The 55,383-nt window shown below is 71.0% G+C and carries 57 protein-coding genes, 2 tRNA genes and 1 pseudogene (2 of these 60 only partly in view); 20 read left to right on the top strand and 40 right to left on the bottom strand.

Features of this window, described 5'->3' with window-relative positions:
• A protein-coding gene (rsmI, locus tag AB3M34_RS05170) for a 16S rRNA (cytidine(1402)-2'-O)-methyltransferase (protein WP_370618019.1) crosses the window boundary here: on the bottom strand, positions 1-83 show its beginning. 745 nt of this gene lie to the left of the window's left edge; only the first 83 of its 828 coding nucleotides appear in the window; its start codon is at positions 81-83; its stop codon lies beyond the left edge, outside the window.
• 37 nt (positions 84-120) lie between these two features.
• Here rsmI and AB3M34_RS05165 point away from each other — a divergent pair, with 37 nt between their 5' ends.
• Positions 121-1,785, top strand: coding sequence for a dolichyl-phosphate-mannose--protein mannosyltransferase (locus AB3M34_RS05165; protein WP_370618018.1), 1,665 nt, complete (start codon positions 121-123; stop codon positions 1,783-1,785).
• 10 nt (positions 1,786-1,795) lie between these two features.
• Here AB3M34_RS05165 and AB3M34_RS05160 read toward each other — a convergent pair whose 3' ends face one another.
• From AB3M34_RS05160 to AB3M34_RS05145, 4 genes are all read right to left on the bottom strand, one after another.
• On the bottom strand, positions 1,796-2,377 hold the full coding sequence (locus tag AB3M34_RS05160; protein WP_370618017.1) for a dihydrofolate reductase family protein: 582 nt from the start codon (positions 2,375-2,377) through the stop codon (positions 1,796-1,798).
• Positions 2,378-2,403: 26 nt separating this feature from the next.
• Positions 2,404-3,660, bottom strand: a complete 1,257-nt coding sequence (locus AB3M34_RS05155) for an RNA polymerase sigma factor (protein WP_370618016.1) — start codon at positions 3,658-3,660, stop codon at positions 2,404-2,406.
• Positions 3,645-4,022, bottom strand: coding sequence for a YciI family protein (locus tag AB3M34_RS05150; RefSeq protein WP_370618015.1), 378 nt, complete (start codon positions 4,020-4,022; stop codon positions 3,645-3,647). The genes AB3M34_RS05155 and AB3M34_RS05150 overlap by 16 nt, the downstream gene beginning before the upstream one ends.
• Before the next feature lie 72 nt (positions 4,023-4,094).
• Positions 4,095-4,922 carry an aldo/keto reductase gene (locus tag AB3M34_RS05145; protein ID WP_370618014.1) on the bottom strand — a complete coding sequence of 276 codons (828 nt, stop codon included), beginning with the start codon at positions 4,920-4,922 and terminating at the stop codon, positions 4,095-4,097.
• A 98-nt stretch (positions 4,923-5,020) separates the two neighbouring features.
• Here AB3M34_RS05145 and AB3M34_RS05140 point away from each other — a divergent pair, with 98 nt between their 5' ends.
• The 4 genes from AB3M34_RS05140 (at position 5,021) to AB3M34_RS05125 (ending at position 7,716) form a co-directional block, all read left to right on the top strand.
• Complete coding sequence (locus AB3M34_RS05140) at positions 5,021-5,443, top strand: SgcJ/EcaC family oxidoreductase (protein ID WP_370618013.1); 423 nt, start codon at positions 5,021-5,023, stop codon at positions 5,441-5,443.
• Between the two features lie 76 nt (positions 5,444-5,519).
• Complete coding sequence (locus tag AB3M34_RS05135) at positions 5,520-6,092, top strand: RNA polymerase sigma factor (protein WP_370618012.1); 573 nt, start codon at positions 5,520-5,522, stop codon at positions 6,090-6,092.
• Positions 6,089-7,066 carry a DUF4349 domain-containing protein gene (locus AB3M34_RS05130; protein ID WP_370618011.1) on the top strand — a complete coding sequence of 326 codons (978 nt, stop codon included), beginning with the start codon at positions 6,089-6,091 and terminating at the stop codon, positions 7,064-7,066. The genes AB3M34_RS05135 and AB3M34_RS05130 overlap by 4 nt, the downstream gene beginning before the upstream one ends.
• Complete coding sequence (locus AB3M34_RS05125; protein WP_370618010.1) at positions 7,063-7,716, top strand: hypothetical protein; 654 nt, start codon at positions 7,063-7,065, stop codon at positions 7,714-7,716. The genes AB3M34_RS05130 and AB3M34_RS05125 overlap by 4 nt, the downstream gene beginning before the upstream one ends.
• Positions 7,717-7,809: 93 nt before the next feature.
• On the opposite strand, the gene AB3M34_RS05120 is transcribed toward AB3M34_RS05125, so the two are convergent.
• The 7 genes from AB3M34_RS05120 to AB3M34_RS05090 all read right to left on the bottom strand — a co-directional run bounded on the left by AB3M34_RS05120 (position 7,810) and on the right by AB3M34_RS05090 (position 13,162).
• Positions 7,810-7,885, bottom strand: a tRNA-Ala gene (locus tag AB3M34_RS05120).
• Between the two features lie 63 nt (positions 7,886-7,948).
• A complete protein-coding gene (locus AB3M34_RS05115; RefSeq protein ID WP_370618009.1) occupies positions 7,949-8,872 on the bottom strand; it encodes a hypothetical protein in 924 nt (307 codons plus the stop codon).
• Positions 8,873-8,946: 74 nt separating this feature from the next.
• Complete coding sequence (locus tag AB3M34_RS05110; protein ID WP_370618008.1) at positions 8,947-9,516, bottom strand: GNAT family N-acetyltransferase; 570 nt, start codon at positions 9,514-9,516, stop codon at positions 8,947-8,949.
• 35 nt (positions 9,517-9,551) lie between these two features.
• Positions 9,552-10,046 (bottom strand): MogA/MoaB family molybdenum cofactor biosynthesis protein, encoded by a 495-nt coding sequence (locus tag AB3M34_RS05105; protein ID WP_370618007.1) that lies wholly within the window; start codon positions 10,044-10,046, stop codon positions 9,552-9,554.
• Entirely contained in the window at positions 10,043-10,546 is a 504-nt protein-coding gene (gene moaC / locus AB3M34_RS05100; RefSeq protein WP_370618006.1) for a cyclic pyranopterin monophosphate synthase MoaC, read from the bottom strand. Before moaC ends, AB3M34_RS05105 begins: the two co-directional genes overlap by 4 nt.
• Entirely contained in the window at positions 10,546-11,766 is a 1,221-nt protein-coding gene (gene glp / locus AB3M34_RS05095) for a gephyrin-like molybdotransferase Glp (RefSeq protein WP_370618005.1), read from the bottom strand. Before glp ends, moaC begins: the two co-directional genes overlap by 1 nt.
• A gap of 10 nt (positions 11,767-11,776) precedes the next feature.
• Entirely contained in the window at positions 11,777-13,162 is a 1,386-nt protein-coding gene (locus AB3M34_RS05090; RefSeq protein WP_370618004.1) for a UTP--glucose-1-phosphate uridylyltransferase, read from the bottom strand.
• A 30-nt stretch (positions 13,163-13,192) separates the two neighbouring features.
• On the opposite strand from AB3M34_RS05090, the gene AB3M34_RS05085 reads away from it, so the two are divergent.
• The gene (locus AB3M34_RS05085; protein WP_370618003.1) at positions 13,193-13,762 is read left to right on the top strand and encodes a 5-formyltetrahydrofolate cyclo-ligase; all 570 of its coding nucleotides are present in this window, start codon (positions 13,193-13,195) and stop codon (positions 13,760-13,762) included.
• Between the two features lie 212 nt (positions 13,763-13,974).
• Here AB3M34_RS05085 and AB3M34_RS05080 read toward each other — a convergent pair whose 3' ends face one another.
• From AB3M34_RS05080 to AB3M34_RS05070, 3 genes are read right to left on the bottom strand one after another with little or no spacing between them, the layout of a single operon-like run.
• Positions 13,975-16,602 (bottom strand): penicillin acylase family protein, encoded by a 2,628-nt coding sequence (locus AB3M34_RS05080; RefSeq protein WP_370618002.1) that lies wholly within the window; start codon positions 16,600-16,602, stop codon positions 13,975-13,977.
• A gap of 16 nt (positions 16,603-16,618) precedes the next feature.
• Complete coding sequence (locus AB3M34_RS05075; protein WP_370618001.1) at positions 16,619-17,665, bottom strand: hemolysin family protein; 1,047 nt, start codon at positions 17,663-17,665, stop codon at positions 16,619-16,621.
• The gene (locus tag AB3M34_RS05070; RefSeq protein WP_370618000.1) at positions 17,662-19,044 is read right to left on the bottom strand and encodes a hemolysin family protein; all 1,383 of its coding nucleotides are present in this window, start codon (positions 19,042-19,044) and stop codon (positions 17,662-17,664) included. The genes AB3M34_RS05075 and AB3M34_RS05070 overlap by 4 nt, the downstream gene beginning before the upstream one ends.
• A 146-nt stretch (positions 19,045-19,190) precedes the next feature.
• On the opposite strand from AB3M34_RS05070, the gene AB3M34_RS05065 reads away from it, so the two are divergent.
• The 3 genes from AB3M34_RS05065 to mscL all read left to right on the top strand — a co-directional run bounded on the left by AB3M34_RS05065 (position 19,191) and on the right by mscL (position 20,738).
• The gene (locus tag AB3M34_RS05065) at positions 19,191-19,514 is read left to right on the top strand and encodes an FmdB family zinc ribbon protein (RefSeq protein ID WP_370617999.1); all 324 of its coding nucleotides are present in this window, start codon (positions 19,191-19,193) and stop codon (positions 19,512-19,514) included.
• A 117-nt stretch (positions 19,515-19,631) separates the two neighbouring features.
• The gene (locus AB3M34_RS05060; protein ID WP_370617998.1) at positions 19,632-20,255 is read left to right on the top strand and encodes an SAF domain-containing protein; all 624 of its coding nucleotides are present in this window, start codon (positions 19,632-19,634) and stop codon (positions 20,253-20,255) included.
• A gap of 72 nt (positions 20,256-20,327) precedes the next feature.
• The gene (mscL, locus tag AB3M34_RS05055) at positions 20,328-20,738 is read left to right on the top strand and encodes a large conductance mechanosensitive channel protein MscL (RefSeq protein WP_370617997.1); all 411 of its coding nucleotides are present in this window, start codon (positions 20,328-20,330) and stop codon (positions 20,736-20,738) included.
• A 35-nt stretch (positions 20,739-20,773) separates the two neighbouring features.
• Here mscL and AB3M34_RS05050 read toward each other — a convergent pair whose 3' ends face one another.
• The 4 genes from AB3M34_RS05050 to AB3M34_RS05035 all read right to left on the bottom strand — a co-directional run bounded on the left by AB3M34_RS05050 (position 20,774) and on the right by AB3M34_RS05035 (position 23,859).
• Positions 20,774-20,965 (bottom strand): hypothetical protein, encoded by a 192-nt coding sequence (locus tag AB3M34_RS05050; RefSeq protein WP_370617996.1) that lies wholly within the window; start codon positions 20,963-20,965, stop codon positions 20,774-20,776.
• Entirely contained in the window at positions 20,958-21,872 is a 915-nt protein-coding gene (locus AB3M34_RS05045; RefSeq protein WP_370617995.1) for an NAD-dependent epimerase/dehydratase family protein, read from the bottom strand. The genes AB3M34_RS05050 and AB3M34_RS05045 overlap by 8 nt, the downstream gene beginning before the upstream one ends.
• A gap of 107 nt (positions 21,873-21,979) precedes the next feature.
• Positions 21,980-23,053 carry an L-glyceraldehyde 3-phosphate reductase gene (gene mgrA / locus AB3M34_RS05040; protein WP_370617994.1) on the bottom strand — a complete coding sequence of 358 codons (1,074 nt, stop codon included), beginning with the start codon at positions 23,051-23,053 and terminating at the stop codon, positions 21,980-21,982.
• Positions 23,054-23,055: 2 nt separating this feature from the next.
• Positions 23,056-23,859: an HAD-IIA family hydrolase gene (locus tag AB3M34_RS05035; RefSeq protein WP_370617993.1), complete on the bottom strand. Its 804-nt coding sequence runs from the start codon at positions 23,857-23,859 to the stop codon at positions 23,056-23,058.
• A gap of 133 nt (positions 23,860-23,992) precedes the next feature.
• Between AB3M34_RS05035 and AB3M34_RS05030 the strand changes: the two genes are divergently transcribed.
• From AB3M34_RS05030 to AB3M34_RS05020, 3 genes are all read left to right on the top strand, one after another.
• The gene (locus tag AB3M34_RS05030; protein ID WP_370617992.1) at positions 23,993-25,027 is read left to right on the top strand and encodes an LLM class flavin-dependent oxidoreductase; all 1,035 of its coding nucleotides are present in this window, start codon (positions 23,993-23,995) and stop codon (positions 25,025-25,027) included.
• Positions 25,027-25,518 carry a GNAT family N-acetyltransferase gene (locus tag AB3M34_RS05025; RefSeq protein ID WP_370617991.1) on the top strand — a complete coding sequence of 164 codons (492 nt, stop codon included), beginning with the start codon at positions 25,027-25,029 and terminating at the stop codon, positions 25,516-25,518. Before AB3M34_RS05030 ends, AB3M34_RS05025 begins: the two co-directional genes overlap by 1 nt.
• A gap of 114 nt (positions 25,519-25,632) precedes the next feature.
• A complete protein-coding gene (locus AB3M34_RS05020; RefSeq protein WP_370617990.1) occupies positions 25,633-25,911 on the top strand; it encodes a DUF6186 family protein in 279 nt (92 codons plus the stop codon).
• On the opposite strand, the gene AB3M34_RS05015 is transcribed toward AB3M34_RS05020, so the two are convergent.
• Positions 25,829-27,094, bottom strand: coding sequence for a YncE family protein (locus AB3M34_RS05015; protein WP_370617989.1), 1,266 nt, complete (start codon positions 27,092-27,094; stop codon positions 25,829-25,831). The two genes, AB3M34_RS05020 and AB3M34_RS05015, sit on opposite strands and share 83 nt — an antisense overlap.
• 121 nt (positions 27,095-27,215) lie before the next feature.
• Entirely contained in the window at positions 27,216-27,839 is a 624-nt protein-coding gene (locus AB3M34_RS05010; protein WP_370617988.1) for a TetR/AcrR family transcriptional regulator, read from the bottom strand.
• Between the two features lie 99 nt (positions 27,840-27,938).
• Here AB3M34_RS05010 and AB3M34_RS05005 point away from each other — a divergent pair, with 99 nt between their 5' ends.
• Positions 27,939-28,982 (top strand): hypothetical protein, encoded by a 1,044-nt coding sequence (locus AB3M34_RS05005; protein ID WP_370617987.1) that lies wholly within the window; start codon positions 27,939-27,941, stop codon positions 28,980-28,982.
• A gap of 3 nt (positions 28,983-28,985) precedes the next feature.
• Here the strand turns inward: AB3M34_RS05005 and AB3M34_RS05000 are convergent.
• Both AB3M34_RS05000 and pcm read right to left on the bottom strand, forming a co-directional pair.
• A tRNA-Arg gene (locus AB3M34_RS05000) sits at positions 28,986-29,058 on the bottom strand.
• Between the two features lie 26 nt (positions 29,059-29,084).
• A complete protein-coding gene (gene pcm, locus AB3M34_RS04995) occupies positions 29,085-29,654 on the bottom strand; it encodes a protein-L-isoaspartate O-methyltransferase (RefSeq protein ID WP_370617986.1) in 570 nt (189 codons plus the stop codon).
• A gap of 22 nt (positions 29,655-29,676) precedes the next feature.
• Here pcm and AB3M34_RS04990 point away from each other — a divergent pair, with 22 nt between their 5' ends.
• Positions 29,677-30,021, top strand: coding sequence for a hypothetical protein (locus tag AB3M34_RS04990; protein WP_370617985.1), 345 nt, complete (start codon positions 29,677-29,679; stop codon positions 30,019-30,021).
• A 13-nt stretch (positions 30,022-30,034) separates the two neighbouring features.
• On the opposite strand, the gene AB3M34_RS04985 is transcribed toward AB3M34_RS04990, so the two are convergent.
• The 3 genes from AB3M34_RS04985 to AB3M34_RS04975 form a co-directional block, all read right to left on the bottom strand.
• Positions 30,035-30,559 (bottom strand): PGPGW domain-containing protein, encoded by a 525-nt coding sequence (locus tag AB3M34_RS04985; RefSeq protein ID WP_370617984.1) that lies wholly within the window; start codon positions 30,557-30,559, stop codon positions 30,035-30,037.
• Between the two features lie 68 nt (positions 30,560-30,627).
• Positions 30,628-32,976: a putative bifunctional diguanylate cyclase/phosphodiesterase gene (locus AB3M34_RS04980; protein ID WP_370617983.1), complete on the bottom strand. Its 2,349-nt coding sequence runs from the start codon at positions 32,974-32,976 to the stop codon at positions 30,628-30,630.
• A 132-nt stretch (positions 32,977-33,108) separates the two neighbouring features.
• On the bottom strand, positions 33,109-33,810 hold the full coding sequence (locus tag AB3M34_RS04975; RefSeq protein ID WP_370617982.1) for a metal-dependent transcriptional regulator: 702 nt from the start codon (positions 33,808-33,810) through the stop codon (positions 33,109-33,111).
• 54 nt (positions 33,811-33,864) lie between these two features.
• Here AB3M34_RS04975 and AB3M34_RS04970 point away from each other — a divergent pair, with 54 nt between their 5' ends.
• The 3 genes from AB3M34_RS04970 to AB3M34_RS04960 all read left to right on the top strand — a co-directional run bounded on the left by AB3M34_RS04970 (position 33,865) and on the right by AB3M34_RS04960 (position 37,705).
• Positions 33,865-35,211, top strand: coding sequence for a cryptochrome/photolyase family protein (locus tag AB3M34_RS04970; RefSeq protein WP_370617981.1), 1,347 nt, complete (start codon positions 33,865-33,867; stop codon positions 35,209-35,211).
• 47 nt (positions 35,212-35,258) lie between these two features.
• Positions 35,259-35,990: a hypothetical protein gene (locus AB3M34_RS04965; RefSeq protein ID WP_370617980.1), complete on the top strand. Its 732-nt coding sequence runs from the start codon at positions 35,259-35,261 to the stop codon at positions 35,988-35,990.
• A gap of 98 nt (positions 35,991-36,088) precedes the next feature.
• On the top strand, positions 36,089-37,705 hold the full coding sequence (locus tag AB3M34_RS04960; RefSeq protein ID WP_370617979.1) for a glycoside hydrolase family 13 protein: 1,617 nt from the start codon (positions 36,089-36,091) through the stop codon (positions 37,703-37,705).
• Here the strand turns inward: AB3M34_RS04960 and AB3M34_RS04955 are convergent.
• Entirely contained in the window at positions 37,666-38,625 is a 960-nt protein-coding gene (locus AB3M34_RS04955; protein WP_370617978.1) for a hypothetical protein, read from the bottom strand. The genes AB3M34_RS04960 and AB3M34_RS04955 overlap by 40 nt on opposite strands.
• Positions 38,626-38,730: 105 nt before the next feature.
• On the opposite strand from AB3M34_RS04955, the gene AB3M34_RS04950 reads away from it, so the two are divergent.
• Positions 38,731-39,345 (top strand): PadR family transcriptional regulator, encoded by a 615-nt coding sequence (locus AB3M34_RS04950; RefSeq protein ID WP_370617977.1) that lies wholly within the window; start codon positions 38,731-38,733, stop codon positions 39,343-39,345.
• On the opposite strand, the gene AB3M34_RS04945 is transcribed toward AB3M34_RS04950, so the two are convergent.
• Both AB3M34_RS04945 and pdxH read right to left on the bottom strand, forming a co-directional pair.
• The gene (locus tag AB3M34_RS04945) at positions 39,346-40,611 is read right to left on the bottom strand and encodes an MFS transporter (RefSeq protein ID WP_370619944.1); all 1,266 of its coding nucleotides are present in this window, start codon (positions 40,609-40,611) and stop codon (positions 39,346-39,348) included.
• A 326-nt stretch (positions 40,612-40,937) separates the two neighbouring features.
• Entirely contained in the window at positions 40,938-41,579 is a 642-nt protein-coding gene (gene pdxH, locus AB3M34_RS04940; RefSeq protein WP_370617976.1) for a pyridoxamine 5'-phosphate oxidase, read from the bottom strand.
• 52 nt (positions 41,580-41,631) lie between these two features.
• Between pdxH and AB3M34_RS04935 the strand changes: the two genes are divergently transcribed.
• A complete protein-coding gene (locus AB3M34_RS04935) occupies positions 41,632-42,750 on the top strand; it encodes a citrate synthase 2 (RefSeq protein WP_370617975.1) in 1,119 nt (372 codons plus the stop codon).
• A gap of 91 nt (positions 42,751-42,841) precedes the next feature.
• On the opposite strand, the gene AB3M34_RS04930 is transcribed toward AB3M34_RS04935, so the two are convergent.
• From AB3M34_RS04930 to AB3M34_RS04905, 6 genes and pseudogenes are all read right to left on the bottom strand, one after another.
• The gene (locus AB3M34_RS04930; protein ID WP_370617974.1) at positions 42,842-43,747 is read right to left on the bottom strand and encodes a DUF559 domain-containing protein; all 906 of its coding nucleotides are present in this window, start codon (positions 43,745-43,747) and stop codon (positions 42,842-42,844) included.
• 128 nt (positions 43,748-43,875) lie between these two features.
• Positions 43,876-44,874: a methylmalonyl Co-A mutase-associated GTPase MeaB gene (gene meaB / locus AB3M34_RS04925; protein WP_370617973.1), complete on the bottom strand. Its 999-nt coding sequence runs from the start codon at positions 44,872-44,874 to the stop codon at positions 43,876-43,878.
• A 7-nt stretch (positions 44,875-44,881) separates the two neighbouring features.
• Positions 44,882-46,975 (bottom strand): annotated as a pseudogene (scpA, locus tag AB3M34_RS04920) (methylmalonyl-CoA mutase); the annotation flags it as partial.
• Positions 46,976-47,064: 89 nt separating this feature from the next.
• On the bottom strand, positions 47,065-48,906 hold the full coding sequence (locus AB3M34_RS04915; protein WP_370617972.1) for a methylmalonyl-CoA mutase family protein: 1,842 nt from the start codon (positions 48,904-48,906) through the stop codon (positions 47,065-47,067).
• Positions 48,907-48,989: 83 nt separating this feature from the next.
• Complete coding sequence (locus AB3M34_RS04910; protein WP_370617971.1) at positions 48,990-49,814, bottom strand: ABC transporter permease; 825 nt, start codon at positions 49,812-49,814, stop codon at positions 48,990-48,992.
• Complete coding sequence (locus AB3M34_RS04905; RefSeq protein ID WP_370617970.1) at positions 49,811-50,794, bottom strand: ABC transporter ATP-binding protein; 984 nt, start codon at positions 50,792-50,794, stop codon at positions 49,811-49,813. Before AB3M34_RS04905 ends, AB3M34_RS04910 begins: the two co-directional genes overlap by 4 nt.
• 86 nt (positions 50,795-50,880) lie before the next feature.
• Here AB3M34_RS04905 and AB3M34_RS04900 point away from each other — a divergent pair, with 86 nt between their 5' ends.
• Positions 50,881-51,738 (top strand): TetR/AcrR family transcriptional regulator, encoded by an 858-nt coding sequence (locus AB3M34_RS04900; protein ID WP_370617969.1) that lies wholly within the window; start codon positions 50,881-50,883, stop codon positions 51,736-51,738.
• Here the strand turns inward: AB3M34_RS04900 and AB3M34_RS04895 are convergent.
• From AB3M34_RS04895 to AB3M34_RS04875, 5 genes are all read right to left on the bottom strand, one after another.
• Positions 51,729-52,601 carry an alpha/beta fold hydrolase gene (locus tag AB3M34_RS04895; protein ID WP_370617968.1) on the bottom strand — a complete coding sequence of 291 codons (873 nt, stop codon included), beginning with the start codon at positions 52,599-52,601 and terminating at the stop codon, positions 51,729-51,731. The genes AB3M34_RS04900 and AB3M34_RS04895 overlap by 10 nt on opposite strands.
• Positions 52,602-52,679: 78 nt before the next feature.
• Positions 52,680-53,306 (bottom strand): response regulator, encoded by a 627-nt coding sequence (locus AB3M34_RS04890; RefSeq protein WP_370617967.1) that lies wholly within the window; start codon positions 53,304-53,306, stop codon positions 52,680-52,682.
• Complete coding sequence (locus AB3M34_RS04885) at positions 53,303-54,436, bottom strand: sensor histidine kinase (protein WP_370617966.1); 1,134 nt, start codon at positions 54,434-54,436, stop codon at positions 53,303-53,305. Before AB3M34_RS04885 ends, AB3M34_RS04890 begins: the two co-directional genes overlap by 4 nt.
• Positions 54,437-54,450: 14 nt before the next feature.
• Entirely contained in the window at positions 54,451-55,230 is a 780-nt protein-coding gene (locus AB3M34_RS04880) for an ABC transporter permease (RefSeq protein ID WP_370617965.1), read from the bottom strand.
• Positions 55,227-55,383, bottom strand: partial view of an ABC transporter ATP-binding protein gene (locus tag AB3M34_RS04875; RefSeq protein WP_370619943.1) — the final stretch only. Its footprint extends 809 nt past the window's final position; only the last 157 of its 966 coding nucleotides appear in the window; the start codon falls outside the window, past its right edge; its stop codon occupies positions 55,227-55,229. The genes AB3M34_RS04880 and AB3M34_RS04875 overlap by 4 nt, the downstream gene beginning before the upstream one ends.

The raw sequence follows: 55,383 nt of genomic DNA, 5'->3' as shown, positions 1-55,383 counted from the left end.
ACGTCTGCTTCCGCAAGCAGCTGGTGCAGGCGCAGCGAGGCATCTGCTGGATTGCCGATGGGCGTCGCGGCGAGGATCAGCACGCGTTCAGCGTACGGGGCGGGCCGCTAGGGTTGCCGCGTGTCCGTGACCATCGACCGCGAGCGCGCCGCCGTGGTGCCCCTGGGCCGTACGCCCGACGGCGCCGAGCTGCCCCCGCTGCGCGAGCGTTTCCGCTCACGGATCGCCGACTCTCCACGGCTGGCCGGCTGGCTCGGTCCGTTGGCGATCATGCTGCTGGCGTTCGCGGCGCGGGTGTGGCGCCTGGAGTACCCGCCTCGCCTCCTCTTCGACGAGACCTACTACGCCAAGGACGCCTGGTCGCTGCTGCACTTCGGCTACGCACAGGACTGGGTCGAGGGCGCCAACCCGAAGGTCGAGGCCGGCCAGGTGACCGGGCTGTGGACCGGCGACCCGACGCAGGTGGTGCATCCCGAGGTCGGCAAGTGGATGATCGCGCTCGGCGAGCACCTGTTCGGCATGAACGCGTTCGGCTGGCGCATCTCTGCCGCCGTCGTGGGTGCGCTCACGGTGCTCGTCCTCGCCCGGATGGTGCGCCGCATGAGCGGCTCCACCGCGCTCGGTTGCCTCGCCGGCCTGCTGCTCGCCGTGGACGGCGTGCACCTCGTGATGTCGAGGCTGGCGCTGCTCGACGTGTTTCTCGCGTTCTGGCTGGTGTGCGCGCTCGCCTGCGTGGTCGCCGACCGCGACTGGGGACGGACGCGGCTGGCACGTCGCTTCGAGCACAGCGAGCAGATCACCGGTTTCGGTCCCGTCCGGATGCTCCTGCTGCGTCCGTGGAGGCTCGCCGCCGGCGTGTGCTTCGGGCTCGCTGTCGGGACGAAGTGGAGTGCCCTGTACGTCCTCGCCGTCGTCGGCGTCGTCGTGTGGGTCCTCGACGCGATCGACCGCAACGCGATCGGCGTACGCGGAGCTTGGTGGCGGTCGATGCTCGCCGACGGCCTGCCGGCGTTCGTCTCGCTCGTGCTCGTTGCGGTCGTCGTCTACGTCATCACCTGGACCGGCTTCCTGGTGAACCACGAGGTGTTCGAGGCGCGGTTCGGGATGGGTTACGGCGACGCGCCGCCCTGGGGCTCGTACGTGGACCAGTCCGACAAGGGTTTCCTCGGCGAGCTCATCCAGCCGTTCCAGTCGCTGTGGCACTACCACCAGATGGTCTACTCGTTCCACACCGGCGACTACCTCGCCGGGAAGACCCACCCGTACCAGTCGGACCCGTGGGGCTGGCTCGTCCTCAACCGACCGGTCGGCGTCGACGCCCAGACCGACCTCGCCGCCTCGACTGCCGGGTGCGCCGCGACGGGATCGGACACCTGCCTCCGCCAGGTCCTGATCCTCGGAAACCCGGCGGTGTGGTGGGGCGGCGTCCTCGCACTGCTCGCGTCAGGCTGGTTCTGGTTGCGCGACCGCGACTGGCGGTTCGGCATCCTCGTGCTCGTCGTGCTCGCAGCATGGCTTCCGTGGTTCGCCTACGACGACCGCCCGATCTTCCTCTTTTACGCGACGGCGTTCATCCCGTTCACCTGCGCCGCGGTCGCCCTGGTGGTCGGCCGACTTCTCCGCAGGCCTCGCCCGCGCCGGCGACGCCGATGGGCGCCGGTCGCGCTCGGGGCGTACGTCGCGGTGACGCTCGCGTTGTTCGCGTGGTTCTTCCCCATCTGGACCGACGTGCTCATCACGCACGAGGAGTGGTTGCAGCGCATGTGGTTCTCGCGCTGGATCTGACGGAGATCGCTCAGCGGCGCACCCGACAGCGCAGGTGAAGCACCCGGTTCCCCTGAGTCACCACGTCGGGATCCTCCAGCAGCTGCTGTCCTTGGACCGACCCGAAGAAGCGCTTGCCGGACCCGAAGACGACGGGTACGACGTCCATGCGCACCTCGTCGACCAGGCCCGCGGCAAGCATCTGGCCACCGACGTCACCCGCAGCGACCTCGACGATGCGGTCACCCGCAAGCTCTTGCGCCCTGGCCATGGCTGCCTCGACGCCGTCGACGAAGTGGAAGGGCGCCTCGGGGTCCCAGTCCGCTGGCTGCGGTCGATGCGTCACGACGACCACGTGGTCGATCCCGCTCGGAGGATTCCCGTCCCAGCCGTCCGTCAGGTCGAAGACGTGTCGGCCGACGACTGTCACCCCGATCTGGTCCCAGTACGGGCGGGTGTAGTCGTAGGACGATTGCGACACCTTCACCACGCCGCTCTCGTCCAGCGGGACGTCACCGCTGGTCAACCAGTCGAACAGCGGTCCGGGCTGGTCGTGCTCGTCCGCGACGAAGCCGTCTACCGACACCGAGCCGTACATCACCACCTTGCCCACGGGGCCCTCCTTCGCTCTGGGTGCCCTCAAACTAGCGCGTCGAGACCGCGCTGAAGGAACTCACGGCTCACCGTGTCGGTGGTCAGGGAGATCGCCTTCGCGTACGCCGCTGCCGCCTCGCCGTCGCGGCCGAGCTCGGTGAGCAGGTGGGCCCGAAGCGCCCACGCCGGCTGGAACCTGCGCACCGCGTCATGGTCCACGTCCTCGTCCAGGCCTTCGAGGATCTCGAGTCCCGCTCCGGCGCCGTCGACCCGGGCCGTCGCTGCGGCCAGCGCCACCCGTGCGCCGAGGGTCGGCGCGAGGGCGACCAGGGCGCGGTGGAGCCGGAGGAGGGCTTCGTCGTCCGTACGTCCGGTGCGGGCGCGGTCGCAGTGCGCCGACTGGATCGCCGCCTCGAGCTGGAACCGCCCCGGGCGGCCGAGCCGTGCGGCGGTGCGGAGCAGCTGCTCGCCGTGGGAGATGAGCTCGGCGTCCCACCGCGACGGATCCTGAGCATCGAGCGGGACGAACCGGCCGATGTCGTCGGTACGAGCACCAGCACGTGCCAGCGACAACGACACGAGTGCGGCGAGCCCCAGCGCCTCGGGCTCGTCCGGCAGGAGCGCGGCGAGCAGGACGGCCAGGTAGTGCGCCTCTCCGGCGACCGACGTCCGCAGGGCGCTGCTCGGCACAGCGGCCCAGTCGATCGCGTACGCGCCATACACCGTCTCCAGGACGGCCGGCAGGCGATGCGGCAGCTCCGACCGCTCCGGCACGACGAACGGGATGCGCGTGTCGCGGATGCGCCGCTTCGCGCGCACCAGCCGCTGGGCCATCGCGCTGGTCGGCACCGCGTACGCCTCGGCGATCCGACGTGCGTCGAGCCCGAGCACCGTCTGGAGCATGAGCGGGGTACGAACCGATGCGTCGATCGCCGGGTGCGCGCAGACGAAGAGCAGCGCGAGCCGCTCGTCGGGGATCGCGTCACCTTCTGCCCGACCGACCGGCCCGGGGGTCCCGAGAGCGCGGTCCTCGGCGTCGGACATCGGAGCGGCGCTGCGATAGGCCGCCGAACGATAGAGGTCGCGCAGGCGGTTGCGGCCCGCCGTGAGCAACCATGCCTCCGGGTTGGCCGGGACGCCCCGCTCCGGCCACGTCGCCAGCGCGCGCTCGAACGCGTCCGCGAGCGCGTCCTCCGCCGCGGCGATGTCACCGGACGAGGCCGCGAGGAGGGCGAGGAGGCGACCGTACGACGTCCGCGCCGCACGCTCGGCCTCCTCGCTCGCCGTCAGGGCTGGTACCACTCGCGCTCACGGCTCCAGGTGAGCGTCGTGGGCCGCACCTCCACCGCGCCGTACATCGTGCCCGGGCACTTCTGCGCCCACGCCAGCGCGGCATCGAGGTCGGGGACGTCGATCACGAACACGCCGCCGACGAACTCCTTGCTGTCGGCGAACGGGCCGTCCTGGATCTTGGGCTCGCCGTCGACGACCGTCACCGTCGTCGCAGCCTCGGGGAACCCGAGGATCTGGGTGGTCACGAAGACCCCTGCGGCGTCGAGCTCCTTCGCGTAGAGGCCGAACGCCGCCTCGACGGGCGCCATGTCCTCCTGGCTGACCCCGGCCTCGCGCGGGTCGGCGTTGTGGATGAAGAGTGTGTAGAGCATCGGTGCACCTTCCGTCGTTATCGATCCTGGCACCGTGATGACGTACGAGCCACACGCCGATCGACAGCGACGTCAGAACTCTTCGTGCGTGTCCGGGTCTCCGCCGCTGCGCGCCTGCGGCCGGTCGGCGACGCGCGCCATCTCCGACTCGCTCAGCGTGAACCCGAAGACGTCGAGGTTCTCCCGCTGCCGTTGCGGACTGCTCGACTTCGGGATCGGAACGACGCCGCTCTGGACGTGCCAGCGCAGCACGACCTGCCCCGGGGTGACGCTGTGCTGCTCGGCGATCTCGGCAAGGTCGGCCTGCGCGAGCAGGTCGGTCTTGCGTGCCAGCGGCTGCCACCCTTCGGTGACGATCCCCTGCTCGGCGTCGTACGCCCGCATGCTCTCCTGGACGAAGTGGGGGTGGAGCTCGATCTGGTTCACGACGGGGCCGACGCCGGTCTCGTCGACCAGCCGCGCGATCTGCTCCGGAGTGAAGTTGGAGACGCCGAGGCTGTTGACCAGGCCGTCGTCGCGCAGCTGGATCATCGCCTTCCAGGAGTCCACGTACAGGTCGAGCCGCGGAAGCGGCCAGTGGATCAGGTAGAGGTCGACGTACTCCAGCCCGAGCCGCTCGCGCGACTGCGCGAACGCCCGGAGCGTCGCCTCGTACCCCTGGTGCTCGCCGCGCAGCTTCGTGGTCACGACGATCTCGTCCCTCGGGACGTCGCTCGTGGCGATGCCTTGCCCGACACCGGCCTCGTTGCCGTACGACGCGGCGGTGTCGATGAGGCGGTAGCCGACGTCGAGAGCACCTCGTACGGCTTCCGCGGCCTCGCTGTCGTCCATCGGGTACGTACCGAGGCCGAGCAGAGGGAGCTCGTGGCCGTCGGTCATGGTCGTTGTCGGAGCCTGCATGGACCGAGCCTGTCATCGCTGCCGCTGTCGTGCAGGCCGTGGCAGACTGCGCGGCAACGCCTTGACCTCAAGTCGACTTGAGGCGCGAGGCTGGCGGCATGACCAGCACAGCGACAGATCCGCAGACCCGCACGCGCGACATCGAGGCCGTCACCGCGGTCGTCGCCGACCTCGAGCGCGCCCAGAACACGGAGAACGTCGACGCCTTCGTGGCGCTGTTCCGCGAGGACGCCATCTGGACCACCGGCGGGGGCCGGCTCCTCGTCGGTCGCGACGCGATCGCCGCGTTCACGCGCACCGTGCTCCCCGGCGCGATGACCGAGACGGTCGGCTCGTACGAGGTCGTCCACGTCCTCTTCCTCCGTCCCGACGTGGCTGCCGTGAAGGTCCGCCAGAGCGTCGAGCGACGCGACGGGAAGGCAGACGGCGAGGCGTACGAGGGATCGCCGATGTACGTGATGACGAAGGACGACGGCCGCTGGCTGCTCGCCGCGAACCAGAACACGGTGGTGGTCGGATAACGGTTACGAAACGGAGACGAGACGGTCAGGGCGCTCACGACATGGAGAAGATGAGGGACGACCCGAACGGAGCGCCATGTCGACAGACCTCCCGCTCGAGCACGACGCGGACGACCGCCTGCTGTGGAGACGGACGCGCCGGGGCGACCGCGACGCGTTCGGCGACCTGTACGCACGCCACGTCCGCCCGGTCTACTGGCAGGCGTTTCGCGTGGTGGGCGACGCCTCGGACGCCGAGGAGGTCGTCCAAGACGTCTTCGTGACCGCTTGGCGCCGACGGAGCGAGATCTCACTCGTCGACACCTCGGTGCTGCCGTGGCTCCTCGCCACCGCGAAGTACACCGCGCTCAATCACCGGCGCCGACGAAGCCGGCGACGCTGGGAGCCGCTCGACGACAGCGCTCCCAGCCCGGAGCAGGCACCCGACGACGCCGTCGTCTCCGATCTCCTGCTCACGCGTGTCCGCGAGAGCGTCGCCGGCCTCACTCCGTTGGACCAGCGGCTGTTCGAGCTCTGCGTCGTCGGCGACCGCACGTACGCCGCCGCGGCGGACGAGGTCGGCGTCACGCACGCGGCCGTCCGCAACCGCGTCTCCCGCATCCGCAGCCGCATGCGAGCGGCGACCGACGACCTGAGGGGGCCAGCATGACCGTCCAGCCCGAGATCCCCGATCTCACCGACGACCAGATCGACCGGATGTACCGCAGGATCACCTCGACGATCGACCACGACGACTCGGTCCGCCGCGGTAAGCGCCGCAAGGTCGTTCTCGTCGCGGCATCCGCCGTGGTGGTCCTCGGGCTCGGCGGGTTCTTCGTGGCCGCGGTGCAGCCGAACGGATCCGACAGTGCGAGCGACAGCTCACTGGTCCAGGAGACGCCGAGCGAGGACGCGGGAGCCGATGCCGACGGCGGCGCGATCGTCGCCGAGCCCGGCACGGAGGCTTCGCGCGAGGACGTGCCGGAGGCAGGACCGCGCGAGATCATCACGACGACCTACGCCTCGGTCGAGGTCGACGACGCGCCGGCCGCAGCCGATGCCCTGTCCACCTGGGTGACCACCGCAGGCGGCCGCGTCGAGAACCGATCGGAATCGACGTCCGGCGACTCGACGTCGGTCTCCCTCCGCCTGCGGGTGCCGGCGTCACGCGCCGGTGACGCGACCGCGCGGGTACGCGACCTGGGTGCCGTCTCCGACCTCCAGGTCGAGAGCACCGACGTCACCGCGCAGGGGCGCGACCTCGATGCGCGCATCTCCGCGCTGCAGGCATCCGTCGCTCGCCTCCAGCAGTTCGTGAGCGACGCGCCGACCACGGCCGCGCTGCTCGCGGCGGAGGAGACCTTGTCGCAGCGGCAGGGTGAGCTGGAGTCCTTGCAGGCCGAGCGACGCGGGCTGTCGGACCAGGTGGCGATGGCGACGTACCAGCTCGAGCTCACCGAACCGACGCAAGCGGACGAGCCGGACGCCTCCGGCTTCGTCGGCGGGCTCACGTCGGGCTGGAACGGGCTGGTCGCGACCTTCGACGGGGCGGTCACCGTCATCGGCGTGCTGCTGCCGTGGGCGGCGGTCCTGGCCCTCCTCGGCGGCGTGTACGTCGTCGGCCGCCGCGTCGTACGACGGTGACGACCGCACGCGCCCTGCCACTGGTCGCCCTGATGCTCGGCGTCGGGGTCGCCGGCTGCGCGGAGGGCCCGCAAGGCGATGGGCCGGACTGCAGCACCCGACTCGAGCACACGGGCACGGCCTACCGCCCGGTCTCCGTCCTCCGGACACCTTCCGCCGTCGCCGTGCTCGGCGACGCAGCCGCACTCGACTGCGAGGGGTCCGCGCTGGAGTCGAGTCCGCCCGTCACCGTACGCGCCGCTGCTGGTTTCGATCCCGGCACCGTCGTCATCGTCACCGAGCCACCGGAGATGGCGTCGCTGTACGTCGACCAGAGCCTGGACGTGGACGACTGGCCAGACCGTCTCCACCTTGCGAGCGACTATCCGCGCTGCGTCGCCGCGGCTCGGCTCGAGGGGGTCTGGGAATCAGGACCTGACAGCTCTGGCGTCGCACCACCCGACCTCGCGGACAAGGCGCACCTGCGGGTCACACGCTCCAGCGGTCCCGAGGTCGACGGATGGGCGTCAGTCGAGGTGCTCGTACGCATTCCTGAGCAGCTGACCGCCACCACAGAGGCGATCGCAACGGGAGCGCCCGTCCAGCTCAACGCCCGGTGCGAGGGTGACGCGTACGTCGCGACCGGCGCACCGAAGAGATCAGTGCGGTAGATCGGTGCCACATACCGGCACCGATCTACGGCATTGGTGCCCGAACGCAGAACGACGAAGGCCGGATCCACGGGAGTGGATCCGGCCTTCGGCTGGTGGAGCTACGGGGATTCGAACCCCGGACCTTCTCATTGCGAACGAGACGCGCTACCAACTGCGCCATAGCCCCAAAGCGAGATCGAGATTACCACGCGAGGGCGGCGCTCCCGAATCCGCCCCCCTGGTCCCGTGATCAGTCTCCGACGGCACGACGAGAGGTGCCGGTGTCGCCGTCCGAACGCTCGTCGCGAGCGCCGTCGGCGGCCGGGCCGTCCCCGAAGTCGATCGTGCGGACGGTGCGTGCCGCGGTCGGCTTCGTGACGTAGGTCGGCAGCGTCACGGGCACCGGATCCCAGAGGGTCGTGCCCGATGCGGTGGTCACCGGCACGGCGTCCAGGACCTGCTGGTCGAGGGCGCCTGCGGGGAGCGGACCACGTTCCATGACGTTGCGGCGCTGGGGGTCGTGGTCCTCGAACTGACCGGACAGCACGACGGTCAGCTCGGAGTCGGGGTCGATCTGGAGCTCCGGGTCGTCGTGCGCCTCGCGGCTGGCGCGCCGCTGGCTGCGGCGCTCCTGGCGCCGACGGCTCCGGACGGCGCGACGCTCGGAGTTGAAGACACGCGGCATGTGGACCGGTCGGCCGATCTCGCTGCGCACCATCACGCGGCACAGGACCAGCCAGGCGACGACCACGCCGGCGGGGATCGCGGGCGCCCACGGCAGCAGGATGCCGGCGATCGCGAGACCGCCGACCACCGCGCACGCCGTGAGGAGGACGAGGAGGACCCGACGGCGACGTCGGGCCGCGATGCGGGCGGCACGACGGTTGTAGCGGTGCGGCGCAGGAGCCTCGACCGGCGGCTCAGCCGGCTCAGCCGCCTCGGCGGCCGTATCGGTGGTCTCGTCCTGCGACGTCTCGACCGGCTCGTCCGACGAGGACGCGGACGACGAGTCGGACGACGTGGCGTCCTTGCGGTGGGTGAGCACCCTGAGCGCTCCGGAGAAGCTGCTGACGGAACCGGCTCGACTCGCCTCCTCGTGACGCCGCAGCGCCAGAGGAACGCCGTACGCCACCCAGATGGCGATCACGGCTGCGAAGATGAGACCCGTACCCACGGAAGAACCGTACGCGGTAGTGCCCATGCCTCTCGGGGACCTCGCGCGGTGTGTCGCGAGGAGGTTCGGACCGGTCAGTGCTCGGCGCCGGCGGTGCCGACGCGGGCGATGAGTCCACCGGGCACGACCTGCTCGGACGTGACAGCGAAGAGCAGGTGGTCGCGCCAGTCGCCGTCGATGTGCAGGTAGCGAGGGGCGAGCCCGACGCGGTCGAACCCGAGCTTCTCGACGACCCGCAGGCTGGCGGTGTTCTCAGGGCGGATCGCGATCTCGATCCGGTGCAGGCCCAGCACCTCGAAGCAGTGGTCGGTCGCCATCGCGACCGCGGTGGTGGTGATGCCACGGCCCGCATGGCCACGCGAGACCCAGTAGCCGATCTGCGCCCAGCGTGCCGACCCCCAGGTGATGCCGGACACGGTGACCTGGCCGACCATCTCGTCGCTGCCGTAGGTGGTGACGAACGGAAGCGTCCTTCCCTGCGCCGCCTGCTGGCGCAACGAACGCACTGCGGCGCTGTACGAACGGTTGCCCGAGGGGACGCTGCTCGGCAGCGTCGCCTCCCAGCGCCCAAGCCACTCCGCCGAGTCACGGCGCAGCCGCGCCCAGACACGGGCGTCGCTGCGGCGGATCGGGCGCAGTCCCACGGGCCCGTGGTGGAGCGTCGCCGGCCAGCCCGTGCTCAGGACGCACCGCCTTCATCGCGGACGTGGTCGACACCCGCGACCTGCTCGACGGCGTGCACGAGCACACCGGAGAGGACCGCGAGCCCGTCGCGCACCCCGCCGCTCGAGCCGGGGAGGTTCACGATCACCGTCTGGTCGGCGACCCCGGCCGTACCCCGCGACAGCATCGCGGTGGGCACGCCAGCGGCGACGCCGTACGCACGGATCGCCTCCGCGACCCCGGGAAGCTCGCGGTCGAGGAGCGCCCGGGTGGCCTCGGGAGTCGCGTCGGTGGGACTGACACCGGTGCCGCCGGTAGTGACCACTGCGTCGTAGCGGTACTCGACGGCCTCACGCAGCGCCTCCTCGACAGGGTCACCGTCGGGGACGACGACCGCGTCGTCCACCTCGAAGCCCCACTCCCGCAGCGCAGTCACGATCATCGGCCCGGTCGTGTCCTCGTAGACCCCGGCAGCGGCGCGGTTGGAGCACGTCACCACGAGTGCCTTCACGCCGACCAGTCTCCGCTCTTGCCGCCCGACTTCGCCCGGACCTGCACGTCGGTGATCACCGCGTGCTTGTCCACCGCCTTGATCATGTCGACGACGGTCAGCGCCGCGACGCTGACCGAGGTGAGCGCCTCCATCTCGACTCCGGTACGCCCGCGGGTGCGGACCGTCGAGGTGATCGCCACGCCGTCGTCCGTGACCTCGAGGTCGACCTCGACCCCCGTGATCGGCAAGGGGTGGCACAGCGGGACGAGGTCAGGCGTCCGTTTTGTGGCCATGATGCCGGCGACCCGCGCCACGCCCAGCGCGTCGCCCTTCGGCACGTCACCGGAACGCAGCAGCGCGACGACCTCCGGCGTCGTACGGACGAAACCGGTGGCGCGCGCCTCCCGACGCGTCTCGTCCTTGTCCGAGACGTCGACCATGCGGGCCGCGCCGTGCTCGTCGACGTGCGTCAGCCGCCTCTTGGTCTCCGGCTCGGCGGACGGGTGGGTCTCGGCCATCAGAAGTCCCGGTCCAGGACGAGGACCTTGGCCGTGTCACCGACGTGCAGGGCTGTCTCGTCCTCGTCCACGACCACGAGGCAGTTGGCCCGCGACAGTCCGGCGACGAGGTGGGACCCCGGGCCGCTGACCGGGGTGACCCGAGCGCCGCGCGAGGACACCTCGAACCAGCCCCGCAGGTACTGCCGGCGGCCGGAGGGCGAGCGGATCTCCTCCGTCATCGTGGCCTGGACCAGCGGCCGCCGGTACGGGAGCTTGCCCATCATGCGACGCAGCATCGGCAGTACGAAGACCTCGAACGAGACGTAGGAGGAGACCGGGTTGCCGGGCAGCGTGACGATCGGGGTCTTCTCCTCGCCGACCGTCCCGAAGCCCTGCGGCTTGCCCGGCTGCATCGCGACCTCGGCGAACTCGACGGTGCCGACGTCGGTCAGCGCGGCCTTCACCACGTCGTACGCCCCCTTGCTGATGCCGCCGCTCGTGACCACGAGGTCGGCGCGGACGAGCTGGTCGTTGAGGACGTCGGCGAACTCACGCGGATCGTCCGAAGTGATGCCGACCCGGTAGGCGATCGCGCCCGCGGCCCTGGCGCACGCCGCGAGCATGTAGGAGTTGCCGTCGTAGATCGAGTCGTAGTCGAGGCGCGCGCCAGGCTCCCGGAGCTCCGACCCGGTCGACAGCACCACGACCCTCGGGCGTGGCCGTGCCCGGAGCCGCGCGAACCCGAGCGAGGCGAGGAGGCCGACCTCACGAGCGCCGAGCACCGTACCGGCCTCGGCGACGATCTCGCCTGCCGCGACGTCCTCCCCCGCCGGACGCACGTTCTCGCCCGCGCGCCTCGCCTGGAAGATCTGGACGTCCGCGTCTCCGCCGTCGGTGAGCTCGATCGGGACGACCGTGTCGGCGCCGGACGGGATCGGAGCGCCGGTCATGATCTTGACGGCGGTCTTCGAGGTGAGCGCTGTCGGGGTGCTCGACCCGGCGGCCTGCTCGCCGACGACCGGCAGCGTCACCGGGAACTCCCGGTTGGCGCCCTGGACGTCGGCCGCGCGGACGGCATACCCGTCCATGGCGGAGTTCGTGAACCGGGGCAGGTCGATCGGGCTCACCACGTCGTCGACCAGCGGCAGGCCGAGCGACTCGAGCAGCGGCTGGTCGTACGGCTGCAGCGGTCCGATCAGGTCGAGCAGCTTCGCGAGGTGCTCGTCGACGGTACGCATGGGCGACAGCCTAGGGCCCTTCGAGCACGGTGCCGTCGTCGATCGTCCCTGGTGAGCCGTCTGCGGGCACCGTGACGTCGCCGACGACACGGACGTCGGCACCGAACGTCCAGTCTCCGGCCACCGTGAACCCGGTCGCATCGACGAGCGAGACCGGGCCTGCCGGGAAGCGCGCGTCGAAGTCGTGGACGAGCTTGTAGCAGCCCTTGTCGAGCCTCACGAGCGGGGCTTCGTCGCGCCGCGCGACCAGGTGGAAGTCGTCGTCGAGGTCGTAGAAGTCGGAGCGTACGAGAAGGAGGTCGTCGGTGGTCTTGACCGGCAGGAACCGCTCACGCTCGACCTCGATCGCCACCGCACCGTCGAAGACCTGGACCGCGGCACCCATCGCGCTCTCGATCTGGATGACCTCGGGCGACCGGGAGTCGGTCGGGTCCACGGTCTTCACGTTGCGGATGAGCGGCAGGCCGAGGACTCCGTCGCTCTCCTCGATCACGGCGGCCAGCGCCTCGAGGTCGAACCAGAGGTTGTTGGTGTGGAACCACCGGTGGCGGGTGATGTCGTCGGCGAGGGCCTGGTCCTCCTTCGGTGTCTGCGCCGTCTCCCGCAGGACGAGCCGGCCGTCGGACTTGCGGCGCACGAGGTAGCCGCCCTTCACGTCGGCCGCCGTGCGCCGGCAGACCTCGGCCGCGTACGGCGCACCCGACTGGGCGAACCAGCCCGCCATCCTCGGGTTCGGGTAGCTGCCGAGGTTGTCGGAGTTCGACACCGACGCGTACCGGTAGCCCGCATCGAGCAGCGCCTGGAGCGCACCGGAGGCGTCGAGCGCCGTGTAGAGGTCTCCGTGGCCGGGAGGCGTCCACTCGAGGTTGGGGTCGGTCGGCCACGACACCGGCGTGAGGTCGTCGGAGCGGAGCTTCGGCTCCTTGTTCTGGAGGAAGTCCAGCGGCAGCCCGTCGATCTCGAGGTCCGGGTGGGCCGCGAGCGCCGCGAGGGAGTCGTCGCGCGTGCGGAAGCTGTCCATGAGGAGCAGCGGCAGGGCGACGTCGTAGACCTCGCGGACCCTCAGCACCTGCGCGGCCAGCACGTCGAGGAAGGAGCGGTCCCCGCGTACCGGGAGGAGGGACTTGGCCTTGTCCATGCCCATCGACGTCCCGAGGCCGCCGTTCAGCTTGATCACGACCGTTCGCGCGAGAGCGTCGCGGATCGTCGCCTCGTCCACCTCGGCGTCCGCGAGGCGTGGCGGCGCCTCGATCGGGTCCACCTCGTCCTCGGGAATCATCCCGGTCGCGCCGGCCTCGAGCTCGGCGTAGTAGTGCGCGAACACCTCGATCGCTCGGGGCGGGACACCAGCCGCCTCCATCGCCGAACGGGCGGCCGTCAGTCCCTCTGCGCTCATGCCGAACATCGTAGGCACTACCGTCGGGGTGTGACCGAGAAGCAGCGCCTGCGCGAGGTCCTCCTCGAGCGCCGGTCCACGCTCGACGAGCGGGCGCTGGAGGCGGCCGCGGCGGCACTCGCCGTCCGCGCGAGCGCAGTCGTCCACGAGCGCGCAGTCCGCCGGGTCGCCGCGTACCTGTCGATCGCCGGCGAGCCACCGACCTGGCCGCTGCTCGACCGGCTCCTCGCCGACGGGGTCGTGGTCGTGGTGCCGCGTGCACTGCCTGGACGCCGCATGACGTGGCTGCGCTACACCGGTCGCGACGCGCTCGCCGTCGGTCGGTTCGGGATCCCGGAGCCCACCGGGGACGACGACCCGGACGCCCTGGATCGAGTCGAAGTGGTGCTCGTCCCCGCGCTCGCGGTCGACACCTCCGGTTATCGGCTGGGCCGTGGGGGCGGGTTCTACGACGCGGCGCTCCAAGCACGTCCGGAGGTGGCCCGGGTGGCGCTCGTGCACGACCACGAGATCGTCGACGACGTCGGTCCGGAGCCCCACGACCAGCGCGTCGATGTCGCCGTCACTCCGGAGCGGACGCTGATCCTGCCGGCCCGCTGACGAAGCCGGTCTCGATCCTCCGCTGGCGCTCCGGCCTCGACCAACGAAGCAGGGGGGCCGCTGGTCGAGGCGGCCCTACCACCGCTGGTCGAGGCGGCCCTACCACCGCTGGTCGAGGCGGCCCTACCACCGCTGGTCGAGGCGGCCCTACCACCGCTGGTCGAGGCGGCCCTACCACCGCTGGTCGAGGCGCGAAGCGATCGAGACCCGCTCTAACCCTCCAGGTCGGGGGTCAGGGTGAGGGTGTCCTCGGCGGCATCCTCGACCTTCTTCGCCGTGAAGACCCACGGCAAGGTCCTGCCCTCCGCCCACAGCTCCGTCTGGTCGACGTAGTTGCGGTGGTAGGCGTGGCCGGACACGCCGGTCAGGTTGATCCACCGCGACCGGTCGAGGTCGTCGAGGTCGACGACCATCCGCATCGACGGCACCGCGGTGACCTCGTACCCCTTCGCCGCGTCCCAGGCGGTCGCGTCGACGATGCCCGAACCCCCGCCGAGCTCGTACGGCCCACGGTTGAACAACCCCTCGACCGGGCCGACGCCGGAGGTGCCGAGGGTCGCGTTCTCGAGCGTGAGCGTGTGCAGACGCCCCCAGGTCCACCGGGTCGGGTCGAGGGACTGCCGGCTCGTCATGTCGTCACGGGCGTCGCGCATCGCCGTACGGAGGATGTCGTCACGCGTCTCGCGCACGGACTTGGTCGTCCGGTCGTCCCACCACATGCTGTTGGGAGCGTTGAGGAGCCGTCGGACGACCTCGAACCACCGCTCGCCGCCGCTCGGCCAGACGTCCTGCGGAAGGTCGTCGTGGAAGGTCCGCGCGAGCAGGTTGCGCCAGACCGACGCGAAGTAGGCGGCCGCACCCGAGTCGGCGTCCTGCCTGAGGTCCCAGTCGGCGAGCAGCTTCTGGCCGTCGGCGTAGTAGCCGGAGCCGAGGTCGATCTCGAGGAGTGACGGCAGGAGCGTGGTCGCCTGGGTGTTGTACGTGTCGTTCTGCATCCGCGCCATGTCGTCGACGTCCAGCTTCGACTCGGCGGTGATGAGCTCCACGATCCGCTGGCTCCGGTAGCCGGCGGCCTGCTCCGTCCCGATCAGGTACGGGTACTGGCGGCCGACGACCCTCTGGTTGGCCGTCACCACATAGCCCTCGGGCGGGTTGAGCACCCGCGGGAGCTCCGCGTACGGGATGAAGCCGTCCCACCCGTACGACGCGTCCCAGCCCGGGACCGGCCAGGTCCCGTCGCCACGGGTGCGGATCGGGATCTTGCCCGGCGCCTGGTAGGCGATGTTGCCGTCGCGGTCGGCGTAGACGAGGTTCTGCGACGGGACGTCGAAGTGGCGTGCCGCCCGCCGGAAGGACTCCCAGTCGTCGGCCTTGTCGATCCCGAAGACGGCGTCCATCGTGCGGCCGGGGACGAGCGCCGTCCACTGCAGGGCGATGCCGTAGCCCGACCCGCCGCCCTCGGTCTCCCCCACCTCCGCGAGCGTGTCGTCCACGTCGGAGAGGACCGGCCCGTGGAGCGTCTCGCGCACGGTGATCGTCTCGGGTTCGTCCTCGCCGGCGACCTCGAAGTTCTCGGTCCGTTGCGTGAGCGGCTTCCACACGCCGTCGTGGAGGTAGCGGTCGCCCACGATGCGCTCGACGTAGAGGTCGGTGACGTCGGCGTACATGGTCGTCAGTCCCCAGGCGATGTCGCCGTTGTGCCCGATGACCACTCCGGGCATGCCGGAGAACGTGAACCCGGCGACGTCGAACGGGCACTCCTCGGACACCGTCCGGCAGTGCAGCCCCATCTGGTGCCAGACGCCCGGAGCGCTCGGTGCGAGGTGCGGGTCGTTCGCGAGGAGCGGCTTGCCGGTCGCACTGCGATCACCCGACACGGCCCACGAGTTCGAGCCCGTCCCGTCCCCGAACCCGAGCAGGGTCGGCAGACCGGCCGCGACGCCGGCGACCCCGCGCATCGACCCGATGACGTCGCGCAGACTGGCGGCGCCGAGCCCGACCGAGTCGCGTTCGTCCGCGCCCTTGATGGCGTCGGCGCTGTCGGGATCGGCCGAGGCCCGGTCGGTGTCGGCGTTGCGGCGCTGTCCGGCGGACTGGTCGAAAGCGCCGTCGACGACCGTGCCCTTGGTGACGATCGGGTCGTGCCGGCGGAACGGAAAACCGGGATAGAGGGCATCGACCTGTGATTCGGACAGCTTCTCCGTCGCCAGAACCCGGTCGATCTCGTCGGACATGTTGCTGCGCAGGTCCCACGCCATCGCCTTGAGCCAGGCCAGCGAGTCGACCGGGGTCCACGGCTCGGGCTCGTAGTCGGAACCCGTCAATGACAGGACCGAGTACTCCAGCGAGAGGGCACCGGGCTCGCGGTCGGCGATGTAGTCGTTGACACCGTGCGCGTAGGCCTCGAGATAGCGGCGCGTCGCCGGCAGCAGCTCGTCGAGCTCCTTCTCGGCGACCCGGCGCCAGCCCATCGTGCGGACGACCTTGTCGGTCTCGAGCGCGCTCTCGCCGAACAGCTCGGCGAGGCGGCCGGCGGTGACGTGGCGCCGGAAGTCCATCTCGAAGAAGCGGTCCTGCGCATGGACGTAGCCCTGCGCCATGAAGAGGTCCTCGGCACTGTCCGCGTAGACCTGCGGGATCCCCTGCTCGTCACGGAGGACCTCGACGTCGGCGCGCAACCCGGCCAGCTGGACATTGCCGGCGCGCTCAGGGAACGGCCGGCGCACCGTCGTGACCGCGAGCGCCGCGACGGCGACGAGCGCGATCGCCACGACGACCGCGACACCGATGAGGAAGGGTCGGGTCAGGACGGGGCGAAGTCGCAGGGCCAGGGCGCGCACCCGAGCATTCTGCCGCTCACCGTCCCTCGGCGACACGGCGGGACGGATCACGGACCTCTCCGACCAGCTCCTCGAGCACGTCCTCGAGCATCACGACGCCCAGCTCCTCGCCGTCGTCGCCGACGACACGCGCCATGTGAGCGCCTCGGAGCTGCATCAGGCGGAGCGCGTCGTACAACCGCGACCCCTGGCGTACCGACCCGAGCGGTCGCAGCCACTTGGCCGGGATCGGCCGCGCCGGCTCCGACACCTCGAGGGCGTCCTTGATGTGGACGTAGCCGACCAGCCCGTCACTGGAGTCGGTCACCGGGAACCGGGAGAACCCCGTACGGGCGCACGCATCCTCCACGTCGGCCCGCGAGGCGCCGACCGGCACGGTGACCAGATCGGCGCGCGGCAGCAGGACCCGGTCGATCGACCCGGCCTCGAAACCGAGGGCGCCCGACACCAGCTCGTACTCCTCGGAGTCGAGCAGCCCCTCGCGGTGCGACTCGTGAAGGAGCCCCGCGACCTCGTCGGACGTGAAGGTGCTGCCGACCTCGTCCTTGGGCTCGAGGCGTACGAGGCGGACCGCGCCGTTGGCGATGGCGTTGAGGGCGACGACGAACGGCTTCAGCAGCCAGATGACCCCGAGCATGAACGGACCGAGCCACAGGACGGCGCGATCGGGGCCGGCGAGCGCGATGTTCTTCGGGACCATCTCGCCCAGCACCACGTGCAGGTAGGTGACGATCGTCATCGCGATCACGAAGGAGATCGGGTGGACCATGCCGTGCGGCACGCCGAGCGCGTCGAAGACCGGCTCGAAGAGGTGCGCGATCGCCGGCTCGCCGACGGCGCCCAGGCCGAGCGAGCACAGCGTGATGCCGAGCTGCGCCGCGGCCATCGCGAGGCTGACGCGCTCCATGGCACGGATCGCGAGCCGGGCGGGGGCGGACCCGGATTGCGCCTTCGGCTCGAGCTGCGTGCGGCGGGCGGAGATCAGCGCGAACTCCGCGGCCACGAACAACGCGTTGAGGGCGAGCAGGACGACGACGAGCGCGATCGCGAGGACGGGGTTCATCGGCCGCCCTCCTCATCGGGCGAGCCTTCGGAGAGGGTGTCCTCGGGGTCGGGATCGACCGCCAGGATGACCCGGTCGATGCGCCGGCCGTCCATGCGGTCGACCCGCAGGCGCACGTCGAGCGTCGCGACCGACTCACCTGCCACGACCGGCGCGACGAGCGACACCTCGTCTCCGACCTCGGCAAGCCGGCCCAGCTCCTGGGTGATGAGCCCGGCGACCGTCTCGTAGTCGTCGCCCTCGGGGAGCGGCACGCCGGTCTGCATCCGGACCTCGTCGGGTCGGAGCATCCCCGAGAGCACCCACGTGCCGTCGCGCCGCGACCGCAGGCGCGCGGTGGCGCGGTCGTGCTCGTCGTCGATGTCGCCGACGATCTCCTCGACGAGGTCCTCGAGCGTGACGACGCCGTCGGTGCCGCCGTACTCGTCGAGCACGACCGCGATCTGGAGGCGCTGTCCGCGCAGGAGGACCAGGAGAGGGTCGAGCTCGATCGAGTCGGGCACCGTCAGCGCAGGTGCGGCGAGCTCGGACAGCCGGACCGTACGGCGACGGTCGGGGGCGACAGCGACAGCGTCCTTGACGTGGACCACGCCCACGAGGTCGTCGTGGTTGTCGCCGGTCACCGGGAACCGCGAGTGCCCGGTCGCGCTGACCGCGTCGAGGAGATCCTGGGCGGTGTCGCGCCGGTCGAGGAACTTCACGCGGACCCGCGGGGTCAGGACGTCCGCGGCGGTGCGGTCACCGAAGGCGATCGACCGTGCCACGAGATCCGCCGTCGGGCGGGCGAGCGCGCCCACGTCGGCCGACCGCTGCACGAGAGAGCTCAGCTCGTACGGCGAGCGTGCCGACCGCAGCTCCTCCTGGGGTTCGATCCCGATGCCACGCAGCAGAGCGTTCGCGGACCCGTTGAGCCCGCGGATCGGCCATGCCATCGCGGTGGTGAAGCCACGTTGCAGCCCCTGCACGGCTCGGGCTGTCGCCATCGGGACCGAGAGCGCAAGGTTCTTGGGGATGAGCTCCCCGACCAGCATCGTGACGAAGGTGCTCAGCAGCAGCGCGACCGCGTACGAGGTCGCCGACAAGGACGACCCGGTGACGCCGAGGTCCTCGAGGGGGCCGCGGATCAGCTGCCCGATCGCGGGCTCGGCCAGGAACCCGATCGCGAGGTTGGTGATCGTGATGCCCAGCTGTGCGCTGCTGAGCTGGGTGGACAGGGTGCGGAGGCCCTTGAGGAGGCCCACCGCGCGGCGGTCTCCGGACTCGGCAGCGCGGTCGACGGAGGGTCGGTCGACGGTGACGAACGAGAACTCGGCGGCGACGAAGACACCGCAGGCCAGCATGAGGAGGAAGGACGTGAGAAGGAGTAACCACTCGGTCATCAGGAGGCGATCCTACCCGGGCGTTCCGGGAATCAAGGGCGGCCCGACTTGGTTCTAGGGAGTGGCGCCCCGCACAATGGGCGCTGGAATCGGTTCGGCCACCCGCCCGGGGTGGCCGAACGCGTGAGTGCCGAAGGACGACGACCGTGCCGACATACCAGTACCAGTGCACCGAATGCGGCGAGCCGCTGGAGGTGCAGCAGAGCTTCTCCGAGGATGCCCTGACCGTCTGCCCCGCCTGCGACGGACGCCTCCGCAAGGTGTTCAACGCGGTGGGTGTCGTGTTCAAGGGCAGCGGCTTCTACCGCAACGACAGCCGGTCGGCCTCGTCGAGCACCTCGACCGCCGCCACGTCCGGCACCGCGTCGTCCTCCGACTCCACGACTTCCACGAGCTCCGGCTCGTCGACCACGAGCAGCTCGACGACCTCCAGCGGCTCCTCGACCCCGGCGGCGTCCACGAGCGCCTGACGTCGCGCTCACCGAGCACTGCTGCCGACCCCGTCTCCCTGTGGAGGCGGGGTCGCTCGTTTCGTGGCCTGTGGACGACGCGCTCGCGGTGCGCCCCTGGCGCGCGAGAGTGCCTCCATGGCCGACTCACCGCTCGCCGACCTGTGGACGTCGCTGCGCCGTCGGCTCCGGACCCACCGGCGACCGGTGGCCGCCCTGTGCGCGGCCGGTGCCGTGGTGGCGACCGTCCACGCGGCGCAGCCGGATCCGGGCCCGACGCAGGAGGTCCTCGTCGCCACCACCACCCTGCGGTCCGGGAGCGTGGTGCGCCCCGGCGACGTCGAGGTCACCGCGGTGCCCGTCCGGGTGGTTCCCGAGGGCGCGATCGCGTCGATCGACGACACCCGTGGTCGGATCGTCGCGGCCCCCGTGCCTCGAGGCGGGTTGATCACCCGGCTGTCGTTGGTCGGACCGGGCCTCCTCGAGGGCTACCGCCGCGGCAGCGCGCTCGTGAGCGTTCGCGTGGCGGACGCCGCGGGCGTCGCCGCCGTACGGGTGGGTGACTCGGTCGACGTCGTCGGCACGGACCCTCGCGGGACGAGTGCGCCGAGAGTGCTGGCTCGACGGGCCCAGGTCGCCGCCATGCCGTCCGACGAGGGCGACGACAAGGCGGTGCTCGTCCTCGCCGTCGGGGCCGAGACAGCTCGTACGCTCTCGGGCGCCGGTGTGTCGTGGCACCTCGCCGTGACCGTCGTCGCATGACGGCGTCGGTTTCCGAGAGCGGCGTTCCGTGATGTGGTGGACCCACAAACCACGTCACGGGAGGCTCAGAAGATGGCAGGGATGGTCTCAGGGTTCAAGGAATTCCTCCTACGCGGCAACGTCGTGGACCTCGCGGTCGCCGTGGTCATGGGCACCGCGGTCACCGCTCTGGTGACGTCGTTCACGGAGTCGTTCATCAACCCGCTCCTCGCCTCCGTCGGTGGCGACGACGAGCTCGGCTTCGGGTTCACGATCGTCAGCGGCAACGCGGCGACCTTCGTCAACGTCGGGGCGTTCATCACGGCGCTGATCAACTTCGCGATCATCGCGGCCGTCCTCTACTTCATCCTCGTGGTGCCGATGAACCAGGTCCGCGCGAAGTTCGCACGGGCGTCCGACGACGCTCCGCCGCCCGAGGACATCGCGCTGCTGCGCGAGATCCGCGACGAGCTCCGCGCGAGCCGCGAGCGCGGCGACGGCTGACCGGTCGGTCGCGGACCGAGGTGGCAGGCGGCGGCTCAGCCGCCGTGGTGCGGCGGCACGTCGCGGCGCAGCTCGTCGTCGCGGCCGCCGCTGTCGCGCTCGCTCCAGCCCTCGGAGGTCTCGTCGCGCGTCGTCTCCGGGACGACCTCGCCGAGCAGACGCGCCGCACGCAGGCGGCGCCGCCGCTCTTCCTCGGGCGTGCGACCCTTCGGTGCACCGTCAGGCACTGGCGGCCTCGGACACCATGGGCGCCAGCCACCCTGCGTCGAACTGCGGGTGTGCGGCCTTCCAGCCGGTCACGGTGCGGAAGCGCTCCGAGCTGACGCGCTGCGAGCGGGTCATCCACTCGAGGCGGTCGCCGCCGAGCCGTAGTGCGAATCGGCGGTAGAAGCCGGCCTGCTCCTGCCCGACGGCCTCGGCGAACGCCGCGACGAGCTCGCCGCGGCGGACAGGCTCCGCGCCGACGTTGTACGTGCCGGACTCGGCGGTGAGCGCCGTGAGGACAGCGCCGCCGATGTCCTCGGTGTGGACGACGTGCGTCCAGGACTGCGGCTTGCCGAGGCCGACGGCCTGTCCGGCGCGTGCGCGGGAGAGGCGCCAGCGGGTGAAGGAGTCGTCGCCGACGATCGTGCCGAACCGGAGGATCACGGCGTCGCGGTGCTTGGTCGCGAACTGCTCGGCGTGCGACTCCGCGAGGACGACGGGCTCCGCGGCGCAGGACACCGCGATCGGGCTGTCCTCGGTGACGAGGCGCTCGCCCTGGTCGGCGTACACGAAGGACACGCTCTCCTGGATCAGCCGGGCGACCCCGGCCTCGGCGGCGGCTGCCGCCACGTTGCGCGAGCCCTCGACACGGATGCGGTCGTTCGACTTCCAGGCGCCCGGGCGGATGCCGGTGCTGCCGACGGGGATGTGGGTGGCGAGGTTCGCGACCGCCTCGCAGCCGCTCATCGCCTCCACGAGACCGGCGCGATCGAAGAGGCTCGCTCGGGCGGGTGTGATGCCGCGCGACCTGAGGACCGTCGCGCTCTCCTCGCTGCGTGCAAGGGCCACCACCTCGTGACCCGCAGAGTGCAGTGCGGCCGTCACCGAGCGGCCCATGACTCCTGTGCCTCCTGTGACGAAGACTCTCACCGCGGTGCAACTCCAGGTGTGACGACGGGCGTCGAGCGCCAGAACCGGGGGGATTCCATCACGAAAGGATAACGGATGGCCGCGGGTCGCGACCAGTAGATGCCTTTTTAGGCCTCGCTCGACCCCGCCCACAGGTTGAGGTCTCCCTCGACGGCGTGCACGTCGATCCGTCGCAGCTCGTCGTCGTCGAAGTGGGTGCTGCGCAAGGCTCCGAGGCTGTCCTCGAGCTGCGCGACGCTCGACGCGCCGACCAGCGCGGACGTCACCCGAGGCGACCGGAGAACCCACGAGATCGCCATCTGCGCCAGCGTCTGACCGCGCTCCTGCGCGATCGCCTGGAGGCCGCGGACGTGCTCGAGGTTGGCCTCCACCACCGCGGGATCGAGGGACTTGTCCTGCGCGGCGCGCGATCCGGACGGGACGCCGTCGAGGTAACGGCTGGTCAGCACGCCCTGGGCGAGCGGCGAGAACGCGATGGCGCCCACACCGGACTCCTCGAGGACGTCCAGGAGACCGTCCTCGACCCACCGGTTGAGCATCGAGTACGACGGCTGGTGGATCAGCAGCGGCGTGCCGAGGTCTCGCAGGATCTCGACGGCGTCACGGGTGCGGTCCGGACCGTACGAGCTGATCCCGACGTAGCGCGCCTTGCCCGAGCGTACGGCGGCGTCGAGGGCTCCCATCGTCTCCTCGAGCGGCGTGTGCGGGTCGAAGCGGTGGCTGTAGAAGATGTCGACGTGGTCGAGACCCATCCGCTGGAGCGAGTCGTCGAGGCTCGCGAGCAGGTACTTGCGCGACCCGAGGAAGCCGTACGGGCCCGGCCACATGTCCCAGCCGGCCTTCGTCGAGATCACGATCTCGTTGCGGTACGGCGCGAAGTCCTCCGCGAGGATGCGGCCGAAGTTCTTCTCCGCGGCGCCGTACGGGGGGCCGTAGTTGTTGGCGAGGTCGAAGTGCGTGACACCCAGGTCGAACGCACGGCGGAGGATCGCCCGTTGCGTCGCGAGCGGCTTGTCGTCACCGAAGTTGTGCCAGAGCCCGAGCGAGATCGCCGGAAGCTCCAGGCCGGACCGCCCGCACCGGCGGAAGGCAGCCGATCCACCGTCGTCGAGGGCGACGTACCGGTCGTCGGCCGCACGGTAGAGGTCGTGGGGATCGAGGATCGTACGGCGCTCGCTCACGGTCACTCCGGTTCGGTCGGCGGCGGCACGATGTCGTCCACCAGGTCGGCGATGGAGTCGACGACGCGCGTCGGTCGGTAGGGGAAGCGCTCGATCTGGTCGCGCCTGGTCGATCCGGTCAGGACCAGGATCGTACGCAGTCCCGCTTCCATGCCCGAGACTACGTCCGTGTCCATGCGGTCACCGATCATCACGGTGGTCTCCGAGTGCCCGTCGATGCGGTTGAGGGCGTTGCGCATCATCAGGGGGTTGGGCTTGCCGACGAAGTACGGCTCGACCCCGGTCGCCCGCGAGATCAGGGCGGCGACCGACCCCGTCGCCGGGAGCGGACCGGCGGGAGAGGGACCAGTCGAGTCGGGGTTGGTGGCGATGAACCGCGCACCGTTGACGATCAGCTGGATGGCGGTGGTGATCGCCTCGAAGGAGTACGTGCGGGTCTCGCCGAGCACCACGTAGTCCGGACGGCTGCGGGTGAGCACGTATCCCACCTCGTGCAGCGCCGTCGTCATGCCGGCCTCGCCGACGACGTACGCGCTCCCGCGGGGTCGCTGGTCGGAGAGGAACTGGGCGGTCGCGAGCGCGGAGGTCCAGATGTTCTCCTCCGGCACGTCGAGCCCTGACTCGGCGAGACGCGCCCGCAGGTCGCGCGGGGTGTAGATCGAGTTGTTGGTGAGGACCAGGAACTTGCATCCGGACTCGGTCAGCCGCCTGAGGAACTCCGCGGCCCCGGGGATCGCGTCCTCCTCGCGGACGAGAACGCCGTCCATGTCGGTGAGCCACGTCGTGACGGGCCGCTTCTCGCTCATGCCGGAAGTATCCCGCACGGCTTGCGCCCGACCCGCACCCACTCGCTGGTCGAGGCGCGAAGCCATCCGCTGGTCGACGCCCCTCCATCCGCTGGTCGAGGCGCGAAGCGATCGAGACCACTAGCCTCGTGGTGTGAGCGACCAGATCGAGCTCGGCCTCGACACGTTCGGCGACATCGCGGCCGACGCGGAAGGCAACCCCGTCCCTGCTCCCGAGGTGCTCCGCCAGGTCGTCGAGCAGGCCGTGCTCGCCGACGAGGTGGGCTGTGCGTTCATCGGCCTCGGCGAGCACCACCGCGCCGACTTCGCGATCACGGCCCCCGACGTCGTGCTCGCCGCGATCGCCGGGCGGACCACGCGGATCCGCCTCGGCTCGGCCGTCACCGTCCTGAGCTCCGACGACCCCATCCGCGTCTACGAGCGGTTCGCGACGCTCGACGCCCTGTCCGACGGGCGCGCGGAGGTGATCCTCGGACGCGGGTCGTTCGTCGAGTCCTTCGGCCTGTTCGGCTTCGACCTCGGCGACTACGAGGTGCTCTTCGACGAGAAGCTCGACCTGTTCGCGGCGCTGCTGGACGAGGAGCCGGTCACCTGGTCCGGATCGATCCGGCCGCCACTGACCGACCAGCGCGTCTATCCGCCGACGGAGTCCGGTCGTCTGCGCACGTGGATCGGCGTCGGCGGCACGCCCGCCTCCGTGGACCGCGCGGTCCGCTATCGCATCCCGATGATGCTCGCGATCATCGGCGGGCCTCCGCTGCAGTTCGCCCCGTACGCCGACTACTACCGCCGCCGGCTCGCCGAGGACGGCGTCGCGCCGCTGCCGGTCGGCATGCACTCCCCCGGCTACGTCGCCGACACCGACGAGCAGGCCCGCGAGGAGCTCTACGCGCACTGGATGGCGCAGCGTACGCAGATCGGACGCGAGCGCGGCTGGCCGCCGGCGACCCGCAACGACTTCGCCCAGGCGGCGAGCCCGGACGGTGCGCTGTACGTCGGCTCGCCGGAGACGGTCGCGCGCAAGATCGCCCGCAACGCGGCGGCCCTCGGCGTCAGCCGCTTCGACATGAAGTACGCGAACGGCGCGATGCGCCACGAGCAGCTCCTGCACTGCATCGAGCTGTACGGCTCGCAGGTCGCGCCGCTGGTCCACGACATGATGGCCTGATGCAGATCCGTACGGCGACCGAAGCCGACTGGCCCCGCATCTGGCCGTTCTTCGACGCCGTCGTCAAGGCGGGTGACTCGTACGCGTTCCCGCTCGACCTCGACGCCGAGAGCGCGCGAGGCTGGTGGATGGAGACGCCGCCGGGCCGGACGACGGTCGCCGTCGACCACGACGGCGTCGTGGTCGGCTCGGCGAAGATGGGCCCGAACCGCCCCGGCCGCGGGGCGCACGTGGCCACCGCGAGCTTCATGGTCGACCCGTCGGCACGCCGTGGGGAGATCGGGCGAGCACTCGGCGAGGACATGATCGCCTGGGCGCGCGCGGAGGGCTTCCACGGGATCCAGTTCAACGCCGTGGTCGAGACCAACACCGCCGCGGTGCGGCTGTGGCGCGAGCTCGGGTTCGACGTCGTGGGGACGGTCCCCGAGGCGTTCGACCATGCCACCGACGGCCTGGTCGGGCTCTACGTGATGCACCTACCGCTGGCGTAGATTGGCGGTCGTGCGCCGAGCTCAGCCCGACGCGTCGTCGACCGATCGCCCGCGCGGCGTCGGCCTGGTTGGGGATCGTCGTCGTGGTCGCGCTCTGGCAGCTCCGTCTCGTACGTGCCCGGGCCCACGTTCAGCGACGTGGGCGAGCTGGTCGACGTCGCGATGGCCGACCGCGCACTGCGGCTCGCCGTGGTCGCGTACTGGCGGTGGCTGGGCTGGCACTACCTGGTCGGACCGACGATCGCTGATCGCGGCGCGACCTGGCCGCAGGAGCAGCACCCGTGCGGCCAGGTCGAGCCGGCGCGCCTGGTCAGGAGGCGGGTCCGCTCCAGCCGATCGGCAGCTGGGCGATCCGAACTCGCTGAGGATGGTCACCGACCGGGACGGAGGTGATCTTCTGGCCGGTGGCGAAGTCGATCGCCGTCACCTGGTCGGCGGCGCTCTCGGAGATCACGCACGCGTTGCCGTCCCCGCTGACGGTCGCCCAGTACGGCTTCGCGGCAGGGACGAGGGGCCCTTCCTGGAGCGTCGCCCGATCGACGACGGTCGCGTACTCATCCATGGTGCCTGCGATGCAGAGCTTGGTCCCTGACGGGTTCATCGACATCCCGTGGTGGCGGGAGTCGTTGACGAAGGTCGTACGGTCGTCATCGGTGGCGGGGTTCTCCGGCAGCGTCTTCATCCGGGTGATCTTGTCGGCAGCGACGTCATACTCGAAGAAGCCGTTGAAGAACGAGACTTGGAAGTAGAGCGTCGCCTCGTCCGGCGTGAACGCGACCGGGCGAACCGAGTCGGACTTGCCGGTCTGGCCGAAGGCGTCGAGGCGCTGCCGCATGTCGATGACCTTCACCGTGGCGAACGTGGTGGTGTCGACGACGGTGATCTTTCGATCACCCTTGAGGGCGTCGAGTGCAGGAGCGTCCAAGTCGTTGTTGACCTCACCGATCGACATGTTCCACAGGCGCGACCCGTCGGCGGAGAACACGTTCTCGTGCGGCTTGTCACCGGTCTTGAAGGACCCGACCTCCTTCCCGGTGCGGATGTCGAGGACGTGGACGGTGTTGCCCGTCGAAGCCGACACCGCGACACGGTTGCCGTCCGGCGAGACTGCCATGTGGTCGGCGCGGTAGCCCGAGACCCTGAAGCGCCACCGGAGCTTGCCGGTAGCGGTGTCAATGGAGGCGACGTCGGCGAAGCTGGGCCGCGAGACGACGATGGCCGAGCCGTCGGGCGTCGTGTACATGTCGTCGACGAACTGGTCGTGCCCCTCGCCGACGGTCAACCGGATCCCCAGGAAGAACGCCAGACGCACGGGGTTGAGATAGATCTCGGTGAGCCGCTTCGTCTTGTCGGGCACGAGGTTGATGCGTCCGATCTTCGCGAAGTCGCCGGTCGAGCGGATGACGTCGGCCGTCCCGTCCCAGTTGTTGCCGACGAGCATCACCTCCTGCAGACCAGGTGGGGGCGTCGCGGCTGCGGCTCCACCGCTCAGCCCCATCGATCCAGCGGACAGGGTGATCGCGGCGAGGCCGGCGACGATGGATGCGCGTCGACGCGCGCGAGCGAGAGATGACATGGCGGACCCTCCAGTGGGATGTCGTAGACGGACGAACCCGATTCCGGAGTCACAATGAGGGTCAAACCGAGTTGCACCACCGTAGCGGAGATGAAATGCAGGTCACAAGGCCGCCGGCGACTCACACCGGCCGGGCGTTGCCGACCGACGCGCCGTGCGCGAGGACGCCCGCGGCCGCCGCGAAGTACGCCTCGCCGTCGAATCCGTCCACCAGTGCGTTGTGGACGATGTACCCCTGGCAGACGCCGACGTAGACGGGGTACTCCGCCGCGGCACGGATCCGCGCGTCCTGCTCGTCGACGCCACGAGACACGTACCAGCGCTCGAGGTGATCGCGGAACAGTCGCCCGATCTCAGCCAGTCCCCCGGCGACGCTCTCCTTTAGCTCTGGGTCGAGCTGGGCCGTCGACCAGACCTGGAGCACCATCCCCGGCGCCTGGCCGGCGACCTCGGACACGCTGCGGAGGAACTGCACGAGAAGGTCGCCAGGCGGCGTGACCTCGTCGCCGGACGCGCCCCGCTCCAGCTCGGTGAACCGACCGACGACGACGCTCCGCATCGCCTCGCGGACGAGCTCGTTCTTGTTGCGGTAGTAGCCGTAGATCGCGCCGGCCGACAACCCGGACTCCCTGATGATGTCGGCCATCGACGTGCCCGCGTACCCCTTGGTCGCGAAGCACCGGAGTGCCGCACGGGCGATCTCCTCGCGGCGGGCGGCCTTGTGCTCCTCGGAGACCTTCGGCATGGCGCCCACCGTAAAACGAACGAACGTTCTTGACAAGGGTGCCGAACGGTGCGCACGATAGAGAACGTTCATTCGTTTTCTTTTGCATCTGGAGTCACCATGTCCACCACCACCGGATCTGCCTCCGCCAGGGCCTGGGGCCGCGCTGCCGTCGCCGCGACGCTGGCGGCATTCGTCGTCACCCTGGTCGTCGCCGCCTTCGTGTGGCCGGCGGCGACGACCACGCCGCACGACCTTCCTGTCGCAGTCGCCGGTCCCCCAGCGGCGGTCGACGCGGTCGAGAAGACCCTCGACGAGGCGGCTCCGGGACGCTTCGACCTGACCGGCGTCGCCGACCGGGATGCCGCGGTCGCCGCGGTCGAGCAGCGCGACGCGTACGGCGCCATCGTGCTGGGCGACGAGCCCGAGGTGCTCACGGCCTCGGCCGCCGGTGCCGCCACGCACCAGGCGATGACACGCCTCGCCGGCGAGCTCGGCACCGCGCTCGCGGCACGGTCGGGTGCCCCCGCTCCCTCCTCGCCGACCGTCACCGTCACCGACGTGGCGAGCCTGTCGACCGACGACGCCCAGGGGATCGGCATGACCGCGGCCGCCTTCCCGCTCGTCATCGGCGGCATCGCGGGCGGAGTCGTGATCTCGCTCCTCGTGACCGGGCGGGGTCGACGGGTTGCCGCACTCGGCCTGTACGCGGTCCTCGCAGGCGCGGGCACGACGGCAGTCGTCCAGGGCTGGTTCGGCATCCTTCAGGGCGACGCGGTGCAGAACGCCGCAGCGGTCGGCCTGGCGTTCCTCGCCACCAGCTCCTTGATCGTCGGCCTCTCCAGCGTCATCGGTCGCGCCGGGATCGGCGTCGGCGCCCTGCTGACGCTCCTGGTCGCCAACCCGATCGCGTCGGCCGCCCAGCCGCCCGAGTTCCTTCCCGGCGCCTGGGGCGAGATCGGCCAGCTCTTCGTGCCGGGAGCGGCCGTGAACCTGCTGCGGAGCCTCTCCTACTTCCCCGAGGCCGACCTCACCAAGCAGCTGGTCGTGCTCGGCGTATGGGCGGCGGCCGGGATCGCGCTCACCCTGCTCGGGCGACACGGCGACGCGACCACCGCGGATGCGGTCGTCCCGGAGGAGCTCCACGCGTACGCCGCTGCCTGACAGTGCCCCCGGCAGGATTCGAACCTGCGACACCCGCTTTAGGAGAGCGGTGCTCTATCCCCTGAGCTACGAGGGCGCACGGAGAAAGAGTAGCGGGCGGGCTCACCAGTCGAGCAGCGGCACGAACCGGTAGGCACCGTGCTCGGTGACGGTGGTCCCCCCGTCGGCGGAGCGCACGACCCGCGTCATCCGACCGCGGACCGGCACGACGAGGAGTCCCCCGTCGCCGAGCTGGTCCACGAGCGGAGTCGGCAGGGACCTCGCCGCGGCGGAGACCAGCACCCGGTCGTACGGCGCCTCGGCAGGCCAGCCGAGGACCCCCCGCTCAGCGAGCTCGACGCGGACGTGCTCGGGGTCGTAGCCCGAGAGGGCAGCCGACGCGAGGTCACGAAGCTCGGGCACGATCTCGACGCCGATCACCGACCCGTCCTCGCCGACCAGGTGCGCGAGCAGCGCGGTCGTCCATCCGGAGCCCGCGCCGACGTCGAGGACCCGCATCCCGGGGCCCAGGTCGAGGAGGCGCAGCATCGCCTCGACCGTGTGCGGCTGCGAGTTCGTCTGGCCCCATCCGATCGCCAGCGGAGCGTCGGTCGACGCGTGCTTCCGCTGCCCCTCGGGCAGGAAGTCCTCGCGGGCCACGGCAGCCATCGCCGCGCGGATCGGGTCGTCCATGCCCTCCAGTATCCTTCGGCGCATGGAAACGCTCCGTCTGGTCCTGCTGGCCCTCCACCTGCTCTCGTGGGCCTTCGTCGTCGGCGCGTGGGCGTCTCGGCTGCGCACCCCGGTCCCGATCGCGAAGGGCGTCTCTCACGCCGCGGCGTCCGCTCTGCTGACGGGCCTCCTGCTCGTCGGGGTCCGCGAGATGGACGACCTCGACGTCAACCACGTCAAGATCGGCATCAAGCTGGTCATCGCGCTCGTCGTGACGGTCCTCGCGTTCATGGCCGAGCGCAAGGGCGACCGCACCCCGGTCTGGATGGCGCACACGATCGGCGGGCTCGCCGTCGTCAACGTCCTGATCGCCGTGCTCTGGCAGTAGCCGAGCACCGAGGTCAGACCTCGGACTCCTCGTCGTCGAGCGGGAGGTCGCGCAACGAGCGTTCGTCCGGCTGGTCGTCGAGGGACGAGGCGTCGTCCTCCACGCCGTAGCGGAACCGTGCCACGCTGTAGGCGACCAGCGAGAGCGCGATCAGCGACGACAGCATCATGCTCAGCCCCGTGGCCCAGCCGCTGAACGGCAGCTCGTCGCCGAAGGGTCCGACCTCGGGGACGGTCGGCCCGACCCACCAGATGACGCCGAACGCCATCACGATGCACGCGCCGAGGACGCTCAGCGCGATGCGGGGCCACGTCTCGACGCCGAAACGTGCCGCCTCGAACGCCTTCTCCTTGATCGGCTCCACCCTGCGCTCGGCCCACTCGTAGCGGTTCGAGAGCACCGCGAGCCCGGCGACCATCATGAGGAGGCCAGGACCGGGCAGCACCAGCGCGGCCACCCCGGTGACCACGAGCAGCCAGCCGATCAGCTCGACCCCCGTCGCCCGCACCCAGGACGCCAACCCGCGCAGCCATGTCATGCCCGACTCATCTCCACGAGGACCAGGATGCCAAAGCGGGTGAAATCGGGGTACGGGACGGGCATCGGTCAGGACCGGCGCAGCGACGACGTGCGCTCACGCTGGGCAGCCCACCGCACCAAGGTCGCCGGGCTCATGGGTCCGCCGAAGTAGTAGCCCTGGAAGGAGATCGACCGGCGGCTGTCCGAACCCCGGTCGGCCAGGACCGCGTCGACCTGCGCCAGGCGTTCGATGCCCTCGACGACGACGCGGAGGTTGACCGCAGATGCCATCTCGAGCATCGAGTCGAGGAACGCGCCACGGCTCTCGTCCGTGTCGATGTCGCGCGAGAAGATCCGGTCGAGCTTCAGCACCTGGACCGGGAGCCTCATCAGGCGCTCGAGGGACGAGAAGCCGACACCGAAGTCGTCGACGGCCAGCACGGCACCCCGGGCGACCAGGTCCTCCATCACCCGCGACTCGATGACGTCCTCGCTGATCGACTCCGTCTCCGTGATCTCCAGCGTCAGCGGGTGCGGCGCGAGGACCTCCACGGCACGCAGCACGCTCGAAACGAACTGGCGCGACCCGAGCTGCCGGGCGGACAGGTTGACCGCGATGGCGGTCTCGGGCTCGAGCGCCTGGTCGAGCTGCTCGCGGTCGTCGCAGACCTGCTCGAGGACGAACCGCCCGATCGCCTCGATGAGGTTGGCCTCCTCCGCGAGCGGGATGAACTCCTCCGGCGAGACGACCTCACCGTCCTCGGTCCACCGGGCCAGCGCCTCGACCGCGAGGATCCGCTCGTCGTCGGCGGCGACGATCGGCTGGTAGACGACTCGCAGCCGGCGCTCCTCGATCGCGCGCCGGAGCCGGTCCGCGAGCTCGAGCGACCTCACCCGCTCGATGCCCATCGCGTCGTGGTAGACGACGATCCGGTCGCGACCCTCCCGCTTGGCCACGTACATCGCGATGTCGGCGTTGCGCAGCAGCTGGTCCGCGGACGCGGGCGCGTCGTCGGTCGAGGCGATGCCGATGCTGACGGTGATGTCGATCGTCCGGTTGTCCACGAGGATCGGCCGCGCCACGATCGCGCGTACGTCCTCGGCGATCCGGGCGGCGTACGCCGCCGCGTCCTCGGAGGAGTCCGAGGGCGTCCCGATGAGGATGGCGAACTCGTCACCGCCGAGGCGGGCGACGTGGACCTCGTCCGGCAGCTCGTCCGCAAGCCGTCGCGCGATGGCGATCAGGGCCCCGTCACCGCTGGCGTGACCGAACTGGTCGTTGACCTTCTTGAACCCGTCGAGGTCGCAGAACAGGATCGCGCACGGCGCTGCGTCTCCCTCGGGACCGCCCGCCATCACCTCGGCCACCGTCGCCAGGAAGACCGACCGGTTCCTGAGCTTGGTGAGCGGGTCGCGCTGCGCGTTGGCGACCAGGTCGCGGTTCATCCGCATGCGTGACAGTGCCTCCTCCGCCTGCTGAGCGATCGACTCCAGCGCCTCGACGTTGCGCAGCGTACTGGCCTGCGGCCCACGCTTGCCCTCGATCACCAACCAGTAGACGTCGTCGCCGGCGATGATGAGCCGCCGCAGGTCGGTGGCCCCCGGCAGGTCCGTACGCAGACCCGAGCCCGGGGACTTGCCCAGCTGTCGTGTGCCGGCGTCGAGGACCGCGAGAACCTGCTTCTCGGTGGCCGCCGAGTGCAGCGCGTTCGCGGTCTCGAAGAGGACGTTGAGCCGGCGCGCGGTCTCGCGCTCGCGGGTGACGCCCTTGGCCGCGACGAGGACGATCGCGAGCGCCGGCACGACGGCCAGCAGCGCGCTCGGCGACTCGGTCCGGTAGAGGAGGACGGCGACGTAGCCCATCGCCGTGACGCCTGCGTAGACGGCGTACAGGGTGAGGATCTCGTACGCCCGCGACTCGAGGCTGCCGGCGCCCGGTGGACCGGAGGCGCGGATGCGGAGCACCGACGCACCGATGTCCACGAGGAACGCCAGCGTGAAGGCCAGGACGACGGCCACCACCTCGCGCAGACCGAACATCCCGTCGTCGAGGAGCGTCAGCACCCCGACGGCGACCGCTCCGGCGACGATCGAACGGGCGGCGTTGAAGAGCCGGGAGCCGCGAGCCACGGGCAGGCACTGCGCGAGGGCGATGCCGACGATCCAGAGCAGCAGGGCGTCCTGCCACTGCAGGGTCAGCGCCAGCAGGACGAGGACGCAGGACTCGGTGCCGACGACCAGCCAGTCGTCGTAGCGGTCGAGGTAGAGCGGAGCCGAGCTGGCGAGCATGATCGCGGGGATGGTGAGGAGCCACCACGGGTTCGGGACACCGCGGTCGGCCGCAGCGGCGACGACCGTGCCCACGGTGACCACCAGGGCCGCGACCACGATGCCGACCGTCAGGAGTCGGCTCGCGGGACGCGGGGCGGCAGTCATCGGCATCCCCGGTGGCGCCGGCACGCGGGACCGCTGGGGCTCATGCTCCCCATGCAACAGCACACGGCGAGAAGTTGGCCGTGATTGTCCATGTTTGCCCGGTCCCGTCGCGGCATCACGACCGGCCAGGGCTCAAGGCCGCGTCACGAAGATGTGGCTCGCGGCGTCGGCATCGATCTCGGCCGTCTCTCCACCTCGCGCGACGACGACACCGCCGTCGGGCGCCGACGAGACGAGGACGTCGTTGCCTGGCAGGACGCCGACGCGCCGCAGGACGGACATCGCCGTCGTGTCCTTCTGGAGCTCCTCGCCGATCCGACGGACCAGCAGGCGCGAGGCGTCGCCGTTGGCCGGGAGCGCGGCGGTGAGGTGCATGACGCCCTGGCTGAGGAAGTCCTCCTCGGTGACCGACATCTCGCCGAGCTCGCCGAGGCCGGGGATCGGGGTGCCGTACGGGGACTCGGTCGGGTGCTCGAGAAGGGCGACCAGCTTGCGCTCGACCTGCTCCGAGATGACGTGCTCCCACCGGCACGCCTCTTCGTGGACGTACTCGATCTCGAGGCCGATGACGTCGGTCAGCAGGCGCTCGGCGAGCCGGTGCTTGCGCATGACGCGCGTGGCGAGAGCGCGACCCTGCTCGGAGAGCTCGAGGTGACGGTCACCCTCGACGGTGAGAAGTCCGTCGCGTTCCATCCGGGCCACGGTCTGGCTGACGGTCGGCCCGCTCTGGTGCAGCCGCTCGGCGATGCGTGCCCGCAGCGGGATGATCCCCTCTTCTTCGAGCTCGTAGATGGTGCGCAGGTACATCTCGGTGGTGTCGATCAGGTCGCTCACCCCACCATTGTTCCAGATCGGACGGGCGCCACACACACCGTGGAAGATGAGGAGATGCCGACCTCGGTGATGTGGTTCCGCAGGGACCTCCGTCTCCGCGACAATCCTGCGCTCCGCGACGCCGTCGACGCCGGGACGGACGGCGTCGTCGCGTTGTTCGTGCTGGACCCACGCCTGTGGGACGGGGCTCCCCCGGCGCGGCGGGCGTACCTCGCCGGATCCCTGCGCTCGCTGGCGGAACGGATCGGCGGCGCGGGGCTGCACGTGGTCCGGGGCGAGCCGGCCGCAGAGGTGGCCCGTGTCGCTCGCCGGGTGGGGGCCGGGAGCGTCCACGTCGCTGCCGAGCACACGCCGTACGGGAAGACCCGCGACGCTGCGGTCGCCGACGCCCTGGCCGCCGGCGACGTGCCGCTCGTGCGCACCGGCTCCCCGTACGCGGTGGCTCCCGGCCGGGTCCGCAAGGGCGACGGCGGTCGGTACAAGGTCTTCACCCCCTACTACGCGGGGTGGCGGGAGCACGGCTGGCGCGACCCCGCAGCCGGCGTGCGGGGCGTGCCCTGGCTGGATCCCGGCGGACGCAGCCACCGCATCCCTGAGGCCGCCGTGCCGGACGGCGTCGCGCTCCCGACGTCCGGCGAGGACGCGGCGCACCGACGGTGGCGTGCGTTCGTGGCCGACGACCTCGACGCCTACGCCACGGCGCGAGACCTGCCCGGAGACGACCGGACCTCCCGGATGTCGGTGCACCTGCGCTGGGGGGAGATCCACCCACGCACGATGCTCGCCGATCTCGGGACCGGTGCGGGCGCGGAGGCGTACCGTCGCGAGCTCGCGTTCCGGGAGTTCTACGCCGACGTGCTCGACCAGCGCCCCGACTCCGCGTGGGACTACTACGCACCCGCCTTCGCGGCCATGGAGTACGACGCGCCGGGCGACGACCTCGACGCGTGGAAGCAGGGCCGGACGGGTTTCCCGATCGTGGACGCAGGCATGCGGCAGCTCCTCGCGCAGGGATGGATGCACAACCGCGTCCGGATGATCGTCGCCAGCTTCCTCGTCAAGGACCTGCACCTGGAGTGGCAGCACGGGGCGAGGCACTTCGCCCAGCACCTCGTCGACTTCGACCTCGCCTCCAACCAGCACGGCTGGCAGTGGGTGGCGGGCAGCGGCACGGACGCGGCACCGTACTTCCGCGTCTTCAACCCGGTCGCGCAGGGCAAGAAGTTCGATCCCGACGGCACCTACGTACGTCGCTGGGTCCCCGAGCTCGCCGACGTCCCCGCAGCGTCGGTGCACGAGCCGTGGCGGATGTCCCAGCCCCCCGCGGCGTACCCGCCTCCGCTGGTGGACCACGCCGACGAGCGCCGCGAAGCGCTGAGACGCTACGACGCGATCCGCTGACCACCACCCCCGCCGGGGTCCTGCGTCCACGTGAGAGCGTGGGACGCATGACGCGCACCACCATCTCTCGGCAGTTCAACGGACCGGACAGCTCCGGGAACGGCGGGTACGTCGCGGGCCTTGTCGCAGGGCCGGTCGCGACGGTCCACAGCGGCGCCGCGGTGACGTCGACCCTGCGGCAGCCCCCGCCCCTCGATGTCCCGCTCGACCTGACGTACGACGACGGGCGTTCGGTCCTCGGCGACGGCGAGACGGTGGTCGCGGAGGCGGTCGTCGCGTCGTTCGACGTCGGGCCCGCACCGTTCGTCCCTCGCGAGCTGGCCCGCAAGGGACTCGACGCGTACGAGGGCCTCCAGGCTCATCCGTTCCCCCACTGCTTCACCTGCGGCACGGCCCGCGCGGCCGGTGACGGCCTCCGTGTGTTCACCGGCCCCGTCGACGATGCCGCGTTCCCCGAGACCGTCGCGGCTCTCTGGGCCGCCGACGAGGCGTTCGGCGACCACGACGGACTGCTCGCCCCCGAGGTCGTCTGGGCCGCCATCGACTGCCCGGGCGGGTGGGCCGCCCACATCGACGCGACGCCGATGGTGCTCGGACGGATGACCGGTCAGGTCCTCGCCCCCGTGCGCGTGGGCGTGGAGCACGTCACGGTCGGCACCCTGCGCAGCGTCGACGGACGCAAGCACCGCACGGCCACCGCCCTCTACAGTCTCGACGGCACGCTCGTCGCCCGCGCCGAGCAGACGTGGATCGCGATCGACATCGCCAACTTCCGTTGATCGGGGCGTGACGGGGGTCGCCCTCTACACTGGGCTCTATCGTGCTCGCACCGTCGCGGGCCACGGAATCGACCGCCGTCCCTTCTCGGAGGACCCCCGTGCCCCACGCCCCGGAGACCCGTGCGCCCTGGTGGCGTCACGCCGTCTGCTACCAGATCTACGTCCGCTCGTTCGCCGACGGCAACGGTGACGGGATCGGCGACATCGCCGGGATCACCTCCCGCCTCGACTACCTCGAGCGCCTCAACGTCGACGCGGTGTGGCTCACCCCGTTCTTCCGCTCGCCGCAGGCCGACCACGGCTACGACGTGGCCGACTACCGTGACGTCGACCCGCTGTTCGGCACGCTCGACGACTTCGACACGATGCTCGCCGCTGCTCACGACCGCGACTTGAAGGTGATCGTCGACATCGTCCCGAACCACACGTCGGCCGCGCACCCGTGGTTCGTCGAGGCTCTCGCGGACGAGCCGGGCAGCCGCGCACGCGAGCGCTACCTCTTCCGCGACGGGCGCGGGCCGGACGGCGCGGAGCCGCCCAACAACTGGCAGTCGGTGTTCGGCGGTCCGGCGTGGACCCGTGTCGACGACGGCCAGTGGTACCTCCACCTGTTCGACTCCACCCAGCCGGACCTCAACTGGGAGGACCCCGAGGTCGGCGAGGAGTTCGAGTCGATCCTGCGGTTCTGGCTGGACCGCGGCGTGGACGGCTTCCGGATCGACGTCGCTCACGGCCTGTTCAAGGCCTCCGGGCTTCCTGACGTCGAGGGTATGGGGCCGGGCGGCGAGACCCTCGACGCGACGATGTCGCAGTGGGACCGTCCCTACTGGGACCAGCCGGGCCTGCACGAGGTCTACCGCCACTGGCGCAAGCTCCTCGACTCCTACCCGGGCGACCGCATGATGATCGGCGAGGCGTGGGTGGGCTCCTCGGAGTCGATGGCGCGCTTCGTCCGTCCCGACGAGATGCACCAGGTCTTCAACTTCCACTGGCTCTCGACCCCGTTCTCGGCCCCGGCGCTGCGACAGGTGATCGACGAGACGTACGCGGCGGTGGCGCCGGTCGGCGCCACGCCGACCTGGGTGCTGTCCAACCACGACGTGGTCCGTACGGTCACCCACTACGGCGGTGGCGACCTCGGGCTCGCCCGGGCCAAGGCCTCCATGCTCGCGATGCTGGCGCTGCCCGGGTCGGCGTACGTCTACCAGGGCGAGGAGCTCGGCCTTCCGCAGGTGGACGTCGCTCCCGAGGACCGCCAGGACCCGACCTGGCTCCGCGGCGGCGGCGTAGGACGCGATGGCTGCCGGGTGCCGCTGCCGTGGTCCGGCACCGAGCCGCCGTTCGGGTTCTCTGCGGGCGAGCCGGGAGCCGTACGCACGTGGCTCCCGCAGCCGGAGTGGTTCCGCGACTACACCGTCGAGCGGCAGCTCCACGAGCCGTTCTCGACGCTCGGGTTCATCCAGTACGCGGTGGGGCGGCGGCGTGAGCTCGTCGGCGGTCTGTCCGGCGAGGTCGAGCTGGTCGAGCGTGCCGACGACGTCGTCGCGTTCCGCCGCGCCGGCATCGACGGCGCCCCGGGCCTGGTCTGCGTGGTCAACTGTGGCACCGAGGACCACCCGATCGACGACCTCGGTGCGCCCGAGGTGCTGTCGTCGGCGCTCGCGGAGGGCACCGGTCAGCTGCTGCCCAACTCCGCTGCCTGGTTCGTCAGCTGAGCGCCTGACCGCACGAAGGCGTCGAACCGCTCGCGGTCGCCGACCCAGTACTCGACGCCCAGCCCTGCCTCGGTGTCGGTCCGGGCGACCCGCCGCCGCAGCCGAGCCGCGTCGCTGACGACGAGCACGTCCGCGCTGGTCGAGCGCAGAGCCACGCTCTCGACCCTCAGCGGACCCGTGAGGAGCCGTCGCCTCCCTGCACGAGTCAGGTCGCGGTGGGTGACGCCGGGGTGCATGTCGCCCAGGCCCACCACGAGGAGCTCCGCCGGGATAGCCGCGAGCGTGCGCTCGAGCGTCACCGCGCTGGCGGCGCGAGGCAGACGGCGGTAGCGGGTCGGCAGAGCGTACGTGTCTCGGAGCCGGGAGGCCAGGTCGGCGTCGGCGGCGCGCGACCCCGGGCGTACCCGCTCGTCGTCCGTGCCGCCCACCACCAGCTTCGTGAGCCGTGCACCGTAGAGCAGTGCGACGATCGTCGCGACCAGCAGGAGCGAGCCGGAGCTGCGCCCGTGCGTCGCGACCACGACCACCTCGTCGACTGTGGCGCGGCTGGGCCGCCGCAGCGACTGGACGACCACGGCCGGCCAGCTGTCGGTCGCCATCCGGGTCATCGCGTCGATGCTTCCGAGCAGGACGTGCTCGGCGCTGAACAACGACGACGGCAGTGTCACCCACGGCGCACCGGCAGCGCGGGCGGTGCGCAGGATCCGGTCCATCGTCAGCGCGGGAACGATCGTGTCCAGGTCGACCAGCTCGCCGGGCGGGGGTGCGACGTCCCGGTAGACGACGAGGACCTCCTCCGTCGCCGTCCGCACCCGCTCGTAGGCCTCCTGCGCCGACGCCGAGCCGTCGTGCGCGATCACGTGGACCACGGGCATCCGCGGCCCGTGACCGGGGTCGGATTCACCGCCCTGCTCGGACACGTCGCCATCGTAGGGCGGGGACGGGTGGGCCGCTCGCTTACATTAGCGATATATCGCGATGTAGTATCGAGGCATCGTGAGATTCACAAGACGAAAGGACATCTCATGCGAACCCCAGACTTCACCTCCCCAGACACGTTCGACCCCACCTCCGGCAGCCGCCGCCCGCGTCCCGGTCGCCGCGACCCACGCGGCCACGGTCGCGGGCGCGGTGGCGACATGGGCATGGGCCGCGGCGGCTTCGGGCCCGGATTCGGTGACCGTGGCCGCGGCGGAGGCGGCCCCCGCGCACGTCGCGGTGCCGTTCGCCTCGCCGCTCTCTCGGTGATCGCCGAGAGCCCGACCAACGGCTACGGCCTGATCAACGCGTTCGGCGAGCGCACCGACGGTCGGTGGCTCCCGAGCCCCGGGTCGATCTACCCGGTCCTGCGCCGCCTCACCGAGGACGGACTGATCGAGCCGACGGACGAGGAGGCGAGCCAGTTCCGCGTCACCGAGGCCGGCACCGCCTACCTCAGCGAGCACGCCGACGAGGTCGCCGGCGCGTGGGAGAGCACCCGCCCTCGCTCGCAGAGCCACGAGGACCTCGCCTCCAGCGCCCGCAAGCTCGTCCGCGCCGCCCGCCAGCTGGCCGACGACGCCACCGACGACCAGCGCGAGCGCGCCACCGAGATCCTCGACGAGGCTCGACGCAGGCTCTACGGCCTGCTGGCCGAGTGACTACGGCTGCGGGTGGCGTGCGTCGTACCTGAGGAAGCCTCGCTGGAGAGCGACGACGACCAGGGCACCCAGGACGCACGCCATCCCGCCGAACAGCATCGCCCTCCCGGGCGTCGTGAGCTCAGCGACCGACCCGGCCAGGAAGTCACCGAGCCGCGGGCCGCCGGCCACCACCACGGTGAAGACGCCCTGGAGCCGCCCGCGCAGCGCGTCGGGCGCCGCCTGCTGAAGCATCGTGCTCCGGTACGCCGAGCTGACCATGTCTGCTCCGCCGGAGAACGCGAGCATCGTCACCAGGAGCCAGAGCACACCGGGCGCTCCGATCGCGCTCACACCGGCGAGCGCGACCGACGTCCCGTACGCGACCACGGCCACCAGAACCGCGATGCCGTGGCGGTGCACCCGGCTGATCCATCCCGAGAACGCGAACGCGACCAGCGACCCGATCGCGGGCGCCGCCTGCAGGAGGCCGAGCGTCGAGGGGCCGCCGACGTACACGGTGAGCGCCAGCGCGGGGAACAGAGCCCGCGGTTGCGCGAGCACCATCGCGAGCAGGTCCAGCACGAACGTCGTCCGCAGGTTCGCGGCCGTACGCAACCACGCGAAGCCCTCGACCACCGATCGCAAGCCCGGCACGCGTCCCGTCGCACCCTCCGGCGGGACGGGAGGAAGCCGCACCAACGCGTACAACGCCGCCGTGAACGTCACGAGGTCGATCGCGTACGTCGCGGCGACGCCCGCCCAGGCGATGACGAACCCGCCGACCAGCGGCCCGACCGTGAAGCCGAGGTTGAACGCCGCCATGCCGAGCGCGTTCGCGGCGGGGAGCATCTCCGCCGGGACGAGCCGAGGGATGATCGCCGACCGTGCGGGATTGTTCACCGCGAACATCGCCGACTGGACGGCCACGACGCCGTAGAGCAGCCCGACCGACTCGAGATCGAGCAGCGCCTGCGCCAGCAGCACCGCCGTGCACGTCCACAGCCCGAGCGCCGTCACGATCGCGACCTTGCGCCGGTCGAAGTGGTCCACCAGGGCGCCGCCGTACAGGCCGAGGGCGATCAGCGGCACCAGCGCGAACATCCCCACGAGACCGACAGCGAACGACGACTCGGTGATCACGAAGACCTGGTACGCCACGGTCACGGTCGCCATCTGCTGACCGAGCTGGGAGACGGTCTGACCGATCCACAACCGGCGGTAGTCGACCGACTCCCGCAAGGGGCGGACGTCGGTCAGGATCCTCCCGAGACCCCGGCGTCGCATCACCAGACGATTGTCGCGTGCAACCACAGTCGGGGCTCCGAGCGGTCCGGATAATGGGTTGGCCGATCTCCCGGAGGGGCGTAGCGTCGGTCGTACACGGGAAGGAGGTGGTCCGAAGAATGATGAGCTTCAGGACATGTGAGGTGGCTGTCAGCTAGTCACGGTTGTCCGGGACCACCCGCACCGTGCGGCGAATCCCAGCAGCCACCCGACCCGCGGGGGCCGAGGCTTTGTCCACTCGGTACTCAACCCCGCGGGTCGTTCCTGTCCCGCGGGAGGTTCCTGTCTCGCGGGTCGAGGCCCGAAGCCAGCGAGACCCCTCGACCTCACGGAGCGAGACGCTCGCGCAGCCAGTGGCCGTCGATCGCGCGGAACCGGATCCGGTCGTGCAGGCGCCCCACGCGGCCCTGCCAGAACTCCACCGTCTCCAGCGACACCCGGTAGCCGCCCCAGCTGGGCGGCCGCTGCACCTCGCCCGGGAACGACGCGTCGGCAGCGTCGTACGCCCGCTCGAGCTCGATGCGGTCCGCCACCACACGCGACTGGGGCGAGGCGACGGCACCGAGCCGTGAGCCGCGCGGGCGGGACGCGAAGTACTCGTCCGACTCCTCGTCGCTCACCCGGCTGACCATCCCCTCGATCCGCACCTGCCTCTGGAGGGGGTGCCACAGCATCGCGAGCGCCGCGCGCGGGTTGGCCTCCAGCTCGTCACCCTTGCGGGACTCGCGGTTGGTGTAGAAGACGGCGCCGTCGGAGTCGAACCCCTTGAGGAGCACGATGCGGACCGACGGGAACGCTCCGGGCGACGCCGTCGCCAGCGCCATCGCGTTGGGGTCGTGCATCCCTGAGGCCACGGCCCCGTCGAACCAGCGCACGAAGAGACTCACCGGGTCGTCTCCCGCGTCGGCCTCCGTGAGCCCTGCTGCCTCGTACTCCTCGCGCAGCGCCGCGATCGCCTCGGACTCCATGAAGCCGACCCTACGGGACCGCGGTCCGTGTGATGGGGGGCACAATGGCCCAATGACTGACGCACCTGAGACGGTTGAGGTCCACGAGGGGCTCGAAGGCGTGGTCGCCTTCGCGACGGAGATCGCCGAGCCCGACAAGGAAGGCTCCGCACTGCGCTACCGCGGCGTCGACATCGAGGACCTCGTCGGCAGCGTCCCGTTCGAGAAGATCTGGGGCCTTCTCGTCGACGGTGCGTACGAGCCGGGCCTCCCGCCGGCCGAACCCTTCCCGATCCCGGTGCACTCCGGTGACATCCGCGTCGACGTGCAGAGCGCGATCGCGCTGACCGCGCCGGCGTGGGGGCTGCGTCAGCTGTACGACATCGAGCCCGAGCAGGCACGCGACGACCTCGCACGTACGGCGGTGATGGTGCTCTCGTACGTCGCCCAGGCCGCGCGCGGGGTGGGCCAGCCGATGGTGCCGCAGGCAGAGATCGACAAGGCGAGCACGATCACCGAGCGCTTCCTGACCCGCTGGCGAGGTGAGGCGAACCCGGCACACGTCAAGGCCATCGACGCGTACTGGGCTTCCGCGGCCGAGCACGGCATGAACGCCTCCACCTTCACGGCGCGGGTCATCGCGTCGACCGGCGCGGACGTCGCCGCAGCGCTGTCCGGCGCCGTCGGTGCGATGTCCGGCCCGCTGCACGGCGGCGCCCCGTCGCGCGTCCTCGGGATGATCTCCGACGTCGAGCAGAGCGACGACGCGCGCGCGTACGTGAAGGGGCTGCTCGACTCGGGCGAGCGTCTGATGGGCTTCGGCCACCGCGTCTACCGCGCCGAGGACCCCCGTGCCCGCGTGCTCCGCCGTACGGCTCGCGAGCTCGACGCCCCGCGGTACGCCGTGGCGGAAGCGCTCGAGTCGGCCGCTCTGGCCGAGCTGCGCGAACGCCGCCCGGACCGGGTCCTCGAGACCAACGTCGAGTTCTGGGCCGCGATCGTCCTCGACTTCGCCGAGATCCCGCCGCACATGTTCACGTCGATGTTCACCTGCGCCCGCACCGCCGGCTGGAGCGCGCACATCCTGGAGCAGAAGCGCACCGGGCGGCTGATCCGTCCGTCGGCGATCTACACCGGTCCGTCGTCGCGCAAGCCGCAGGACGTCGACGGCTGGAACGCCGACTGGGCGTGAGCCGCCGCCCGCCCCCACCCCGCCCCGCACGCCCGCCCCACGATGTGACGCCGTATCCACCTCATCGGCGCTGCCGGAGGTGGATACGGCGTCACATCGCGGGGCTGCGGTCGAACCATGTAGCCCACATGGCGTTGAACGTCGGCGCGGGGCCGTCGTAGCCCCGCTCCCGCAGCGCTCGGTAGACCCGCCAGACCACCCGCCGAAGATGTGGCAGGTCGTCGTCGAGCACGACGATCACGATCCACCCGTCCCGCTCGAGGTTCTCCCGCCGCGTCCGGTCGTACGCGCGCCGCTTCCGAGAGCTCGCGTGCCACGCGCCGTCGTACTCCACGACGACGCGGTAACCCCAGTAGACGAGGTCGCACCGGGCGAGGAGCCGCCCCGTCTCGTCGCGGATGTCGGCATTCGGCTGCGGCTCGGGCAACCGCGCGAACACCAGCGCGAGGCGGACCAGGGTCTCCATGGGACTCTCGACCCGCTCTCGTACGAGCTGGAACGCCCGGCGGGCGCGCAGAACGCCGTCGATGTGCGTCTTCTCGAGGTAGCCCTTCATCTCGGGATACGACGTGTGTGCCGCGTGCAAGAGGTGCTCGGCGGCCTGGACGAGCTCGACGATGCCGAGGATCGTCGCGCAGTCGACGAACGTCCGGTCGGGACCGAGACAAGGGACGCCCAGGCGCGACAGGACGTTCAGGAGGCCGCGTCGCCGGTGGAGCACCACGCCACGCCGTCGCCGGTGACGTGTCGTGTTCGTCGAGAAGTGGAGGGGGAACAGCGCGCGAAGCTCGAGGCCGAACAACCTCAGCGCCGTGAGGTGGCTCGCCGCGGCGTCGTCTGGGAGCAGGAGGAGCGCCGCTTGGATCCAGCAGAGCAGATCGGGCTCGACTTCAGCGCGGCAGTAGACCCCGCGAAAGAGGCGGCGGAAGCTCGGACCGGCGAGACGACGGTCGCTGATCCCGGCCTCACGTGCTTGAGCTGCGGTGAACGGCGGCATGTCCAGAGGGTGGCCGGTTTGGCGCACATCGCGTCAGCGCAATCCACAGGATGCTCCCGTCGCCACCGCCGCCCCACGATTTGACGCCAGATCCACCTTCCGGACCCCGGATCGGGGTGGGGTAGGCGTCAAATCGTGGGGCGTCGGTCGTACGCGGCGAGGATCGCATCGGCGGCGTTCGTCGCCGGCATCTCGCCCGCCAGCACGGCTGCCCTGACGTTGTCGAGCACACCTCGGACCGGGGCCGACCGCCGCAGGCGCTGGTCGAGCTCGTCGCGCACCAGCGCCCACATGAACTCGAGCTGCTGAGCCGCACGCTTCTCGCGCAGGCCGCCCGCTCCGAGGAACTCCCGGTGCCGCAGCACCCGCAGCCACACCGTGTCGACCTCGGTGCCCTCCAGCCCCGAGCAGGTCAGCACCGGGGGCACCCAGCCGCTCGTCCCGGCGTGCACCAGCCGGATCGCACCCGCGAGGTCCTTCGCTGCTACCCGAGCCTCGGGCTCACGGTCACCGTCGGCCTTGTTCACCGCGATGACGTCGGCGATCTCGAGGATGCCCTTCTTGATGCCCTGCAGCTGGTCGCCGGTGCGTGCCAGGGTCAGGAACAGGAAAGTGTCGACCATCCCGGCGACAGTGACCTCGGACTGGCCGACGCCGACGGTCTCGACGAGCACGACGTCGAACCCCGCAGCCTCGAGCACGAGGATCGCCTGGGTCGTCGCTCGGGCCACCCCGCCTAGCGTGCCGGCCGACGGCGAGGGGCGGATGTACGCCGCCGGGTGCGCAGCGAGCTCCGGCATCCGCGTCTTGTCGCCGAGGACCGACCCGCCGGTGCGTACGGAGGAAGGGTCGACCGCGAGCACACCGACCTTGTGGTCCGTGCCGGTCAGGTAGGTGCCGAGCGACTCGATGAAGGTCGACTTGCCGACGCCGGGAACGCCGGAGATGCCGACGCGCACGGCGCCGCCGGCGTGCGGTGTCAGCAGCGCCAGCAGCTCCCGCGCGGCTTCGCGGTGGTCGTCACGACGCGACTCGACCAGCGTGATCGCTCGCGCGACCGCGGCACGCTGACCCTCGCGCACCCGCGCGGCCAGGTCCTCCACGTCGATCGAGCGCACGCCGCTCAAGCCGGCGTCACCCGTGCTTCAGCGTCGTACGAAGCGTGTCGAGCAGCTCCAGCGCCGACTCGGCGATGACCGTGCCGGGCAGGAACACCGACGTCGCACCCATCTCCTTGAGCGTCGACACGTCGTCCGGAGGGATCACGCCACCGACCACGACGAGCACGTCGGGGCGGCCCAGCTCGGCGAGGGCGTCGCGCAGCGCGGGCACCAGCGTGAGGTGACCGGCAGCCAGCGACGACACCCCGACGACGTGCACGTCGGCGTCGACCGCCTGCTGCGCCACCTCTTCGGGGGTGGAGAACAGCGGGCCCACGTCGACGTCGAACCCCATGTCGGCGAAGGCGGACACGATGACCTTCTGGCCGCGGTCGTGCCCGTCCTGGCCCATCTTGGCGACCAGGATGCGCGGGCGGCGGCCCTCCGCCTCCTCGAAGGCGTCGGTCGCCGCGATCACGCGCTCGACGTTCTCAGCCTTGCCTGCCTCGGACCGGTACACACCAGAGATCGTACGGATGACTGCCTTGTGGCGTCCGTAGACCTTCTCGAGCGCGTCGGAGATCTCGCCGACGGTGGCCTTGGCACGGGCGGCGTCGACGGCCAGCGCGAGCAGGTTGCCGTCGAGCGTCCCGTCCTTGCTCGCCCCGCGGCCGGCAGACTCGGTCAGCGCGTGGAGCGTACGGCGGACCTCGTCGGCGTCGCGCTCCGCGCGCAGTCGCTCGAGCTTGGCGACCTGGGCGGCGTACACGGCGCGGTTGTCGACCTTGAGGACCTCGAACGGCTCCTCGGTGTCGACGCGGTAGGTGTTCACACCGATCACGGCCTGCTGCCCGGAGTCGATCCGCGCCTGCGTCCGGGCGGCGGCCTCCTCGACCCTCATCTTGGGGATGCCCGCCTCGATCGCCTTGGCCATGCCGCCGGCCTTCTCGACCTCCTGGATGTGGCCCCAGGCGCGGCGGGCGAGGTCGTGCGTGAGCCTCTCGACGTAGTACGAGCCACCCCACGGGTCGATCGTCGCGGTCGTGCCGGACTCCTGCTGGAGCAGCAGCTGCGTGTTGCGGGCGATGCGGGCCGAGAAGTCGGTCGGCAGCGCGATCGCCTCGTCGAGCGCGTTGGTGTGCAGCGACTGCGTGTGGCCCTGGGTCGCCGCCATCGCCTCGATGGCCGTGCGCTGCACGTTGTTGAAGACGTCCTGCGCGGTCAGCGACCACCCCGACGTCTGCGAGTGGGTCCGCAGCGAGCTCGACTTCGGGTTCGCGGGCTCGAACTCCGCCACCAGCCGCGACCACAGCGCACGCGCGGCCCGCATCTTGGCGATCTCCATGAAGAAGTTCATCCCGATCGCCCAGAAGAACGACAGGCGCGGCGCGAACGCGTCGATGTCGAGACCGACGTCGAGGCCGGCACGGATGTATTCGACGCCGTCGGCCAGCGTGTACGCGAGCTCGAGGTCGTTCGTGGCTCCGGCCTCCTGGATGTGGTAGCCGGAGATCGAGATCGAGTTGAACTTCGGCATCCGCTGCGCGGTGTAGGCGAAGATGTCGGAGATGATCCGCATCGACGGCGCGGGCGGATAGATGTAGGTGTTGCGGACCATGAACTCCTTGAGGATGTCGTTCTGGATGGTCCCCATGAGCTGCTCCGGCTTCACCCCCTGCTCCTCTGCCGCGACGATGTAGAGCGCGAGCACCGGCAGGACGGCACCGTTCATCGTCATCGAGACGCTCATCTTGTCCAGCGGGATGCCGTCGAAGAGGGTGCGGGTGTCGTAGACCGAGTCGATCGCGACGCCGGCCATGCCCACGTCGCCGACGACGCGGGGGTTGTCCGAGTCGTAGCCGCGGTGGGTCGCAAGGTCGAAGGCGACCGACAGGCCCTTCTGGCCGGCCGCGAGGTTGCGCCGGTAGAACGCGTTCGACTCCTCGGCCGTCGAGAAGCCCGCGTACTGGCGGATCGTCCACGGCTGCGTCGTGTACATCGTCGGGTAGGGCCCGCGCAGGAACGGTGCGACGCCCGGGTACGTGTCGAGCGCGTCGAGGCCGTCCAGGTCGGCGGCGGTGTAGAGCGGCGCGACGTCGATGCCCTCGGGTGCCGCCCACGGCTCGGCACCGTCGGTGCTGAGGTCGTACGCCGCCCGGTCGGCCGCGTACGGGGTCTCAGGGTCGAGCGGCAGCCCGGCGAAGGACTCGGGGATGCTCATGCGTCTGCTCCGTTCTCGCCGGCGGGCGTGGCCGCCGGAGCACCCAGGTGAGCGCGGGTCTCGTGCAGGAACGCCAGGGCGTCGACACCCATCGCGGCGGTCGCGTCGACATCGACGCCGTCGACGGGCCGGCCCGCCAGGATCACCCGCTGCGCGCCGGCGCCCCGCAGTGCGGAGACGAGATCGGCACCCCACTCGGCGTACGCACGGTCGGTGCCGGCAAGGCACACCACGGGCGCTCCGTCGTACGCCGCGAGGACGTCGTCGACGCCGGTCGTCGCACCGGCAGCCACGGTCTCGATGCCGCCGGACGCGAGGAGGTTGGCGATGAACGTGACCCGTGCGGTGTGGGCCGCGATCGGACCCATCGTCGCTAGGAACACTGGGGTGGCGACCGGGTTGTCGCGCAGCACCTCGAACGCCGCGCCGTACCGCTGGACCGGCTCGGCCCCCTCGGGGTACGGGGTGCGCTCGGGCAGCACCTCGCGCAGGTTCGGGAACTCGGAGAGCCCGGTGAGCGGACGCTTGCGCTGGGCGATCTGGTGCTCGCGCTCGCGGGCGACCTCGCGGTGGCGTGCGACCAGCGAGCCGTCGGCGATCGCCGCGGCGACCCCGCCGGACTCCTCGATCCGGCCGAGCTCGTCCCAGGCCGCACGCGCCAGGTCGTCGGTCAGGCGCTCCACGGCGTACGCCCCGCCGGCGGGATCCGTGACGGCGCCGACGTGCGACTCGGCGACCAGGAGCGACGAGGTGTTGCGGGCGATCCGCCGGCTGAACGCGTCCGGGAGGCCGAGCGGCGCGTCGAACGGCAGCACCGTCACCGACGTCGCACCACCGACGCCGGCCGCGAACGTCGCCACCGTGGTCCGGAGCATGTTGACCCACGGGTCGTACTTGCTGAGCATGACGCGCGAGGTGACCGCGTGCTGCACCTGTCCGCGGGCGACCTCGGCCGCACCGGACAGCTCCGTGAGGCGGTTCCACGTCTGCCGGGCGGCGCGGAGCTTGGCGATCGTGGTGAGCTGCTCGTCGGTCGCGGCGAACCGGAACTCGATCTGGGCGAGCGCGTCCTCGAGCGAGAACCCCGCACCGGTGAGCAGACGCAGGTACGCCGCGCCGACCGCCAGGGCGTACCCGACCTCCTGCGCGTCGGAGGCTCCGCCGTCGTGGGCGGCAGTCGCGTCGACGACGAGCGCGGCGATCCCGCGCTCGGCAGCCTTGCGCGCGCCTTCGACGACGGCCGTGTCTCGGTCGAGACCGGACGCGTAGCCGCGCAGGGCCGCACCGATCGGATCGAGGCCGAGATTCGTACCGGGAGCAGGAACGACCGCCCGCTCGTCGAGGTAGCGGCAGAACGCGTCGGCTGCTCCGAGCGCGTCCGTGCGGGCCTCGATCACGACCGGTGCGAGGTCGACGAAGACGCGGTCGAGCACGGTGGCGAGGGCCGCCGGCGCGATCGCTTCGGGACCGAGCCGCAGCCACACCGAGGTCGCGCCGTTCTCGAGGTCGGTGAGGACCGCCTCGGCCGTCCTGGACGCGTCCGGGTCCTCGTGGAGGACACGGACGTCCCACGACCCGTCGGCGCGACGCGCCTGGGTCCCCCGGACGTACGGCGCCTGGCCGGGAAGGCCCGGGTCTCCGAGGCCGGCGACGGTCTCGGGTGTGCCCAGCGGCGGCACCGCGATGTCGTCGAGGGTGCGGGTCGTCAGGGCGTCCCAGACCGCGTCATCGGGTTGGTCGTCAGTCAACCGTCCGGACTTGCGGAGGACGGCCGCCGCGGACTTCTCCCACGCCGCACGGGAGTACGTCGCGTCGCCGCTCAGGGACAACTCGCTCATTTGCGCATCGTACGGATGACGTCGGCGTTACAGCCACCCGCCGGGGCGCGGTGTGACGTAGCGCACCCCGGCGGGTCGGTGGCTCAGATCGTGCGCTTGACCTTCCAGATGCCCACCCACAGGCCGACGGCGCAGGTCGCGATCGCGGCGAGCAGGCCCCACGCCACGGTGGAGTCCCACATCGTCCCGGCGAACAGGGTCCGCTCCGCGTCGACGATGTACGTCAGCGGGTTGAACTTCGACACCGTCTGCATCCACTCGGGTCCCGCCTCGAGCGGCAGCATCATGCCCGCGAGCAGCAGCAGCGGGAAGATCAGCGACTGCTGGACGCCCCAGAACACCCACTCGCGGTTCTTCGACGCCAGTCCGAGAGCGTACGAGAGCGAGCCGAGCCCGATCCCGAAGATGCCGAGGATCAGCAGCCCGAGGAGGACGTGCGCGGGATAGAACGCCAGCCCGAACGGGATCGCGACGATCGTGATGAGCAGGGCCTGCACGACCAGCGGAGCGAACTCCTTGAGCGCGCGACCGACGAGGATCGACGAGCGGTCGAGCGGCGTCGCGAGGATGCGCTCGTACGCTCCGGTCATCAGCTCGTACAGGAGGTTGCCGCCGACCATGCCGGTGCCGAAGATCGCGATCATCACGAGCACGCCCGGCAGGAACCACTGGAGGGCCGACTCGCCTTCGATCGTCCCCTCGCCGAGCATCCCGTCGAGGAGCGGACCGAACAGGCCGAGGAAGACCAGCGGCTGGAGGAGCGAGAAGATCAGCGTGAACGGGTCGCGCAGCGTCACGAGGATCTCGCGGACGAACACGGCAGACGTGTCGTGGGACCACTTGGCGACCCGGGTGCGCTGCGGCAACGGGCTCGTGGTCGGGGTGACGGTCTCGGTGATGGCGGTCATGCTGCTGCCTCCTCGCGCAGGCTCCGGCCTGTCAGGTTGAGGAACACGTCGTCCAGCGAGGCCTGCTTGACGTCTGCGGAGCCGACGGTCACGCCGACCGCCTCCAGCGCGCGCAGGACCGGCGGGACGAGGTCGGGGCCGTGGTTCGTCGCCAGGACCAGGCGTACGGTGCCGTCGGGTTCGGCGTGGTCCTCGACGCGACTGACGTCGTCGGGAACGACCGAGCGGGCCTTCTCGACGACGACGGCCGCGGTGTCGTCACCGGGCAGGAGACCCAGGGTCACGACGTCGTCGGCGAAGTCGCGCTTGAGCGCCGTAGGCGTCGCGTCCGCGATCACGGTGCCGTGGTCGATGAGGACGATCCGCTCTGCCATCGCGTCGGCCTCGTCGAGGTAGTGCGTGGTCAGCAGCATCGTCATGTTGTTCTCGACGCGCAGCCGCATGATGTGCTCCCAGAGGTTGGCCCGGGCGTGCGGGTCGAGGCCGGTCGTCGGCTCGTCCAGGAACAACAGGCCCGGGTGGTTCATCAGGCCCATCGCCACGTCGAGGCGGCGACGCTGGCCGCCGGACAGGGAGAGGACGGTGCGCTTCTCCATGCCGGGCAGCTCGAGCGCGTCGAGCAGGTCGGTCGCGCGCTGGCGGGCGACGTCGGCCGGGACGGAGTAGAAGCGTCCCTGGTTCATCAGCTCGTCGTGGACCCGGTAGGAGTAGCCACCGGCGTTGCCCTGGCCGATGTAGCCGATGCGGGCCCGCACCTCGGCCGGATTGCGGACGACGTCGTAGCCGGCCACCGTCGCCGTGCCGGCGGTGGGCTTGAGCAGGGAGGTCATCATGCGCATCGTCGTGGACTTGCCGGCGCCGTTCGGGCCGAGGAACGCGACGAGCTCCCCGTCGGCGACATCGAGGTCGACATCCTTGACCGCCTCGACGACGTCTTTCTTGCGCGTGAACGTCTTGGTGAGACCGCGCGCGGAGACCATACTTCTCGTACGGCGTACTGAATCTGTCATGAGGCCAACGGTACGCTGTACGATAAATCAAGGCAAGTTCTTTTCGAGGAGGTTCGGTGGACGACGTCGAGACACCCGCGGAGACCACGCCCGACGCGGCGCCGCCCCCCGGACGCGACCGCTTCGCACCGCTGTGGGAGTCCCCCGCGACGTCCGGTCGCGGTCGCCCACCGCGCGTCAGCCGCGCCCAGGTCGTCGACGCCGCCGTCGCGATCGCGGACTCAGACGGCCTCGACGCCGTCTCGATGAGGTCCGTCGCACGCTCGCTCGACGTCGGCGCGATGACCCTCTACTCCCATGTCCCCGGTCGCGACGAGCTCGTCGACGCGATGGTCGACCGCGCGTACGCCGACCTCGAGCTGCCCGACCACGACCTGGCGTGGCGTCCCGCCCTCGAGCAGTACGCCCGCGGCTACTGGGACCTGCTGCGTTCCCATCCGTGGCTGCTCGACCTCAACACCTGGCGGCTGCCGCTGGCTCCGCACGTGTTCGACGCCGAGGAGGCGGGGTTCCGGATCCTGCTGGACACCGGGCTCTCCGCGACGCAGGTCCTGGAGACGATCACCATCGTGAACAACACCGTCGCCGGTTTCGCCCGCGCGGCCGTCGCCGAGGACGCCGACGCCCAGGCCCACGGCACCGACTACGCGAGCTACTGGGCGGCGTCGAGCGACTTCTGGGAGCACCTCTTCGACCCCAGCCGCTACCCCTCGATGACACGCCTGTGGAGCGTCGGCGCCTTCGACAGCACCTCGATGCCGTTCGATCTCCACATCTCCGGCCTCCTCGACACCCTCCAGCTGCTGATCGACCGCGCCCAGGCTGAGGGCCCGGCGGTCATCCCGTCGTACGAGGAGTGCATGGCCGGCTACGACGATGCCGTCGCCGAGGAGCTCGGCAAGCTTCAGGAGTGATCGTCCAGGACCGCTCGCAGGGCCTTCGCGAACGCGTCCGGCTCGCCGACCTGTCCGTGCTCACCGCCCATGAAGCCGCCGTGGTCGCCGGGGAACACGACCGCCTCGGAGCCGATCCGCTCGGCCACGACCTTGCCGGCACGTGAGGCGAGCTGTCCCTCCGACCCCTCCCCGACCACCACGACCACGCGGGTCGACGCGGACTGCAGGGCGGCGAAGTCGGGCTCGTAGTGCGTGCACGTGATGAGGTTCTGCGCGAGCAGCACGTCGTCGCGCGACCCGTCGTCCTCCACTGAGAGACCGAACGCCGACGGCTCCGGCGCTGGCGCCTCGGTGAATCCTTCCGGCACCGCGCCCTGGTGGGTGACGAGGAGGATGAACTTCACCATCGCGGGCCCACCGCCCTCGGTCTCGTACAGGCGACGGATGCCCTGCGCGGCGGCGAGCGCCTGCTCACGGTCCGGCACCACCTGGGCGACCGGCGGCTCGTGCGCCACCAGGGTGCGTACGTCCTCGGGGTGCGCCGCCACGAGTGCGAACGCGTTCACTGCGCCACCGCTCGTCGCGAACAGGTCGACCGGACCGCCTCCGAGCTCGTCGATGAGCCGGTGGACGTCGTCGGCGTGCTCCTCCGGGGTCGTCTCGGCCGCCCCGTCGGTGCGGACGCTGCGCTCGGCGCCGCGCGGGTCGTAAGTCACGACGGTCCGGTCGGGGAAGAGACCGGCGAGGGTCCCGAACCCGCTGGCGCCCATCGGGGAGCCGATCAGGAGCAGCGGCGGGTCTGTGCTCTCGGGGCTGGTCCGGACGTCGTAGGCCAGCTCGGCTCTGGGCACGGTCAGGCGGTGGGTCTGGGTGTCGGTCATCGCACGTCTCCTCGTCGCAGGTGCTGTCCCCTCTTCGACCGGGACGACCCCGAGAACTCATCGACCGGGCCCTGCCCGTCAGTCCTCACCGAGCAGCCAACCGTTCTCGACCGCGACGCGTACGGCCTCGGCGCGGGTGCGCGCCGACGTCTTGCCGATGGCGCTCGAGAGGTGGTTGCGCACCGTTCCCTCCGAGAGCGACAGGACGCCGGCGATGTCCGCCACCGTGCCGCCGTCGCGCGCCGCGCGCAGCACGTCCGCCTCCCGCTCGGTCAGCGGAGAGTCACCGTAGGCCAACGAGTCCGCAGCCAGTGCCGGGTCCACCACGCGAAGCCCGGAGTGGACCCGGCGTACGGCGTCGGCGAGCTGGCGGGCGGGCGTGTCCTTGACGACGAAGCCCGACGCCCCTGCCGCGAGCGCGCGGCGGAGGTAGCCCGGTCGTCCGAAGGTCGTCACCATGAGGACGCGGCAACCGGGGACGGCGTCGTGCAGGGCCGCCGCGGCTGCGACTCCGTCCATGCCTGGCATCTCGACGTCCAGCAGCGCCACGTCGACCTGATGTCGTCGCACCGCGTCCACGACCTCCGTCCCGTCGGCCACCTCGGCGACGACGTCGAGATCCGGCTCGAGATCGAGCAGTGCGGCGAGCGCTCCGCGGACGAGTGCCTGGTCGTCGGCGAGCAGGACGCGGATCCGCGCGGTCATCGGGCGCCTGCCTCGGGGGACGGGACCACGACTGCCACGGTCGTACCGGCTCCGTCGGGGCCGGGACCCGTCACCATCGTCGCTCCGGCCGCGACGGTGCGCTCACGAAGCCCGGCCAGGCCGGTCCCGCCGGGTGCGGCGTCGGCCAGACCGCGTCCGTCGTCGGAGACGGACACACCCTCCGCGCCGAGATGGACGACGCACCGGGTGGCGCCACTGTGCCTGATCACGTTCGTGACTCCTTCCCGGATCGTCCACGCGAACAGCTCGCGCCACCGGCCGGGCACCTCGTCGACGACGGTGGGCAGATCCGCGGAGATGCCCGCCGACGTCAGCGCCGACCGCGCCGAGGCGATCTCGCCCGGCAGCGACACGCCCCGCACGTCACGCACCGTCGCGCGGACGTCCGCGAGCGCGTCCCGGGTCAGCGCGCGGATGTCGACGAGCTCCGTACGGGTCCGCGCGGGGTCGACGTCGAGCATCCGCTCGGCCAGCTCCGCCTTGACCGCCACCACCGTGAGCGAGTGACCGAGGATGTCGTGGAGGTCCCGGGCGATCCGTGAGCGCTCCTCCTCGAGACGAGCGTCGCCGAGCTCGCGCTCCGCGGCCACGAGGGCACGCTGCCGGTTGATCGCGGCACGGAGGAAGAAGACGGCCATGGCGGCCAGGATCAGCGCGAAGCCGTTGCCGCTGTCGGACCATCCCGGCACGATGCGGGTGGAGACCTCGACGACCACGAGGAGGACGGCCACCCAGCCCCAGGCCCACCGCGGCGACAGCGTGCTCATCGCAGCCGCAGCGACGAAGACGAGCGCCGTCAGCGCACTGTCGCCCGCCCCGGGCACCATCGCCGCCGTGCAGAGCAGGAGGGCGAGCAGCCACGGCCAGGTCTCCCATCGTGGGCCGCGCGTCTCGAAGTCCACGAAGCGACGGTTGCGCCCGATGAGCGCGAGGTACGTGGCGACGAAGACCACGACCCCGACAAGACCGAGCACCCGCTCCCAACCGTCGGCCTCGGCGAGTGCGACGACCGGGGACCACAGGTAGACGAGCCAGACGCCGGCGGCGACGAAACGCCACCACGGCGGCCCCGGAGCAGGGTCGCCGTGCGGACGTGGCGGCTGTGTCACACCGCTCAGCGTATTCACACCCGAGCCGTGTCCCGGCGGAACCGCCACACGGCACCTCCCACGAAGACGCACAGCCAGACCAGCACGTTCAGCGCCGCCGTCCACAGGTCGGCGTCGGCTCCCAGCGGGGCCCGTACGATCTCGGCCGCGCCGTAGACCGGTGTCAGCTGCGCGACGGTGCCGAACACGTCACCGAGCTGGTCGACGGGGACGAACAGGCCGCCCGCGAACGACAGCACGGCGAGCACCGGTCCGAGCACCTGCATGACGTTCTCGCTCCGCAGGAGGTATCCCATGAAGAGACCGAACGCTGCGAAGACGAGCGAGCACACCCACGCCAGCAGCGCGCACGCCAGCGTCCGCCCCCACGACAGGTCCGCCCCCGACAGCCGACCGACGACGTTCACGACGACCACCGACGCGCCGCCGAGCACCATCGCCACGCAGACCTTCACCACGACGTACGCCAGCGGGTTGAGGGGCGTCAGTCGCAACTGCCGGCTCCAGCCGAGCGCACGCTCGGTCGCGACCATCGCTCCCCCGCTGGTCGTGGCCACCATCGCGCCGTACAGCGCCAGGCTCACCATCACGTACGCCGTGACGTTGCCGGCGCCCGCGGACTCGTCGCGGTAGCTCCTGCTCGTGCCGAACAGGAGGAAGAACGCCGCCGGCATCACCAGCGTGAAGATCAACGTGCGCCGGTTGCGCAGCATCCGCCGCAGCTCGAGGCGCAGGAAGGTCAGCGAGAAGCCGCCCAGGGTCGCGACGCGGCGGTCGAGCGTGGTGGTGCTCATGCGAGGACTCCTTCGGTCGGACGGTCGGCGACCACGCGCTCGGTGTCGGAGGTGAGAGCCGCGTCCGATGCGCTCCCCGTCAGAGCGACGAAGGCGTCCTCGAGGTTGCGCGAGGTGACCTCCACGTCCCGCGCGACGGTGCTGGTCAGCAGG

Source organism: Mumia sp. Pv4-285, assembly GCF_041320275.1.
Classification (GTDB): Bacteria; Actinomycetota; Actinomycetes; order Propionibacteriales; family Nocardioidaceae; genus Mumia; species Mumia qirimensis.
The sequence above is the reverse complement of the archived record's forward strand: the minus strand, read 5'-3'. Positions and strand labels throughout refer to the sequence as shown.

Excerpts from the sequence above, each read along its gene's own strand:
- pcm (WP_370617986.1), bottom strand. The coding sequence starts at position 29,654 with ATGGACGACCCGATCCGCGCGGCGATGGCTGCCGTGGCCCGCGAGGAC.
- pdxH (WP_370617976.1), bottom strand. The coding sequence starts at position 41,579 with ATGGAGTCCGAGGCGATCGCGGCGCTGCGCGAGGAGTACGAGGCAGCA.
- AB3M34_RS04895 (WP_370617968.1), bottom strand. The coding sequence starts at position 52,601 with ATGACCGACACCCAGACCCACCGCCTGACCGTGCCCAGAGCCGAGCTG.
- AB3M34_RS04905 (WP_370617970.1), bottom strand. The coding sequence starts at position 50,794 with ATGGTCTCCGCGCGCGGTCTCACCAAGACGTTCACGCGCAAGAAAGAC.
- AB3M34_RS05145 (WP_370618014.1), bottom strand. The coding sequence starts at position 4,922 with ATGCAGGCTCCGACAACGACCATGACCGACGGCCACGAGCTCCCTCTG.
- mscL (WP_370617997.1), top strand. The coding sequence starts at position 20,328 with ATGGCAGGGATGGTCTCAGGGTTCAAGGAATTCCTCCTACGCGGCAAC.
- AB3M34_RS04980 (WP_370617983.1), bottom strand. The coding sequence starts at position 32,976 with ATGACTGCCGCCCCGCGTCCCGCGAGCCGACTCCTGACGGTCGGCATC.
- AB3M34_RS05130 (WP_370618011.1), top strand. The coding sequence starts at position 6,089 with ATGACCGTCCAGCCCGAGATCCCCGATCTCACCGACGACCAGATCGAC.
- AB3M34_RS05015 (WP_370617989.1), bottom strand. The coding sequence starts at position 27,094 with ATGTCATCTCTCGCTCGCGCGCGTCGACGCGCATCCATCGTCGCCGGC.
- AB3M34_RS04880 (WP_370617965.1), bottom strand. The coding sequence starts at position 55,230 with ATGAGCACCACCACGCTCGACCGCCGCGTCGCGACCCTGGGCGGCTTC.
- AB3M34_RS05090 (WP_370618004.1), bottom strand. The coding sequence starts at position 13,162 with ATGAGCGCAGAGGGACTGACGGCCGCCCGTTCGGCGATGGAGGCGGCT.
- AB3M34_RS04990 (WP_370617985.1), top strand. The coding sequence starts at position 29,677 with ATGGAAACGCTCCGTCTGGTCCTGCTGGCCCTCCACCTGCTCTCGTGG.
- AB3M34_RS04915 (WP_370617972.1), bottom strand. The coding sequence starts at position 48,906 with ATGAGCGAGTTGTCCCTGAGCGGCGACGCGACGTACTCCCGTGCGGCG.
- AB3M34_RS05010 (WP_370617988.1), bottom strand. The coding sequence starts at position 27,839 with ATGCCGAAGGTCTCCGAGGAGCACAAGGCCGCCCGCCGCGAGGAGATC.
- AB3M34_RS04890 (WP_370617967.1), bottom strand. The coding sequence starts at position 53,306 with ATGACCGCGCGGATCCGCGTCCTGCTCGCCGACGACCAGGCACTCGTC.
- AB3M34_RS04970 (WP_370617981.1), top strand. The coding sequence starts at position 33,865 with ATGCCGACCTCGGTGATGTGGTTCCGCAGGGACCTCCGTCTCCGCGAC.
- AB3M34_RS04935 (WP_370617975.1), top strand. The coding sequence starts at position 41,632 with ATGACTGACGCACCTGAGACGGTTGAGGTCCACGAGGGGCTCGAAGGC.
- AB3M34_RS05070 (WP_370618000.1), bottom strand. The coding sequence starts at position 19,044 with ATGACCGAGTGGTTACTCCTTCTCACGTCCTTCCTCCTCATGCTGGCC.
- AB3M34_RS04910 (WP_370617971.1), bottom strand. The coding sequence starts at position 49,814 with ATGACCGCCATCACCGAGACCGTCACCCCGACCACGAGCCCGTTGCCG.
- AB3M34_RS04985 (WP_370617984.1), bottom strand. The coding sequence starts at position 30,559 with ATGACATGGCTGCGCGGGTTGGCGTCCTGGGTGCGGGCGACGGGGGTC.
- glp (WP_370618005.1), bottom strand. The coding sequence starts at position 11,766 with ATGCGTACCGTCGACGAGCACCTCGCGAAGCTGCTCGACCTGATCGGA.
- AB3M34_RS05025 (WP_370617991.1), top strand. The coding sequence starts at position 25,027 with ATGCAGATCCGTACGGCGACCGAAGCCGACTGGCCCCGCATCTGGCCG.
- AB3M34_RS05035 (WP_370617993.1), bottom strand. The coding sequence starts at position 23,859 with ATGAGCGAGAAGCGGCCCGTCACGACGTGGCTCACCGACATGGACGGC.
- AB3M34_RS05140 (WP_370618013.1), top strand. The coding sequence starts at position 5,021 with ATGACCAGCACAGCGACAGATCCGCAGACCCGCACGCGCGACATCGAG.
- moaC (WP_370618006.1), bottom strand. The coding sequence starts at position 10,546 with ATGGCCGAGACCCACCCGTCCGCCGAGCCGGAGACCAAGAGGCGGCTG.
- AB3M34_RS05005 (WP_370617987.1), top strand. The coding sequence starts at position 27,939 with ATGTCCACCACCACCGGATCTGCCTCCGCCAGGGCCTGGGGCCGCGCT.
- AB3M34_RS05135 (WP_370618012.1), top strand. The coding sequence starts at position 5,520 with ATGTCGACAGACCTCCCGCTCGAGCACGACGCGGACGACCGCCTGCTG.
- AB3M34_RS04950 (WP_370617977.1), top strand. The coding sequence starts at position 38,731 with ATGCGAACCCCAGACTTCACCTCCCCAGACACGTTCGACCCCACCTCC.
- AB3M34_RS04945 (WP_370619944.1), bottom strand. The coding sequence starts at position 40,611 with ATGCGACGCCGGGGTCTCGGGAGGATCCTGACCGACGTCCGCCCCTTG.
- AB3M34_RS05075 (WP_370618001.1), bottom strand. The coding sequence starts at position 17,665 with ATGAACCCCGTCCTCGCGATCGCGCTCGTCGTCGTCCTGCTCGCCCTC.
- AB3M34_RS04965 (WP_370617980.1), top strand. The coding sequence starts at position 35,259 with ATGACGCGCACCACCATCTCTCGGCAGTTCAACGGACCGGACAGCTCC.
- AB3M34_RS04930 (WP_370617974.1), bottom strand. The coding sequence starts at position 43,747 with ATGCCGCCGTTCACCGCAGCTCAAGCACGTGAGGCCGGGATCAGCGAC.
- AB3M34_RS05150 (WP_370618015.1), bottom strand. The coding sequence starts at position 4,022 with ATGCTCTACACACTCTTCATCCACAACGCCGACCCGCGCGAGGCCGGG.
- AB3M34_RS05060 (WP_370617998.1), top strand. The coding sequence starts at position 19,632 with ATGGCCGACTCACCGCTCGCCGACCTGTGGACGTCGCTGCGCCGTCGG.